This window comes from Arthrobacter sp. efr-133-TYG-104, from assembly GCF_030208915.1.
In the GTDB taxonomy this organism is placed as follows: Bacteria; Actinomycetota; Actinomycetes; order Actinomycetales; family Micrococcaceae; genus Arthrobacter.
Map to the genome: position 1 here is coordinate 343,344 of NZ_JARVTA010000001.1, position 57,671 is coordinate 401,014.

General features: G+C 64.0%; 45 protein-coding genes and 1 tRNA gene (2 of these 46 cut by a window edge). 30 read left to right on the plus strand and 16 right to left on the minus strand.

The window, feature by feature from the left end:
• Positions 1–446, minus strand: partial view of a TIGR03089 family protein gene (locus tag QRN04_RS01605; RefSeq protein ID WP_284974397.1) — the 5' portion only. 247 nt of this gene lie to the left of the window's left edge; 446 of the gene's 693 nt are visible here — the first part of the coding sequence; its start codon is at positions 444–446; its stop codon lies off the left edge, out of view.
• 451 nt (positions 447–897) lie between these two features.
• On the opposite strand from QRN04_RS01605, the gene QRN04_RS01610 reads away from it, so the two are divergent.
• From QRN04_RS01610 to QRN04_RS01620, 3 genes are read left to right on the plus strand one after another with little or no spacing between them, the layout of a single operon-like run.
• The gene (locus tag QRN04_RS01610) at positions 898–1,443 is read left to right on the plus strand and encodes a WhiB family transcriptional regulator (RefSeq protein WP_284974398.1); all 546 of its coding nucleotides are present in this window, start codon (positions 898–900) and stop codon (positions 1,441–1,443) included.
• A 29-nt stretch (positions 1,444–1,472) separates the two neighbouring features.
• The gene (locus QRN04_RS01615) at positions 1,473–4,796 is read left to right on the plus strand and encodes a glycosyltransferase family 2 protein (RefSeq protein ID WP_502868743.1); all 3,324 of its coding nucleotides are present in this window, start codon (positions 1,473–1,475) and stop codon (positions 4,794–4,796) included.
• On the plus strand, positions 4,789–6,546 hold the full coding sequence (locus tag QRN04_RS01620; protein ID WP_284974399.1) for a DUF5719 family protein: 1,758 nt from the start codon (positions 4,789–4,791) through the stop codon (positions 6,544–6,546). Before QRN04_RS01615 ends, QRN04_RS01620 begins: the two co-directional genes overlap by 8 nt.
• On the opposite strand, the gene QRN04_RS01625 is transcribed toward QRN04_RS01620, so the two are convergent.
• Positions 6,540–7,070 carry a metallopeptidase family protein gene (locus tag QRN04_RS01625; RefSeq protein WP_284974400.1) on the minus strand — a complete coding sequence of 177 codons (531 nt, stop codon included), beginning with the start codon at positions 7,068–7,070 and terminating at the stop codon, positions 6,540–6,542. The genes QRN04_RS01620 and QRN04_RS01625 overlap by 7 nt on opposite strands.
• A 141-nt stretch (positions 7,071–7,211) precedes the next feature.
• On the opposite strand from QRN04_RS01625, the gene QRN04_RS01630 reads away from it, so the two are divergent.
• From QRN04_RS01630 to QRN04_RS01645, 4 genes are all read left to right on the plus strand, one after another.
• Positions 7,212–7,589, plus strand: a complete 378-nt coding sequence (locus QRN04_RS01630) for a DUF3499 domain-containing protein (RefSeq protein ID WP_284974401.1) — start codon at positions 7,212–7,214, stop codon at positions 7,587–7,589.
• Between the two features lie 184 nt (positions 7,590–7,773).
• Positions 7,774–7,992, plus strand: a complete 219-nt coding sequence (locus tag QRN04_RS01635; protein ID WP_284974402.1) for a Trm112 family protein — start codon at positions 7,774–7,776, stop codon at positions 7,990–7,992.
• Positions 7,993–8,042: 50 nt separating this feature from the next.
• Positions 8,043–9,521 carry an adenosylhomocysteinase gene (ahcY, locus tag QRN04_RS01640; protein ID WP_284974403.1) on the plus strand — a complete coding sequence of 493 codons (1,479 nt, stop codon included), beginning with the start codon at positions 8,043–8,045 and terminating at the stop codon, positions 9,519–9,521.
• 215 nt (positions 9,522–9,736) lie between these two features.
• The gene (locus QRN04_RS01645; RefSeq protein ID WP_284974404.1) at positions 9,737–11,104 is read left to right on the plus strand and encodes a TIGR01906 family membrane protein; all 1,368 of its coding nucleotides are present in this window, start codon (positions 9,737–9,739) and stop codon (positions 11,102–11,104) included.
• 6 nt (positions 11,105–11,110) lie between these two features.
• Here QRN04_RS01645 and QRN04_RS01650 read toward each other — a convergent pair whose 3' ends face one another.
• Together QRN04_RS01650 and QRN04_RS01655 are read right to left on the minus strand one after the other, a co-directional pair.
• Positions 11,111–12,943 (minus strand): AMP-dependent synthetase/ligase, encoded by a 1,833-nt coding sequence (locus tag QRN04_RS01650; RefSeq protein ID WP_284974405.1) that lies wholly within the window; start codon positions 12,941–12,943, stop codon positions 11,111–11,113.
• A gap of 10 nt (positions 12,944–12,953) precedes the next feature.
• Entirely contained in the window at positions 12,954–14,687 is a 1,734-nt protein-coding gene (locus QRN04_RS01655) for a dolichyl-phosphate-mannose--protein mannosyltransferase (RefSeq protein WP_284974406.1), read from the minus strand.
• Between the two features lie 195 nt (positions 14,688–14,882).
• On the opposite strand from QRN04_RS01655, the gene rsmI reads away from it, so the two are divergent.
• The gene (gene rsmI / locus QRN04_RS01660) at positions 14,883–15,713 is read left to right on the plus strand and encodes a 16S rRNA (cytidine(1402)-2'-O)-methyltransferase (protein WP_350224903.1); all 831 of its coding nucleotides are present in this window, start codon (positions 14,883–14,885) and stop codon (positions 15,711–15,713) included.
• Positions 15,714–15,874: 161 nt separating this feature from the next.
• Complete coding sequence (locus QRN04_RS01665) at positions 15,875–17,356, plus strand: NAD-dependent succinate-semialdehyde dehydrogenase (RefSeq protein ID WP_284974407.1); 1,482 nt, start codon at positions 15,875–15,877, stop codon at positions 17,354–17,356.
• 138 nt (positions 17,357–17,494) lie between these two features.
• On the opposite strand, the gene QRN04_RS01670 is transcribed toward QRN04_RS01665, so the two are convergent.
• From QRN04_RS01670 to QRN04_RS01680, 3 genes are read right to left on the minus strand one after another with little or no spacing between them, the layout of a single operon-like run.
• Positions 17,495–20,062, minus strand: a complete 2,568-nt coding sequence (locus tag QRN04_RS01670; RefSeq protein ID WP_502868744.1) for a transglutaminase TgpA family protein — start codon at positions 20,060–20,062, stop codon at positions 17,495–17,497.
• On the minus strand, positions 20,059–21,495 hold the full coding sequence (locus tag QRN04_RS01675) for a DUF58 domain-containing protein (protein ID WP_284974408.1): 1,437 nt from the start codon (positions 21,493–21,495) through the stop codon (positions 20,059–20,061). The genes QRN04_RS01670 and QRN04_RS01675 overlap by 4 nt, the downstream gene beginning before the upstream one ends.
• Positions 21,496–21,507: 12 nt before the next feature.
• On the minus strand, positions 21,508–22,629 hold the full coding sequence (locus QRN04_RS01680; RefSeq protein WP_284974409.1) for an AAA family ATPase: 1,122 nt from the start codon (positions 22,627–22,629) through the stop codon (positions 21,508–21,510).
• 142 nt (positions 22,630–22,771) lie between these two features.
• Between QRN04_RS01680 and QRN04_RS01685 the strand changes: the two genes are divergently transcribed.
• The 5 genes from QRN04_RS01685 to QRN04_RS01705 all read left to right on the plus strand — a co-directional run bounded on the left by QRN04_RS01685 (position 22,772) and on the right by QRN04_RS01705 (position 28,949).
• Complete coding sequence (locus tag QRN04_RS01685) at positions 22,772–23,683, plus strand: TatD family hydrolase (RefSeq protein WP_284974410.1); 912 nt, start codon at positions 22,772–22,774, stop codon at positions 23,681–23,683.
• Positions 23,684–23,986: 303 nt separating this feature from the next.
• On the plus strand, positions 23,987–25,150 hold the full coding sequence (locus tag QRN04_RS01690) for a resuscitation-promoting factor (RefSeq protein ID WP_284974411.1): 1,164 nt from the start codon (positions 23,987–23,989) through the stop codon (positions 25,148–25,150).
• A gap of 57 nt (positions 25,151–25,207) precedes the next feature.
• A complete protein-coding gene (rsmA, locus tag QRN04_RS01695; protein ID WP_284974412.1) occupies positions 25,208–26,089 on the plus strand; it encodes a 16S rRNA (adenine(1518)-N(6)/adenine(1519)-N(6))-dimethyltransferase RsmA in 882 nt (293 codons plus the stop codon).
• Positions 26,086–27,078 (plus strand): 4-(cytidine 5'-diphospho)-2-C-methyl-D-erythritol kinase, encoded by a 993-nt coding sequence (locus QRN04_RS01700; RefSeq protein WP_284974413.1) that lies wholly within the window; start codon positions 26,086–26,088, stop codon positions 27,076–27,078. Before rsmA ends, QRN04_RS01700 begins: the two co-directional genes overlap by 4 nt.
• A 35-nt stretch (positions 27,079–27,113) precedes the next feature.
• Positions 27,114–28,949 carry an ABC-F family ATP-binding cassette domain-containing protein gene (locus QRN04_RS01705; RefSeq protein ID WP_284974414.1) on the plus strand — a complete coding sequence of 612 codons (1,836 nt, stop codon included), beginning with the start codon at positions 27,114–27,116 and terminating at the stop codon, positions 28,947–28,949.
• A gap of 33 nt (positions 28,950–28,982) precedes the next feature.
• On the opposite strand, the gene QRN04_RS01710 is transcribed toward QRN04_RS01705, so the two are convergent.
• Positions 28,983–29,582, minus strand: a complete 600-nt coding sequence (locus QRN04_RS01710) for a TetR/AcrR family transcriptional regulator (protein WP_284974520.1) — start codon at positions 29,580–29,582, stop codon at positions 28,983–28,985.
• Positions 29,583–29,870: 288 nt separating this feature from the next.
• Between QRN04_RS01710 and QRN04_RS01715 the strand changes: the two genes are divergently transcribed.
• The 7 genes from QRN04_RS01715 (at position 29,871) to QRN04_RS01745 (ending at position 39,893) form a co-directional block, all read left to right on the plus strand.
• Positions 29,871–29,942: transfer RNA gene (locus tag QRN04_RS01715), tRNA-Gln, on the plus strand.
• 121 nt (positions 29,943–30,063) lie between these two features.
• Positions 30,064–31,563 carry a bifunctional UDP-N-acetylglucosamine diphosphorylase/glucosamine-1-phosphate N-acetyltransferase GlmU gene (gene glmU, locus QRN04_RS01720; RefSeq protein WP_284974415.1) on the plus strand — a complete coding sequence of 500 codons (1,500 nt, stop codon included), beginning with the start codon at positions 30,064–30,066 and terminating at the stop codon, positions 31,561–31,563.
• Complete coding sequence (locus QRN04_RS01725) at positions 31,560–32,540, plus strand: ribose-phosphate diphosphokinase (RefSeq protein ID WP_011774071.1); 981 nt, start codon at positions 31,560–31,562, stop codon at positions 32,538–32,540. Before glmU ends, QRN04_RS01725 begins: the two co-directional genes overlap by 4 nt.
• Positions 32,541–32,872: 332 nt before the next feature.
• Positions 32,873–33,448: a 50S ribosomal protein L25/general stress protein Ctc gene (locus tag QRN04_RS01730; RefSeq protein ID WP_284974416.1), complete on the plus strand. Its 576-nt coding sequence runs from the start codon at positions 32,873–32,875 to the stop codon at positions 33,446–33,448.
• 123 nt (positions 33,449–33,571) lie between these two features.
• Positions 33,572–34,156, plus strand: a complete 585-nt coding sequence (gene pth / locus QRN04_RS01735) for an aminoacyl-tRNA hydrolase (RefSeq protein ID WP_284974417.1) — start codon at positions 33,572–33,574, stop codon at positions 34,154–34,156.
• Positions 34,157–34,326: 170 nt separating this feature from the next.
• Positions 34,327–37,059, plus strand: a complete 2,733-nt coding sequence (locus QRN04_RS01740; RefSeq protein ID WP_284974418.1) for a helix-turn-helix transcriptional regulator — start codon at positions 34,327–34,329, stop codon at positions 37,057–37,059.
• Positions 37,060–37,100: 41 nt separating this feature from the next.
• Positions 37,101–39,893 carry an AAA family ATPase gene (locus QRN04_RS01745; RefSeq protein WP_284974419.1) on the plus strand — a complete coding sequence of 931 codons (2,793 nt, stop codon included), beginning with the start codon at positions 37,101–37,103 and terminating at the stop codon, positions 39,891–39,893.
• 32 nt (positions 39,894–39,925) lie between these two features.
• Here QRN04_RS01745 and QRN04_RS01750 read toward each other — a convergent pair whose 3' ends face one another.
• Together QRN04_RS01750 and QRN04_RS01755 are read right to left on the minus strand one after the other, a co-directional pair.
• The gene (locus QRN04_RS01750; RefSeq protein WP_284974420.1) at positions 39,926–40,255 is read right to left on the minus strand and encodes a MepB family protein; all 330 of its coding nucleotides are present in this window, start codon (positions 40,253–40,255) and stop codon (positions 39,926–39,928) included.
• A gap of 130 nt (positions 40,256–40,385) precedes the next feature.
• Positions 40,386–40,733, minus strand: coding sequence for a VOC family protein (locus QRN04_RS01755; RefSeq protein ID WP_284974421.1), 348 nt, complete (start codon positions 40,731–40,733; stop codon positions 40,386–40,388).
• A gap of 261 nt (positions 40,734–40,994) precedes the next feature.
• Between QRN04_RS01755 and QRN04_RS01760 the strand changes: the two genes are divergently transcribed.
• The 7 genes from QRN04_RS01760 to sufU all read left to right on the plus strand — a co-directional run bounded on the left by QRN04_RS01760 (position 40,995) and on the right by sufU (position 48,314).
• Positions 40,995–41,366: a DUF4259 domain-containing protein gene (locus tag QRN04_RS01760; protein ID WP_284974422.1), complete on the plus strand. Its 372-nt coding sequence runs from the start codon at positions 40,995–40,997 to the stop codon at positions 41,364–41,366.
• Positions 41,367–41,697: 331 nt separating this feature from the next.
• A complete protein-coding gene (locus tag QRN04_RS01765) occupies positions 41,698–42,345 on the plus strand; it encodes a nuclease-related domain-containing protein (RefSeq protein WP_284974423.1) in 648 nt (215 codons plus the stop codon).
• Between the two features lie 191 nt (positions 42,346–42,536).
• Positions 42,537–42,758, plus strand: coding sequence for a hypothetical protein (locus tag QRN04_RS01770; RefSeq protein ID WP_284974424.1), 222 nt, complete (start codon positions 42,537–42,539; stop codon positions 42,756–42,758).
• A 147-nt stretch (positions 42,759–42,905) separates the two neighbouring features.
• On the plus strand, positions 42,906–43,469 hold the full coding sequence (locus tag QRN04_RS01775) for a dihydrofolate reductase family protein (protein ID WP_284974425.1): 564 nt from the start codon (positions 42,906–42,908) through the stop codon (positions 43,467–43,469).
• Positions 43,470–43,977: 508 nt separating this feature from the next.
• Positions 43,978–46,386: an ATP-binding protein gene (locus QRN04_RS01780; protein ID WP_284974426.1), complete on the plus strand. Its 2,409-nt coding sequence runs from the start codon at positions 43,978–43,980 to the stop codon at positions 46,384–46,386.
• A 78-nt stretch (positions 46,387–46,464) separates the two neighbouring features.
• On the plus strand, positions 46,465–47,790 hold the full coding sequence (locus tag QRN04_RS01785; protein ID WP_284974427.1) for a cysteine desulfurase: 1,326 nt from the start codon (positions 46,465–46,467) through the stop codon (positions 47,788–47,790).
• Between the two features lie 71 nt (positions 47,791–47,861).
• On the plus strand, positions 47,862–48,314 hold the full coding sequence (gene sufU, locus QRN04_RS01790) for a Fe-S cluster assembly sulfur transfer protein SufU (RefSeq protein ID WP_284974428.1): 453 nt from the start codon (positions 47,862–47,864) through the stop codon (positions 48,312–48,314).
• 3 nt (positions 48,315–48,317) lie between these two features.
• Here sufU and nhaA read toward each other — a convergent pair whose 3' ends face one another.
• The 4 genes from nhaA to QRN04_RS01810 all read right to left on the minus strand — a co-directional run bounded on the left by nhaA (position 48,318) and on the right by QRN04_RS01810 (position 52,078).
• Complete coding sequence (gene nhaA / locus QRN04_RS01795) at positions 48,318–49,646, minus strand: Na+/H+ antiporter NhaA (RefSeq protein WP_284974429.1); 1,329 nt, start codon at positions 49,644–49,646, stop codon at positions 48,318–48,320.
• Positions 49,647–49,797: 151 nt separating this feature from the next.
• A complete protein-coding gene (locus QRN04_RS01800) occupies positions 49,798–50,019 on the minus strand; it encodes an SCO4848 family membrane protein (RefSeq protein WP_284974430.1) in 222 nt (73 codons plus the stop codon).
• A gap of 2 nt (positions 50,020–50,021) precedes the next feature.
• Positions 50,022–50,519: a DUF2505 domain-containing protein gene (locus QRN04_RS01805; RefSeq protein WP_284974431.1), complete on the minus strand. Its 498-nt coding sequence runs from the start codon at positions 50,517–50,519 to the stop codon at positions 50,022–50,024.
• 47 nt (positions 50,520–50,566) lie between these two features.
• Entirely contained in the window at positions 50,567–52,078 is a 1,512-nt protein-coding gene (locus QRN04_RS01810; protein WP_284974521.1) for an SDR family oxidoreductase, read from the minus strand.
• 150 nt (positions 52,079–52,228) lie between these two features.
• Between QRN04_RS01810 and mfd the strand changes: the two genes are divergently transcribed.
• Entirely contained in the window at positions 52,229–55,864 is a 3,636-nt protein-coding gene (gene mfd / locus QRN04_RS01815) for a transcription-repair coupling factor (protein ID WP_284974432.1), read from the plus strand.
• Positions 55,865–55,868: 4 nt separating this feature from the next.
• Positions 55,869–56,672 carry a metal-dependent hydrolase gene (locus tag QRN04_RS01820; protein WP_284974433.1) on the plus strand — a complete coding sequence of 268 codons (804 nt, stop codon included), beginning with the start codon at positions 55,869–55,871 and terminating at the stop codon, positions 56,670–56,672.
• A gap of 112 nt (positions 56,673–56,784) precedes the next feature.
• On the opposite strand, the gene QRN04_RS01825 is transcribed toward QRN04_RS01820, so the two are convergent.
• Positions 56,785–57,012, minus strand: coding sequence for a hypothetical protein (locus tag QRN04_RS01825; RefSeq protein WP_284974434.1), 228 nt, complete (start codon positions 57,010–57,012; stop codon positions 56,785–56,787).
• A gap of 45 nt (positions 57,013–57,057) precedes the next feature.
• A protein-coding gene (gene deoC, locus QRN04_RS01830) for a deoxyribose-phosphate aldolase (protein ID WP_284974435.1) crosses the window boundary here: on the minus strand, positions 57,058–57,671 show its 3' portion. It continues 79 nt past the right edge of the window; 614 of the gene's 693 nt are visible here — the last part of the coding sequence; the start codon falls outside the window, past its right edge; the stop codon is at positions 57,058–57,060.

The window sequence follows — 57,671 nt, forward strand, 5'->3', positions numbered from 1 at the left end:
TTGTGCGCCATGAACACGTCACCATGCGAGCGGACCTCCGCCGCGTAATCGATGACGCCGGCCGGCAGGTTTCCGGGCCAGCGCATTGCCAGGGCGGCAAGGGGTACGGCCACTACCGCATCAAAGCCGGCCCCGGCGTCGTCGGGCATGTCGGTGACGAGGATATCCGCGGAAGTCCCGTCCATGACGACTTCCATCCCTACTTGCCATGCCGCCAAAGCCCACACGAAAGACTTCCAGTGCGCCGCGACGTCGAGACGAAGGGCCATCCCCGGTTCGGCATCCAGCTCGTCCTGCAGGAGGTTGCTGGTTTTTGCTACCCAGTTGTCCAGGACGCGGCCGGAAAGCTCAACGCGTTCGGACTCAGGGCCGTACCAGGTGAGCCTCGGGGAGGTGGACTGGCCCGACCTCAGGGTTGTCATCAGGTCAACTGCCGGGATACTCATGCGCCCATCTTGCCACGCTCCACTTCACCCTTCACGCTCCGATTCGATGCTGAGCTGCAGGACATGCCGTGCGCCCGGCGCATTCTGCAGCGAGACCCCGAATCGGGAAAGTCAGTCTCCTTAGGGGTACTGTGATTTACCCCACACCTTCTCTTTCGACGCAGAGGCGGGCTGCGGCGTCGACGAACAAATTTCCCGATAATTCAACGGAAGTTCATGGGATCTGATGCAAGCCTTCCATTTCCCGCGAGCATCAGGGGCGGCGGCGCTCAAAAACTCGGGCGTGGCGCATCCCACGTTTGTCCGGAATCTTGATTATTATCCCGGCGCGGCTTGACTGCCGCTAGTTACACGCGTGTAATTAGTAATCAACGCCGCTGCACAGAGGACCGGGTCACTGCCGGGAATCGGAATCCATCCACGCAGCAGCTGCAAAATCAGGAGGGACGCCATGGGGCAAGCGTTGCGTATCCAGGAAGATGCAGTCGTCGCAGGACATGCGTCGGTGAAGTACCGTTCGCGGGAAGTACCGGGGGATTGGTACGTGGACCCGGCAGATCCGGAAGCGGCAAGCCGTTACAACCAGAACGTGCAGCAGTCACTCGAGGACCAGGCAACTGCCCTCTTGGCTGAACATGAGGCGTTGATCGGAGACCTGCCTGCAGGTCCCGATGATGACGTGGACGATCCTCCCATGGAGGTGCGCCGTCCCACCGAAACCCCCTCACAAGCTGTGTGGATCGGGCTTCCCGGTCAAGGCGACTTCGATGACGAAGGTGAATTGGGCTGGCAAACCGACGCACTGTGTGCACAGACCGACCCGGAGGCCTTCTTCCCTGAAAAAGGTGGCTCCACGAGGGATGCCAAGAAAGTCTGCGGGGCGTGCAACGTCCGTTCCCAGTGTTTGGAGTACGCGCTCACCAATGACGAGCGGTTTGGTATTTGGGGCGGCCTCTCTGAGCGGGAGCGTCGTCGGCTTAGGAAGCGAGCGGTCTGATTCTCAAGGAAGTTCACGTTACCGCCGTCGTGGTTTCCCACGACGGCGGCAACTATCTCCCCAGGACACTGGCGGCACTGTCGAACCAAACACGTTCGCCGGATGCCGCCATTGGCGTTGACGCAGGATCCTCGGACAACTCGCTGGCGTTGCTCCGCGATGCCCTGGGCCCGGGCAACGTCACGTCGTTCCACCCTCCGGCGAAGTCCGGATTCGGCGCCGCTGTGATGGCCGGACTTCAGGACCTCGCCCCGGCCCCGGACAGCGTCGGCCAACCAACCGGCGTCGTCCACTGGGTGTGGTTGCTGCACGACGACGCAGCACCGGGGGCGGACGCCTTGGCTGAGCTGCTGCATGCCGTGGAGCGCGCGCCGTCGGTTACCGTCGCAGGCTGCAAGCAGCTGGGTTGGGACAACGAACGGCATTTGGTGGACGTGGGCTTGTCCACGAGCCGCTGGGCTGAGCGCCTCACGCTGATCGACGCCGATGAAGTCGACCAAGGCCAGCACGATAACCGCACGGACACCTTTGCCGTTAACTCCGCCGGAATGCTGGTCCGCAGGGACGTGTGGGAACAGTTCCGGGGCTTTGACCCCGCACTGCCCGGAAGTGGCGACGACGTCGACTTTGGCTGGCGGAACTGGCTGGCCGGAAACCGCGTGATTGTGGTCCCCAGCGCCCATATGTTCCATGTGGAGCACCGGCCTAACGGCTTGGGCACTTCCTCCGCCGCGCGGAAAGCCCAAATCCACATGCGGCTTAAGCACGCGGCCTGGTGGAACGTCCCCTTCCAGGCCTTGGGCGCCCTATTAGGCGCAATGATCCGACTCCTGCTGAGCATCCTGGTCAAGGAACCGGGCTATGGCTTCTCGCAGTTAACCGCTACAGTCGCAGCTTTGATGCGGCCGGCAGCTGTACTCCGCGCCCGTCGTGTCGCCGCAAAAACGCGGCGGGTGCCACGGTCCCTTGTCCGGAAGTTGCAGAAACCAACCCGTGAAGTCCGTGCCAACAGGCGATCCCTGCTCGAAGCCATCCGGCCCGCGGATGACTCGCTTGTTTCGGACCTCTTGGCGCCGGAGCCCAGCGGCGACGCCGCTGACGACTTCGCTGCCCTCGCAACCAACGAGCGCGGATGGGTGGGAACGGGCGCAGTAGCTGCCGCGTTAGTTGCCCTGGCCGCCGCGCTCGTGGGCCTCCTGGGGCTTGTTGGATCCGGTTCCGTGGCGGGCGGGGCATTGCTCCCGCTGTCCTCCGCCGCCGGATCTGTTTGGGCCAACGCCTCCGCATGGTGGATTTCACTGGGAGCCGGATTGCCTGGCCACGGGGATCCGTTTGGTTACGTCCTGTGGCTCCTGTCTTTGGCCGGCGGCGGGGCCGGGAATGGAGCCATGGTGTGGCTCTTTGTGCTTGCGCTTCCTCTTTCGGCTGTGGCCGCGTGGTTCGCCGCGGGTGCCCTCACCAGGTTGCGGCGCTTCCGGGTTATTGCGGCCTTGGCCTGGTCCGGAGCCCCCTCACTCCTAGTGGCGGTCAATGAGGGCCGTGTGGGTGCGCTGCTTGCCCACCTGTTGATGCCGCTGCTGCTGCTGGCACTGCTGCGGGCCTGCGGTGCCGCGATTGATCAGCGGCGCTCCCCGGGCCAGCGCCAGCTGGGCCAGCGGACAGTCCGGGTCAAGAAACCGGGAATCAACGGAGTACCGTCCTGGACTGCTGCTGCGGCGGCCGGGCTCGCCATGGCAGTGGTCACGGCGTCAGCGCCCTCCCTCATAGCGCCCATCGTGGTTTCCGTGGTGCTTGGTGCGGTGATATTGGGCCAGCGGGGTAAGACCCTGTGGTGGTCCCTCCTTCCCACCATTGTCTTGTTCCTGCCTTACGCGATCTCCGTCCTCGACCGGCCCCGGGCTTTGCTGGCCGATCCCGGCCTGCCTCTCGCTTTCAACGCTGCGCCCTTGTGGCAGCAGCTCCTTGGCCAACCTTTGGCGTTTGACGTCGACGGCGGCCTGACGGGCCTGTCCGTCTTCGGGCACGGTTCTTTCCCCTGGGCCTTGGTGTTGGCCTGCCTCATTGGCGTGCCGGTGTTGCTCCTGGCTGTCATCGCCCTTTTCCTCCCGGGCCGGCGCACCGCGCTTGTCCGCGTGTTCTGGTTGGCAGCCTTGGCCACGCTGGCGAGCAGCTGGCTGGTAGGCCACCTGGCGACCGGGATGAACAATTCAGTGATGGTGGGCCCCTTCACAGGCCCGGCTATCTCTGCGGCCGGCGTTCTACTGCTGTGCGCGGCGTTGCTGGGTGCCGAAAAACTCTTCGCAACCGGTGGAGCCAGCACCACCAGATCCGGGCGGAAGCCGGCCATACGCCGTGTGGCTTCGGGCTTGATAGTGGCACTCATGGTTGCCGGGCCCTTGGCATCCATGACTGCTTGGGCTGCCCAGAATGTGTTGATGCCGTCTCCTGGCTCCGGGGCCGTCCCCGCTACCGGTGCATCTCTCGGTGTTGCCCGCCAAGTGTGGCCCGTGGACCACGCCACGTTGCCGGCCACCGCCGTCGACCTTGGCCACGGACCCGAGAAGGCCCGTAGCTTGGTCATCACCAGCGGCGAACAGGGCACCTTCACGTCGTCGCTGATGAGGGGTGAAGGCACCACGATGGATAGCCTCTCCACCATTGCATCAGCCCGCACGATCATCGGCCCTCCGGGGCGGGAGGAAGCTGCTGCGGACGATCCCGCCACCACTTCCTTGCGCAGGGCCGTGGCCACCATCGTTGCAAGTACGGGCGTGGACCCCCGAGCCGATCTTGAGCAGCTCGGCGTTGGCTTTGTGGTGCTCAAGGCCGCCGACAATGCCGCGCAGTTGACCGCCAGCAGGATCGACGCGGTACCAGGGCTCGTCGCCGTAGGCCAGACCGACGCCGGTTGGCTGTGGCGTGTTGTCTCACGGGACCAGGCCGCTTCCACGGCGGCCGATACAGCCCACCGGGCCCGCATCGTGGACTCAAAAGGCGCAACTGCGGGCTACCTCCCGTCCGAGGATGTTGCCGTCAACGCTCCAGTGCCTGCCGGCGACGCCGGCCGCATGGTGGTTTTGGCTGAGAGGTCAGATCCCGGCTGGAGTGCCTCGATTGACGGTCACCAGCTGAAGGCCACCACCTCGGGATGGTCACAAGCATTTGAACTCCCCGCTGGCGGTGGACACCTCGAGGTCCGCTACACCAACCCGTGGGCGTTGTGGTTGGGCATCCTCCAAGTCGCCGTGATCGGACTGACCGTGTTGCTTGCCGTCCCAGTGCCCGCTCGACGCACGCGGACCGGCATGTCGAGGGATGAAGTTTCCCTCCGTAAGGAGTACAGCAATGTCTGACGAGCTGAACGGCGTCAACGACGCCGGTGACGTGCAGGGCGCCAAGGTTGACAGCGCCAAGGCCACCAGCGCCAAATCCACCAGCGCCAAATCCACCAGCGCCAAGGTGCCGGGCAAAAGGGAGTCAAGCGGTTCAATCCGCGCGAAAGACTCAGGCCCGCCCAAGAAAAGATCCCGTACATCCCGCAAGGGCGTGATCGTTGGGGTGCTCTCCGGCGTCGTGATCCTTGCTGCAGGCGGAGCCGCGGTTGCTGCAGCGTCGGTGCTGCCCGGGCCGTCCGGTGGTAAGTCGCTGAACATACCGCAAGCGGATGTCCCGGCAGGCCAAGCGCTCGGAGTTTGCCCGGAACCGGCGCGGCTGCTCAATGGGAGCCTCGCCGACACCGATGCCGCGTTCAGCCCCGTATCGACCACAGCAACCAGCGCGCTCAATGCCGTGGTGCTGAGCAATGCGGCCGGCGTCATTCCCGGAAGTAAAGTGACCGCGCTGTCCGGCGGTGCGGTGGCTGAGATCGCTAAGGCACCCACGGCCAGTCCGACGCCGACAACCGGCCCTCCGGTCTTGGCGGCAGCTATGGCCTCCATCAGTCCGGTGACGTCCGCAACCGTTGTGGGTGCCGATCCCATCGGCAATGAGCAGGCATCCATGGCTGCAAACGTTACGTACTCCGCCACGGACGGCGATCTGCGCGGGCTTGCCTCAGCGCAGTGCCAGCAGCCCGGCAACGATGCCTGGATCCTTGGAGCGAGCACGTCAGTTGGCCGCACCGCTGTGCTGAATATCAGCAATGCCTCCACAACCCCGGCCACGGTGAACCTTGATCTGTTCGGGAGCCAAGGGCCGATTCAGGCTGCAGATGCTCGCGGCCTGTTGGTGGCCCCGGGAACAACCCGATCCATCAATCTCGGGGGACTGGCCCCTGGACAAGCCCAGCTTGCCGTCCATCTCCTCAGTACCGGCGGCCCGGTTGCCGGAACCATTCAACAGAGCGTGCTGCGGGGGTTGGTTCCCGGCGGCGTCGAGTACTTGTCCCCAGGCGCTGCGCCCTCCAACCTCCAAGTGATGTCCGCGGTCAATATCCAGGACACCGCGGCGATCAAGGCGCTCGGCGGCAAATCCGACTTCGCGGATGCCCTCCCCGCATTGCAGCTGGCCGTTCCCGGATCCGCTGACGCGGTCATCCAGGTTCACGTCTACGGCGCCAACGGCGAGCGTCAGATTCCGAACGGGGGAGTAGTGACGGTGAAGGGCGGCACCGTAGCGACACTGAACCTGGACGGACTGCCGGCCGGGACGTATTCGGTGGGCGCCACCTCGGATGTGGCTTTTACTGCCTCGGCCCGGGTGACACGCGGCGGAACAGTGAATGATCCAAGCGACTTCGCTTGGTCGCCGGCCTCCGCACGGCTCGGCAGCCAGCATCTCGTGGCGGTTCCTCGGGACGGCAACGCATCGTTGACCTTCGGCGTTCCGGTAGGTCGTGGAAGGGTCAGCTACGCTCCGGTGACAACGGATGGGAAGATCGGCAAAGCCGTATCCGTGGACATGTCCGGAGGGACGACGTCCTCGATCGATCTGCCGGCAAAGTCCGGAGCGTCTGCCGTGGCGGGATACGTCGTTTCAGCCTCGGGCGATCCGGTCTATGGCGCGCTGCTCCTTGGTAAGGACGGCCGAAATGATGTTTCGGTGGTCGCCATCCCGGACGCAGCCGCTGGACTGCAGAAGGTGCCGGTTTCAGTCGGTTACTGATAACGACGGCGGTAGACAGGGTCAAGCGTCTCCGGCGGGACGCCGAGCATTTCTGCCGTGTACTCCACCACCACGTCATGCACTAGGTCTTGGAGTTCCTCGCGATTGGTTGAGCCCTGCTCCACAACCCGCCGGTACACGGTGATCATGGGTGCTTGGCCGCGGCCTCCGGGCGTGTAGGACCCCATGGGTGCGGGGCCGCCTTTTGCGACCAGCACCTCCAAGTCAGGTGGGATCTCGTCGACGGCGAAGAGTACGCCGTCGAGTTGCTTTCCCCACATGTCCTGGAGCCGTTCCGCTGAGTCCAGCACCATGTCATCAAAGCGCTCGGAGCGCGAACGGAAACCGGGAAGGTTCGGGAGCATCAACTCACCGCGCAGTCCCCGGCCATGGCGGTTTCGCCTGCGCCTCCGGAAACTGCGGCCCGGGCCAGCGCTTTGCTCCGCCTGATCGCCACTGGCGTCAGTCCCCTCTGCTTCAGTCCACCGGGGGGTGAATCCGGGAACGTGTGGCTGTGACTGCATGTATCGACTTTAGTCCGGAGGGACCGGCAACGCGACATCATCAGGCCGGAACGGCAAGAGTGCCGTCCCGGGGGAAATTCTTGTGCGGGTCACGGCCCCAATGCACAAGGTAGGTCTCCATAAGCGCTAATCTGGGGTGTTGTGGGTGCTATCCGTCAGTGTTCAAGATCGGCCTGCCGCCAGTCTGCGGTGGCCACTTTGACGTACGTGTACGCAGACTCCACGGCCGTTTTGGGCCCGCTGGCCACCTACGCCGAGCCGCATGCCTATGACCTTTGCTCCCAGCACGCCGGCAGCCTCACGGTTCCTCGTGGCTGGGAGGTCCTGCGTTTGGCGATGCCGACTACTAGGCCTGAGCCTGGCCCCGATGACTTGCTTGCCTTGGCGAATGCTGTCAGGGAGGCCGCCTCGGCAGCTCCGGAGACCGCCGCGCGGCACAGCCACCCGCAGATTGAGCCGCCGGCTGCCGCGGAAGGAACCCGCCGCGCCCACCTGCGCGTACTCCGCGAACCTTCGTAGCTCTTACCCACTGAGACAAATCACGCGAGGCGTCGTCACCGGGTCGCTGCAGGTGGAGGCAGGGCCGCGAGCCAGGGACGCAATTCGTCGTCCGCGGACCATGGGAGGGACTGCGCGGTAGGCTGGGATCAGCAGATAAGTCCACCTAGCGTGCCACCACGGCGCCATCCAGGGAGCATCATTTATGCCAAAGGTCAGTCCTGAACTGTTGTCCATCCTGCGCTGCCCCGTGACCGGTTCCCCACTGGTCCAGGAGGGGGAAGAATTGGTCTCCACCGAGCCGGGAGCCGACGGCGAAAAGCTCCGCTACTCGATGGAGGACGGCATTCCGTTGCTGCTTCCCCCGGAACTTTTGGCAGCCGCCAACGCTGCGGGCTCCAGCCACACCGATTCCCAGGCCTGAACGGCTTCCCCTCCACATCCGCACGTCCGGTTAATCCCTAAGGAACTTCCATGACTTTCGACTTCAAAGTGGCTGACATTTCCCTCGCGGAGGCGGGCCGGCACCAGATCCGCCTTGCTGAGCACGAAATGCCCGGCCTGATGTCGCTCCGTGCGGAATTCGGCGCGGAGCAGCCACTGAAGGGTGCCCGGATCGCTGGATCCTTGCACATGACAGTGCAGACTGCGGTCCTCATTGAGACTCTCACAGCCTTGGGTGCCGAGGTCCGCTGGGCTTCCTGCAACATCTTCTCCACGCAGGACGAGGCGGCGGCCGCCGTCGTTGTTGGTAAAGGTACGCCGGAAGACCCGCAGGGTGTCCCGGTCTTCGCTTGGAAGGGCGAAACCCTCAAAGAGTACTGGTGGACCGCGGAGCAGATCCTGACGTGGCCCGGCGCGGAGACCAATCCTGAACTCGGTCCCAACATGATTCTCGACGACGGCGGTGACGCCACGATGCTGCTGCATAAGGGCGTGGAATTCGAAGCCGCCGGTGCAGTGCCGGCAGCCACTGAGGAAGATCCTGAGGAGTACACCCTCATCCTTGACCTCCTGCGCCGCACATTGGCCGCCGACCCGCAAAAGTGGACCCGGCTGGCGGCCCGCATCGAGGGCGTCACCGAAGAGACCACCACCGGCGTGCACCGCCTGTACCAGCTCGCCGAGCAGGGCAAGCTGCTTTTCCCGGCCATCAACGTGAACGATTCCGTGACCAAGAGCAAGTTCGATAACAAGTACGGCATTCGCCATTCCTTGCCGGACGGGATCAACCGTGCCACCGACGTCCTCATGGGCGGTAAGGTCGCCGTCGTCTGCGGCTATGGCGACGTCGGCAAGGGCGCCGCAGAGGCGCTGCGCGGACAGGGATCGCGGGTGATTGTCACGGAAATCGACCCCATCTGTGCCCTGCAGGCCGCCATGGACGGCTACCAGGTTGCCAAGCTGGAATCCGTCCTGGCGCAGGGCGACATTTTCATCACCACCACGGGCAACAAGGATGTCATCATGGCCGAGCACATGCTCGGCATGAAGAACAAGGCGATCGTGGGCAACATCGGCCACTTCGACAATGAAATCGATATGTCCGGCTTAGCCAAGCTGCCCGGTGTGAAGAAAGTCGAAATCAAGCCGCAGGTCCACGAATGGGTGTTCGACGCCGGTTCAGAGGACGAACGTTCCATCATCGTCCTGTCCGAGGGACGCCTCCTCAACTTGGGTAACGCCACCGGTCACCCGTCCTTCGTGATGAGCAACTCGTTCGCGAACCAGACCATCGCGCAGATCGAGCTGTGGACCAAGAGGACCCAGCCTGCCGGCGAACGTGAATACCAAAAGCAGGTTTATGTCCTGCCGAAGATCCTGGACGAGAAGGTGGCGCGCCTGCATTTGGACGCCCTGGGCGTGGAACTGACCGAATTGAGCAAGGACCAGGCAGATTACCTCGACTTGGACGTCGCTGGCCCCTACAAGGCGGAGCACTACCGCTACTAGGAGTGTTCCGGTCCGGCTGTGCCTTGTCCCTGTGCCTTATTCGCTTAGCGAATCATGCGGCGTCGGCGGTCCGTCCGTCGGCGCCGCCTAATGACAGCGAGCTTACAGTTGCATTTCAATCTGGCCGCGGCCGGGGTTGTTCCTCGTGTCGGCCCAAAGCCTGACGGTAGGCTCGACTGCAGAGAAGAGAGCCGGCGGCAGGATATTGCCGGTGGATGCCTACGGAAGTGAAACCCGCTGTGAGCGACAAGAGCCAGACACCGCAAGAGCCCGACACCGGTTCCCATGAGGACCCGGACGAGCCGGCTTTTGACTGGATGAAGCCAGCTTCGTCCAGCGGTTCTTCCGCAGCGGCGCCCACCGACGAGGTGCAGGGCACCGCCGCCGGAGCTACCGCCAGCCTAGACGGCCCCACCGAGCAGCCCGGCCCTACCGAGCAGCCCGGCTCCACCGAGCAGCCCGGTTCGCGTGCCGACCGGAAAGCCGCCGAAGCGGGGTCCGCTGGCGCCGACCAGCCAGTGGCCGAGACTCCCGTGTTCGCGGATACCTTGGCCCACACGCCTGTGGACAAGCAACCGTCCGCGTACTCTGAGCAGTCCACGTATTCGGAGCCGCTGCCGACGTCGGCCCTCCAAGTCCGTCCGCCGGAAGAGGAGGTTGCCCGCCGCAACGCCGAGCGTGAACAAGCAGCCAAGGTCAAGCCCGTTGGCCCCCGTGTTTTTCAGATCCTGCTGGCTGTCTTCTACCCGATCATCCTTTTGGTCCTGGCCGTCCGCGCCGTGACCAGCCCGCTGTTCCTGTGGGTGGAGTACAACCGTCCTGGCTTTCCCGGAGACGGTTACGGCTTCAGCACCGATGACCGGATGACCTATGGCTCGTATGCTGTGGACTACTTGAGCAACTGGGCCGGTCCCCGCTACTTGGGAGGCTTGGTCAACCAAGACGGCACCAAGCTTTTCCGTGACGGCGAAGTTGCCCACATGGCCGACGTCAAGGTCGTGATCCTGTCCACGTTCCTTGGTGGTCTCCTGCTGGTGCTGCTGAGCATCATCGCCATCCTGTACCTTCGTAAGCGCAGCAAGGGCGGGGTCCGTCGCGGCCTCTTCGCCGGCTCGATCGTCACGTTGGTCATCATCATCGCCTTGGGTGTCCTGGGTACGCTGAACTGGGAGCAGTTCTTCACCGATTTCCACCACGTTTTCTTTGCCAACGGCACCTGGACCTTCTCGCTTGATGACACCCTGATCCGCCTCTTCCCGAGCCAGTTCTGGGTGGACGCCGGCATCGTGATCGGTGCCCTGGTCTTCATCGCGGCCGTGCTGACGTTCATCTTCACGTGGCCCACCCGCCGTCGGAGGGGACTTCCTCCGCGCAAACAGCGCAAGGCCGCAAGCCAGGACGCAACGGTAGAAGGCTCCGACCAGGGTGACTCCAGCTCGGGCGAATTTGCCGGCGTCGACGGGGGTGGCGAGGATGCGGAAACGCTCGACGCCGGAACCCACACGGGCGCGCACGCCAGCAATGCTTCGATAGACGCCGAAGATGATGATCGTCGGGAAGCGAAAACCCGGGCCAAGCGGTAGGGGCGGTTACTTTCGGTAGAGCTTGTCCACGACTCCTTGGAAATCGTGGATCACAGCCGCGCGCTTGAGCTTGAGCGATGGCGTGAGATGGCCCGATTCCACGGACAAATCGGCAGTGATGAACTCAAACTTCCGGATGGACTCCGCCGCCGAAACGAGCTTGTTGGCCTCGTCGACGGCGGGTTGGACGGCTGCCCGTACGCGCTGATCCTCAACTGCTTCAACCACGGACAGGGGCTTTATCTTCTGTTGTGAGCACCACTGAGCGAGGCCTTCCGGATCAAGGCTCAGCAAGGCCGCGATGAATGGTCGGCCCTCTCCAACCACCACGGCGTGGGCGATCAACGGGTGTTCCCGGAGCTTCTCCTCCAGGGGCGCCGGCGCCACGTTCTTACCACCAGCGGTGACCAGCAGGTCTTTTTTGCGGCCGGTGATGGTCAGGAATCCGTCCTCGTCGAGTTCCCCTAAATCCCCGGTCCGGAAGAAACCATCCACGAACGCGGCCTCGGTGGCCTCTGGATTGCCGTGGTAGCCCTTGAAAACGCCGATGCCTTTGACCAGGATCTCACCGTCGGGCGCCACGCGGATGGTGGTTCCGGGCAGTGGTATGCCGACCGATCCAATGCGGGTCATGCCGGGCGTGTTGACCGTGCACGGGGCCGTGGTTTCCGTCAGGCCATAGCCTTCGAGGACCGGAACGCCGGCGCCATGGAAGAAGTGGTTATCCCGCAGGCTGAGCGGGCTCGCACCGGAAACCGTGAACCCAACGTTTCCCCCGAAGACCTGGCGGACTTTGGGGTACAGGAGCCGGTTGAACGTTGAATGCTTGAGCCCCAAAAGCCACCCTGGACCTGCCCCTTCGCCGCGGGCGGCGAGGTCCACCGCCGTCGAATACTCCACAGCTGTGGCAGATGCCGCGGCGAACAAAGCGGAACGCCCGCTCATGGCGGCCGCGTGGCTGGCCCCGGCGTACACCTTCTCGAAGATCCGGGGGACGGCCAGCAGGAATGTGGGTTTGAAGGAACCGAGATCCGCCATCAGCCCGGCAGCACCGGCGCTGTGCCCCAAGGTGATTCCCGCAGTGAGGCAGACAACCTGGACGGCGCGAGCGAGGACATGCGCCAGGGGGAGGAACATCAGTGTTCGGGCACCGGGCTGCATGAGCAGCTCAGGGAGGAACGGTATGACGTTGCGGGCTACCCGGACGAAGTTGCCGTGGGTGATTTCGCAACCCTTTGGCTGGCCTGTAGTGCCGGAGGTGTACACGATGGAGGCGACGTCGGACAGCGTTGCCGTGCTGCGCTGGCGCTCCACCTCGGTATCCGAGATGCCCATGCCGACGGCGGCCAGGCTGGTGAGGTTCGGGGCGTCGCCGTCGTGATCCATACGGATGATGGTGACTGGATCGTCACCCAGCGCAGTCGATTTGTCTACCAAGGAACGGACCATGCCCGCCTTCGCCAAGTCCTCCACGAAGACGCGGCGGGCTCCGGAATCAGCGAGGATCCACTCAATTTGGCTCGCAGAGGACGTCTCGTAGATGGGGACGGTGACCCCGCCCGCCATCCAGATGGCGAAATCCACCAGTGTCCATTCGAAGCTTGAATGGGAGAGCACCGCTACGGGATCGCCAGGGTTCAGGCCGCCGGCGATCAACCCCTTCGCCAGATCGGTGACGTCCGCGAGGAACCTGGCAGCAGAAACATTGAGCCAGCCGTTAGGGGTCTTGTGCGCGTACAAGATGCCGAAAGGATCTGTGTGGCAACGTTCCAGAAGAAGGCCCGTGACGTTGGTGCTTTCATCTGCCTCGACCAGGAGCTCCGTACTTGCTTCCCTCACGAGCGTGTCCCTAGATCCACGACGGCATCCACATCCTCATGTGCCACTGCTGGTAACTGATCACTTCCGCAGTCAGTACTGGATAGAAGAACGCTGTTAACAGCACCGCCACCACCAGTACCAGGGTTACTGCGTAGAGCCCGGACCGGCGGCGCCAGGGCGGATCATTGCTGCGCCCCAGGACAAGGCCGAGTACGTAGGTGAGTCCCAGGACCAAGAAGGGTTCGAAGGACACTGCGTAGAAGATGAACATGGTGCGTTCGGGATACATGAACCAGGGCAGATATCCGGCTGCTACTCCGGCCAAGACCGCTCCTGCGCGCCAGTCGCGGCGGCCGGCCCACCAGAAGAGCAGGATCACCAGGGCGATGGTTCCGCCCCACCACACTACGAGGTTTCCCAACGGCAGGATGGCGGACGAACAGGCCTGCACGTCGCAGCCCGGCGTGCCCTGCTTGGGAGTTTCATAGAAGAACGATGTAGGCCGACCCATCACAAGCCAGGTCCAGGGACTGGATTCGTAGGGGTGATCGGCGGTCAGGCCCTGATGGAAGTTGAACGCCTCAATGTGGTAGTGCACCAGTGATCGCACGGAAGCGGGGAGCCAATCCCAACCCGGCGTCGGGTTCGTGGCAGCCCACTGCCGGTAGTAGGCGTCCTTGGAGAGGAACCATCCGGTCCACGTCGCAGCGTAGGTTACGGCGGCAACGGGAATGAGGGTCACGAACGCTGGTAGTCCGTCCCTGACGATGCCCGTGCTGAACCAGTTCCGGATTCCGGCGACGCGCCGAGCATTCATGTCCCACAAGACAGTCATGATTCCAAAGGCAGCCACGAAGAACAGGGCCGACCATTTGGTCCCCACCGCCAAGCCCATGCAGATTCCGGCAACCAGGCGCCACCACCGCATCCCAAGCCATGGGCCGGTCATCAGTTGCATGGCGGAAGGCCGGGAATCGGCCGAAGCAGCCGCTTGTGCGGCGAGCCGGGAGGCCAGGCGACGGCGGCCGTCGTCGCGGTCCAACAGCAGGGCGCCAAAAGCGGCCAGGAGCCAGAAAGTCAGGAAGATGTCCAGAAGCGAGGTGCGGGAGAGCACCAGGTGGTGGCCGTCGATCGCGAGCAGCAGCCCCGCTATGGCAGCCAACGTATGTGAACGGAAAAGCTTCAAGGCAATGAGCGAAACCAGGAAGACCGTCAACGTGCCCGTCAACGCCGCACTGAAACGCCAACCGAACGGGTTGTCGCCGCCGAACAGCCACATCCCGAAAGCGATCATCCATTTGCCCACGGGAGGGTGGACTACGTACTCGGGCGTGTCCAGGAGGACATTCGGATTTCCTGCGTTGAACGAGTCATTGGCTTGCGCCGGCCAGCTCCGCTCGTAGCCGCTGACCAGGTAGGAGTAAGCATCCTTGACGTAATACGTCTCATCGAAGACTAAGCTGTGTGGCGTATCGAGCCGGAAGAAGCGCAGGATGCCGGCCAAGACGGCCGAGATGGTGGGAATCAGCCAAAACCACAGGCGCAACGACGCCGGATAGTCCCGCCAGCTCTGGATGGTCCCGATCAGCCGTTCCCGCAGGGCCGCCTCGGTGAATGCCTCCGCCGGGCGTGCTATCCAGCTGTGGCGTTCGAGTCCGCGGCCAGGCGCCCGTCCCGGAGTTCGGCCGGAGCCGTCTTGGCCACTGACGGATGACGCCGCAGGGGTGCTGGACGTAGCGTCGGAAACGAGCGTCTGGTTCACCCGCCCATGCTACCTTTCGATTCCCGCTGCAGGGTTGACCCCGCGCGGCATTAGGCTTGGCAGGTGGACGAACAACAGGCAACCCCGGATAACGCCGATTTCAGTGACGACGCTCATGCCGAGGTGGGCGAGGACTTCAGCGACGAACTGGTTGGTCTGGGTTCCGCGGCTGCGGGACCGGAGGGAGCCCCGGGTGTGGGCAGGATCGTTCTGGCAGCCACCCCCATTGGCAACGTGGGCGATGCGTCGTCGCGGTTGGTCGAGTTGCTTGCCACCTCGGACATCGTGGCAGCGGAGGACACGCGCAGGCTGCATCGCTTGGTCACCGCGCTGGGCGTGGAAGTAACCGGCCGCGTGATCAGCTATCACGAACACAATGAAGTGGCCAAGACGGGCGAGTTGCTGGATCACGTACGCGCCGGAAAGACCATCCTCATGGTCAGCGACGCCGGCATGCCCGCGGTCTCCGATCCCGGTTTCCGCCTGGTCGAAGGAGCAGTTGCTGCCGGGCTTACCGTCACGGCCGTTCCCGGGCCGTCTGCCGTGCTCACTGCGTTGGCCCTGTCCGGGCTGCCGACCGACCGCTTTTGCTTTGAAGGCTTCCTGCCGCGCAAGTCGGGAGAGCGGAACTCCCGCCTGGCCGAACTGGCTGACGAGCGGCGGACCATGGTGTTCTTCGAAGCGCCGCACCGCCTTGAAGTGATGCTCCGTGCGCTGCACGAGCGCTTCGGCGCGGAACGCCGCGTCGCCGTCTGCCGTGAACTGACCAAGACGTACGAAGAGGTCCTCCGCGGAACGTTGCGCGAGCTCTTGGAGTGGGCTGAAAACAATGAGGTCCGCGGCGAAATTGCCGTGGTGGTCGCTGGTGCGCCCGAACAGGAACCCGGCAAGCCCGAGGACCATGTGGCGGCTGTGAACGAGCTTATTTCCCAAGGCATCCGCCTCAAAGATGCCGTAGCGGCTGTGGCCGAGGACGCCCGGGTCAGCAAACGGGAACTCTACTCGGCGGTCCTGGCAGCACGCTGATCAGAGCTGTGCACCTGCACAAATCGGCGATGCCCAGGCAGTGCGCGACGGCGTAGACACTGCTTCTTGCCGGGCAGTACGGTGGCAGTAATTCAAGCCACTTCTGGCAAGGAACCCAAGCGGTGCACTTCTCCAAAGGCACCCAAGACGAAGGAGTCGCCATGACTGTCACGGTTGAACGCGAAAGCGAACTGCTGGCTTCTGTCCCTACTGGCCTGCTGATCAACGGTCAGTGGCGCCCGGCGGGATCCGGTAAGACCTTTGATGTAGAGGACCCGGCCACGGGCAAGGTCCTGCTGAGCATCTCCGATGCCGGTGCCGAAGACGGCGCGGCCGCCCTCGACGCCGCTGCCGCCGCCCAGGCTGACTGGGCCCGCACCGCCCCGCGCGAACGCGGCGAGATCCTGCGCCGCGCATTTGAACTGGTCACCGAGCGGGCCGAGGACTTTGCCCTGCTGATGACCCTGGAAATGGGCAAGCCGTTGGCCGAAGCCCGTGGCGAGGTCACCTACGGCGCTGAGTTCCTCCGCTGGTTCTCCGAGGAAGCCGTTCGCGTCTCCGGCCGCTATTCGGCAGCCCCTGACGGCAAGAACCGCCTCCTGGTGCAGAAGAAGCCAGTTGGCCCCTGCCTGCTGATCACGCCGTGGAACTTCCCCTTGGCCATGGCCACCCGCAAGGTAGCCCCCGCCGTCGCCGCCGGCTGCACCATGGTGCTCAAGCCCGCCAACCTCACCCCCCTGACCAGCTTGCTGTTCGCACAGGTCATGCAAGAGGCAGGTCTTCCGGCAGGTGTCCTGAACGTCATCCAGACCTCCACGGCTGGCGCCGTGACCGGCCCGCTGATCAAGGACGACCGCCTGCGCAAGATCTCCTTCACCGGTTCCACCCCCGTGGGCCAGGCCCTGATCCGTGAAGCTGCGGACAAGGTCCTGCGCACCTCCATGGAACTCGGTGGCAACGCCCCGTTCGTCGTGTTCGAAGACGCTGACCTGGACAAGGCCGTTGAAGGTGCCATCGCTGCGAAGATGCGCAACATGGGCGAGGCCTGCACGGCTGCCAACCGCTTCATTGTGCACGAGTCCATTGCCGACTCCTTCGCTGAGAAGTTCGCCGCCAAGATCGGTGCACTCACCACGGCCCGTGGCACCGAGCCTGAGTCCAAGGTGGGTCCGTTGATCGACGGCAAAGCCCGCGATGGCGTCCACGCCTTGGTCACCGAGGCTGTGGCAGCCGGCGCCGAGGCAGTTACCGGTGGTTCCGCCGTCGACGGTCCCGGTTACTTCTACCAGCCCACGGTCCTGAAGAACGTCCCGGCCGATTCCCGCATCCTCCAGGAAGAAATCTTCGGTCCGGTAGCCCCGATCGTTACCTTCTCCACCGAGGACGACGCCGTTCGCCTGGCCAACAACACCGAGTACGGCCTGGTGGCATACGTCTTCACCAAGGATCTCAACCGCGGCCTGCGCATCAGCGAACGCCTGGAGACAGGCATGCTCGGCCTCAACGCCGGCGTCATCTCCAACGCGGCGGCACCGTTCGGCGGCGTCAAGCAGTCCGGCCTGGGCCGCGAAGGCGGTTCCGAAGGCATCGAAGAGTACCTCTACACCCAGTACGTAGGTATCGCGGACCCCTACGCCGACTAGGCTGCAGGATGCAGTCCACCGCTCTCGCAACAAGAACGGTTGACGCACGTAAAGGGCCCGGCCCCGGAACCACAAGTTCCGGCGCCGGGCTCTTTGCTGTAGCGGGTCATGGCTGTGGCCCGTCAGACTTACCGGCGCTTATCGCCTCTCGGGTAACAACCTGCCCAGCTTTCGCCAGCTCCGGGTAAGGGCCCACCCCGCGGACTTACCCCCCGTGCGCAGCGACCGGAACGGCGCCCCCAAACCGCGGGACCACCGATGCATCAACGACGGCGGGACCCACTCGGCGCGGAAGCGCACGGACCGGCGGGCGTTGATCCGAAGCGATTCGCGAACGACGGCGATGCGCGGCGCAGCCGGTGTTGTCGCTGGTGGTATGCCACCGCGACCCGCAGGCTGGCCGTACCGATCGCGTTCGAACTCGGAGGTAAGGGATGCGACTGCCACGTGGGCGGCGTCGTCAATGCCTCCTGCCTGCCCCAAGGCGGCGCTGGCACGTAGCCGGGCGGAAAAGTGGCGCGGCGTTTCACTGGGCGCGGAGGGCATGCCGTAATCGGTGGCCAAGTCCTGCAACTCCGCCCACGCAAGCCCGGGAGCCGGGTCCCGGTACCCAGGCGGCGGGGTGCCGGCACGCGCTGGTGGGCGAACAGCGAGCCGCCGGCGGCGCTGCGCTGTCCGGGCCAGCCGGGGAGAGCAGAGGAAGGCAACCAGCAGCAGGATGCCGGCAGCCCCAACACTGATCACGGGAAGTGTGCTGGCCTCGGCGGGACCGGCAACGGCAGCGGCAGCTCCCGCCGTCGGGGTGGCGGTGGGCGCGGGCGCCTCGGGGGTCGCAGCGCTGTTCTTTTCATCGGTGTTTGAGGTGATACTGCCGGGAACCGTGGGATCGGTCGCGTAATCGGGAACAACCCCGCGGGAAGGTGTGGGCTCGAACGGAACCCATCCAAGGCCTTCGAAGTAAAGCTCGGGCCAAGCATGTGCGTCGCGGGCGTCCACCTCATATTCAGGGAATGACCCTTGGCCAACCAGTGCGACGGACTGTCCGGTGGGATGCCCGGGGGCGTAGCCCACAGCAACGCGGCTGGGGATACCCTCAACACGCGCCATGACCGCCATGGCGGAGGAGAAGTGCACGCAGTAGCCGCTCTTGACCGTAAGGAAGTCGGCCAGGACGGAGAGTCCGTTGCCGTCATAGCCGTTTTGGACGGGAGCCTGGAGCGAATACGTGAACTCGCTGGAGCGCAGGTACTTTTGGATGGCCAGCGCCTTGTCGTAGTTGTTGCCGGCGGATGCCGTCACTGTGTTGGCGGTCTTCCGCACGATGTCCGGGAGGTTAGCCGGGATCCGGAGAAAGTCGTTGGAGATGCCGCGGGGAGCGGCGTTGGCCAGCGCCAGGGCTTGGGCGGTTATTTTGGGCGACGCCGAGAAAACCACGTACCGCTGCCCGCGGGTACTGCTGTCCGTGCTCATGATGCTCAAAGTGGCCGGGTCCCACGTCCAACTCCCGCTGAGCCCGTTGACCGACGCGGGGGCGAACGGCGCCGGAAGGTACGGGCTGGTGAACTGGCCGGCGTCGATGGAAGTGACGGCGGGGACGGTGGGGCCCTGCAGGGTGTAGCCGGCGTCGATCTTGTCCGTACCGGGACGGCGTTGACCGGCCCGATCGTCGGGCGACCACGTTTCGCCGTCGAAGCTGTCTATGGTGACCGACCTCAGGTACTCGGCGCTTCCGGAGCTCGTGGCATAGGTGATCCGTCCTGCACCCGTAGGGCTGCGCAGGCTGTTGCCCAAGGTGATCATCGGGTTCAATCCGTTGGCCGTCCCCCAAGGACTCAATCGCGAGCCTTGGGGGAAAGTACCGGAGTCGAAACCCGGAATCGCCAAGGGGACCACCAGAGCCAGTCCAAGAGCCAGCCCGCCGGCCACCATGGAACGCTTGAACTGCGAAGAACCGCGTGTGGAGCCGGACTGCAGGCGAGGGTCATGGGCAAACCACTGGCTGGTACCGAGGATGAGCAGGTAGCCGATCCCCGCCCCGAGGAACCCGGCCACGCCCACACTCTGCGGTTTGACGGTGGCTGGAACCACCATGACAGCAAGTAGCCCCAGACCGCTGACAGCGGGCATGGACAGCGGAACGGCCAGCGCATCCATCAGGATGACCAACAGGCCCAGGCAGGCACACATAACGAAAACAATTCCCGCGTTGGGCGCAACGGGTGCCGTCTCGGAGACTACGGTTTCTGCTGCCCGCTGCATCAGCCTGCCGACGGCGGCCAAGGTAGCCGGGGTGGGGATGAACCCGAGCAGGCTTTCTTGCCTGCAAAAGATGAAACTCAAGATGGCTGCCAGCATGCCCAGCGAGCCGGCGGTGGCCAGCAACGGACGCGCCCTGAGTGAACGGAGGCCAGCCAAGCTCAGTGCGGCCACGGTCACCGTGGTGATCAGTGGCAGCAGCCAAGCCCAGCCCCGGAAAACCCCATTGAGGGACAATGACGAACCCAGGACGGCCACCGCGATGGAACCCGCCATGAGCCACGGGTAGGCACCCGGGCCGGCTGTGCGGGACTCGCGTGTCAGGGTTCCGGACGTGGGCGAGCCCGCTGTGGGGGAGCCTGCTGTCGCTGAGCCCGCTGTTCGGGAGTCCGGCGATGCGCCATCCCCGCCCGGGTTCGGACGTATCCGATGTTCCTGTCCGGCTGTCATCGCGGCACCGCTGCTCCGCGTCGAACGTCCATGGCTGCTCCGGCCGCCGCCACGATGCCGCCTTCTTCGAAGGCCGACCATGCCTGGGCCAATGGTGTCCGGGCTGTCACGGCGGCGGCACGCCACCCGGCCCTGGAGAGAATTTCCACCGCCTCGTCTCGGGTGTGGACCCTGTCAGTCATCACCAGGGCAAAGGCGTTGGCGCCGTAACCTGCCGCCGGTGCGAGGGCCCGGGCTTCAGCTACGGTCAGGTTTCCAACGAGGGCCAAGAGCGGGCCCCGCAGCCGGTGCATGGCAAGTTTGTCCATCAACCCGTCATCGAAGGGGGCGTCGGAGAAATCAGCACCTACCGTTCCGGCGGCCCCGTCATGGTGTTCCTGCTTCTGGTGCTCGGGACGAGCGTGCCGGGGGCCGGTCAGTTCGATCGCGGCAAGCCCCTCCGCGATGGCATGCAAGCCGCCGACCCCGGAGAATTCCTCTGCTTCGGGGTCCGGTGCCGATCGTGAATGCAGGAACGCAGGGTTTCCGAACGCGTCGAGGAGGCGCAGGGAATAGTTCCGCTCCGCCAAGTGGGCCGCGATGGACATGGCCGCTGTGACCATCCACTCAAATCCCGGCCCGGTGATGAGGTCCGAGTCTTCGTCATGGCCGCTGAAGCCCGTGCCGAGCCCGGCAGCGAAGGCGGTGAACCGATGATCGAGGATAACCGTGGCCTCCGGAGTGGTCACCGATTCCTCTTGCCGCACCATGAGTTGCCCGTGCCGCGCGGTCGCCGCCCAGTGCACGCGCCGCATCGGGTCCCCGTGCCGGTACTCCCGGGTCATGATGTCGTCATCACTCGGGTTGGCCCGGACCCGGGTGGCTGTGACGCCGTCGTTGCCCCTGGCCCCGGCCAGGCCCGTCACCGGAAGTTCGACGGCGGCCGGCGTCACCGTGAGGATGTCGCCGTCGCCGATGGAGTGTCGGCGCAAGGACAAGCCGAAAGGGTCGCTGAATTCAGCGGTCACCGGACCGATCCGGAACTGACCGCGCTTGCCGGACCGTAACTGGTACTCGTAGCGGCTGGTCCCGCCTGAAGCGGATCTTGCGGGAAAACGAAAGGCAGGAGGGCTGCCAAATCGCGGAGGTAACTGCTCCTCCATGGTCACATGGCCCGAGTCGAACCCGGAGCGGGCAACCGCTAAGCGAACGGTGGTGGCAGCGGAGGTTTCAACAGTGGACGGGTTGAACTCCCGGTACACCTGAAAGGAGGGCTTGAGCATCCGAACCCCTGCCAAGGAGACTAAAGGTAAGAGGAACAGCAGCACAGCCAAGGTCAGCAGGTCGCGCCTGCCCATCACGGCTGCGCAGCCAAGGGACACCGCACCGCTGGCCAACAGGCCCCACCCGCGGTTGGTGAACAAATGCCTGGGGAGCCACCCCGCTACCGACATCTTCCGTGCCTCCTAACCGGCGCGGCGTTCCCTGGCCCACGCCCCGGCGGGTTCTTTCGCGACGGGAACGGACGTCAGGATGCTGTGGAGAACGCTCTGCGGGGTGTCACCGGAACTTGCGGCTTTGCGCTCGAGGATGATCCGGTGGGCCAGTACGGACTCGGCCACGTCCAGCACGTCGTCGGGCAGCACGAAGTCACGGCCGTCAAGGGCAGCGGTGGCTTTGGCAGCCCGGAGGAGCTGTAGCAAGGATCGCGGGCTGGCCCCCAGGCGCAGGTTCGCGCTGTCCCGGGTGGCACGGCCGATTGCCACCGTATATTCCTTGATGGCAGTGGACACGTAGACCTGCTGGACCATGGCGATCATCGCAGCGACGTCGTTGGCGGTAACCACCGGAGTGACTTTGACCAAGGGGGAGGACGATTGATGTGTTTCCAGCATCTGGATCTCTGCGTCCTTGTCCGGGTAGCCCATGGAGATCCGCGCCATGAAGCGATCACGCTGGGCCTCGGGCAACGGGTAGGTACCTTCCATTTCGATGGGGTTCTGGGTTGCCACCACCATGAAAGGCAGCCCCAACTGATATGACTTCCCGTCCACCGTCACTTGGTGCTCCTCCATGCACTCGAGCAGGGCGGACTGGGTCTTGGCCGAGGCCCTGTTGATCTCGTCACCGATGACGATGTTGGCGAACACGGCACCGGGACGGAACTCGAACTGCCGGGAGGACTGGTTATAAATGGACACCCCCGTGACATCGGAGGGCAACAGGTCCGGGGTGAACTGAATCCGGGAAACGGTGCAATCAACCGTCCTCGCCAAGGTTTTGGCCAACAGGGTTTTCCCTACCCCGGGCACATCTTCGAGCAGAAGGTGGCCCTGGGCGAGGAGCACCGTCAGGGCGAGCTTGGCGGCGTCGGCCTTTCCGTCGATGACCCGGTTGATGGATCCCAGGATGTGCTCGCTGGCCTCGCGGAAGCGCTCGGCGTCCATCGGGTGCTGACCGTGGCCGTTGAGTGCCGCGTCCCGTGGCTGGGCAGGTTGGACTGCGGCCTCACGCTGTGCCTGCTCGAGCCGCTGTGCCTGCTCGAGCCGCTGTGACTGCTCGATGGCGACTGGTCGCTTGGACTCCATGGATTGCCCTTCAGCCGTGGCCGCCTTTGGCAATCCTCCTGGAGCGTTGCCAATGCGGGCTTTCCGTCCAGCCTACCTAGACAATGGCTTCGGCAGACAGAGTGCCCACGGAATTTCTGCGCAGCCGGATTAAGGTGGGAGCATGTGCAATTCCCTCGCTCCTGCTCCCTACCGTGCTCGTGATGACGAGCACGAGGCCCTCCCTGCGGAAACAGGTACGTCCCGCAAGGATTACCCACCGGCGCCAGAACCCCTGCCGGTGCCAGTGATGGACAACCACACCCACCTGGACTTCCGGCACGGCGTGATTGAGGTATCGGTCCGCGATGCCCTGGATGCTGCGGAGAGCGTGGGGGTGCAGGGTGCCGTCCAGGTTGGCTGCGACCTCGAATCGTCCCGATTCACTGTCAAAGCGGTCGACGCCGATCCCCGCCTCCTCGGGGCCGTCGCCATCCACCCGAACGACGCACCGGAGTACGCCGAGAGGGACGAATTGGAAACAGCTCTCGCCGAGATCGAGCAACTGGCCGGCCACCCGAGGATTCGCGCCATTGGCGAGACCGGCTTGGACTTCTTCCGAACCCAGGGCGAAGGGTTGGCCCATCAGCGGTATTCATTCCGCAGGCACATCGACATTGCCAAGAGACTGGACCTGACGTTGCAGATCCATGACCGGGACGCCCACGATGACGTGGTGCAGGTCCTCCGTGAGGAAGGTGCGCCTGGCCGCGTGGTCTTCCACTGTTTTTCCGGCGATGAAGAGCTGGCCAGGACGTGCAACGAGCACGGCTGGTACATGTCCTTCGCCGGCACCATGACATTCAAGAATGCAGGGAACCTCCGCGCGGCGTTGGCCGTGGCAGAACCGGGGAGGATCCTGGTGGAGACCGACTCGCCATTCCTGACGCCCCACCCGCATCGTGGCCGTCCGAACGCCAGTTACATGGTTCCCTACACTGTCCGGGCCATGGCCGACGTGACAGGAAGTGACCTCGCGGAACTCTGTTCGCGGCTGGCGAAAAATACCGTGGATGCCTACGGATCTTGGGCCTAATCCGCGCTTTTTAGCCGGTCTGCCGGACGTCCTCGCAGGTTCCTTAGGGGATACCCGGTATGCAGAAGGCTTGGATGGTTTATAACGGATCGGTTACTGTGTTAAACAAGTAGCCGGGGTCGGGGAAGGCCTTCGGACAGCTGGCCTGCTGATGCAGGCCCTCAGTTCAACGATGTGAAACGGCGCAAACGGCCGGCAGTAAAAGGCGGGACCAGGCTTACATGCCTGGCCCCAACGTTTTGCGGCCACGTTCGTTTTTGTGCTCTTCCCCGTGCCTGGATGGTCTAAGAGTAATGGGCAATCGTGATCAAGTTCTTCACAACGGATGGCAAGTTCAGCTTCCTCAAAGTCGGTGTCCAAGTGTTGGTTGTCGCAGCACTGGTGGTTGGAGTTGTCGCCTTCGTCGGCAACAACAAGACCGTAACCCTCAACGTTGACGGCAAGGTGAGCTCCATCCAGACCTTCGGTGGCACAGTTGACCAGGTGGTCAAGGCTGCAAAGGTCGAGCTGAAGAACGCGGACCGCGTCTCACCGGCACTGGATGCCAAGGTGGATAACGGCTCTGTGGTGAACGTGAACCTCGCAAAGGCGGTGTCCATTGACCTGGACGGCGCCCGCAAGACGGTCACCACCACGTCCCCGGACGTTGCCGGACTGGTGTCCGAGCTTGGCGTAGCCAGCACGTCCAAGGTTTCCCAGCCCAAGGATGCCTCGCTGGCAGTCAACGGTTCGTTCGTCTCCATCTCCACGCCCAAGACCATCAGCATCGTTGCTGACGGCAAGGACACCAACACCACCACGACGGCGCCCGACGTCGCCACAGTATTGAAGGACGCCGGTGTTAAGTTGGGCGCTGATGACCGGGTCTCCCAGCCGGGCAACGCCCCGGTCATCCAGGACATGGTGATCAAGGTCTCCCGCGTGGACACCAGCAAGACCGCCCAGGCCACCGAAGATGTCCCCTTCGACAGTGTGAAATCGGACAGTGCCGACCTGTTCAAGGGCGACCAAAAGGTCACCCAAGCCGGTGTGGCCGGCTCTTTGGTCAAGACGTTCAAGCTGGTCCTCGTTGATGGCCAGGAAGCATCCCGTGAACTCGTTTCCAGCAATGTGACCACCCAGCCTGTTACCGAGAAGATCAGCGTGGGCACCAAGGACCGCCCGGCTCCAACCCCGGCTCCTGCTGCGGCTGCCTCAGCTCCTGTTTCGAGTGGACCCACCGGCGCCCCGAACGAAGCAATGTGGGACAGGATCGCCCAGTGTGAGTCCGGTGGAAACTGGGCCATCAACAGCGGCAACGGATACTACGGTGGCCTCCAGTTCTCTGGTTCGACGTGGCTGGCCAACGGTGGTGGCGCCTACGCTCCCACCGCAAACCTTGCCAGCAAGGCACAGCAAATCGAGATCGCCAACCGTCTCTACGCCCGGAACGGCCTCAGCGACTGGGGCTGCGCGCACGCAGCCTGACCCGTTCGCCGGAGATCCGGCACAGGGGATGTCCGGCACAGACGATACGATACCTAGGTGACTGAACCGAATTCCCAGCCCGCCGCCGTCGCGCCTTTGCTTGGCGCCTCCGACATCCGGCGACTTGCCGAGGAAATCGGGGTCCGTCCCACCAAGACCTTGGGCCAGAACTTCGTGATCGACGGAAACACGATCCGCCGGATTGTGTCCACCGCCGGCATCGGGCCTGATGAAACGGTGCTGGAGGTAGGGCCCGGGCTGGGCTCGCTCACCCTTGGACTACTTGATGCCGCGAGTGCGGTGGTTGCCGTGGAGATCGATCCCGTGCTCGCGGCCAAGCTCCCGGAGACAGTCAGCGCGTGGCGCCCGGGGGCGGAAAGCAATTTCCACCTCGTGTTGTCCGATGCCATGAAGGTCACCGAACTGCCCGTGCAGCCGACGGCCCTGGTGGCGAACTTGCCCTATAACGTTGCAGTGCCTGTGGTGCTCCACCTGTTGCAGCACTTTCCGAGCCTCCAGCACGGTCTGGTGATGGTCCAGGATGAGGTGGCCGATCGCTTGGCCGCCGGCCCCGGGTCCAAGGTCTACGGAGTTCCTTCGGTCAAGGCCGCTTGGTATGGCCGTATGCGCAAAGCCGGTGTCATTGGCATGAACGTTTTCTGGCCCGCGCCCAAGATCCAGTCCGGCTTGGTGTCCTTCACCCGGCATGACCCGCCAGCCACCCACGCCACCCGCGAACAAGTGTTCGCCGTCATCGACGCAGCCTTTGCGCAACGGCGCAAAACCCTGCGTGCAGCGCTGGCTGGCTGGGCCGGAAGCGCACCAGAAGCTGAGCGTTTCCTGGTCACGGCCGGCGTCGACCCCACTGCCCGCGGCGAGGTGCTCGATATCTCGGCCTATGTCAGAATCGCCGAAGCCCGCCACCCCGTGGAAGCATGAACCCGGGTACCCGAAAACCAGCCGGCCTGCCATACGCGGGTGACCGCTTCCATGCCCGTACCGTGCGCGTCAAGGCGCCGGGAAAGGTAAACGTCTCGCTCAGTGTGGGCCCCCTGCGCCCTGATGGTTACCACTCGGTGGCCAGCGTGTATCTCGCGGTTTCCCTGTACGAGGAAGTGGCGGCCACCAGTACGGAGGCCGGAGGGATCACAGTGAGCATCAGCCCGGACAGCACGTTGGACCTCGACGGCGTGGAGATTCCGCTGGACGAGCGGAACCTCGCCTACAAGGCGGCAGCGATCATGGCGGAGGTGTCCGAGAAGCCCACCGGGGTGCACTTGGAAATCACCAAGCGGGTGCCTGTGGCCGGCGGGATGGGCGGCGGATCTGCGGACGCCGCAGCCACGTTGCTTGCCTGCGATGCCTTGTGGAACAGCGGACTTTCCCGTGAAGAACTGGCCCATCTGGCGGCAGAGTTGGGCGCGGACGTGCCTTTCGCGCTCCTCGGCGGCACCGCCGTCGGGCTTGGCGTGGGCGATAAGTTGTCACCGGCGCTGGCCAAGGCGCAGATGGATTGGGTCTTGGTTTTTGCCGATTACGGGCTCTCCACGCCGGACGTTTTCCGCACGCTTGACGGGCTCAGGGACTCCGAAGGCCTGGACATACCTGAGCCCGTGGAGGTGGAGCCGACCATCCTGCAGGCCCTCCGCCACGGGGATCCCGAGCAGTTGAGCCGGGTCCTCATTAATGATTTGCAGCGGGCATCCATTGCCTTGGCGCCGCAACTTCGCGATGCCATAGGGCTCGGCGAAGCCCGCGGTGCCTTGGCGGGAATGGTGTCCGGGTCCGGGCCCACCATCGCGTTGCTCGCGCGGGACTCCGTTTCCGCAAGTGTCCTCGCCGAGGAACTGACGCACCGCGGGCACACCGCCGTCGCAGTCCACGGCCCTGTACCCGGGGCACGGATCATCTCCGATACCCTCCTTTAGTACCTCCGCGTTCCAGCTGTAGAAAGTAGTACCCATTGGCCCACCTGCTCGGCGGCGAAAACCTCACCGTTTCGTTCGCGACCCGCACTGTCCTCGACGGCGTCACCCTCGGTTTGGAGGATGGCGACCGCATCGGCATGGTGGGGCGCAACGGTGACGGAAAGTCCACGCTCATGCGCCTGCTCGCGGCCCGGGCAACGCCGGATTCGGGCCGGGTGACCAAACGCGGCGACGTCACCGTTGGCTACCTCGACCAAAGCGACGTGCTCGACGGCGACCTGACAGTCGGCGCCGCGATCGTCGGTGACCAGGCCGATCACGAATGGGCAGCGAACCCGAAGATCCGCGAAATCATGGGTGGGCTGGTGGGCGACGTCGATTGGCACGCCAACGTCCACGCGCTCTCGGGTGGCCAGAAGCGGCGCGTTGCGCTGGCCAAGCTCCTCATCGGTGACCACGACGTCATCATGCTGGACGAACCCACCAACCACCTCGACGTCGAAGGCGTCGCTTGGCTGGCCAGGCACCTCAAGACGCGCTGGCGTACCAACCAGGGCGCGTTCCTGGTGGTCACGCACGATCGCTGGTTCCTGGACGAAGTGTGCAACTACACCTGGGAAGTCCACGACGCCATGGTGGACATGTTCGACGGCGGATACGCCGCCTACGTTTTGGCGCGCGCCGAGCGCGACCGCATGGCCGCCGTCGTCGAGGGCAAGCGCCAGCAGTTGGTCAAGAAGGAACTGGCGTGGTTGAGGCGAGGCGCCCCGGCCCGGACGGCCAAGCCGAAGTTCCGGATCGAAGCCGCCAACGATCTCATAGCCGACGTGCCGGATCCGCGCGACTCCGTTGCCCTCAGCAAGATGGCCACCGCACGCCAGGGTAAGGACGTCCTTGACCTCGAGAACGTGACGCTGGACTTCCTCGACGGCGAGGAGGGGCAGAAACTGTTCGACAACATCACCCTCCGGCTTGCCCCAGGCGAACGGCTTGGTTTGGTGGGCGTGAACGGCGCAGGCAAATCCACCTTGCTGAAGCTGCTCAACGGTGAAATCCAACCCACCACCGGCAAGGTCAAGCGCGGAAAAACCGTGGTTACCGCCTTCCTCACCCAGGAGGTGAAAGAGCTCGACGACGTCTCGGACCTGCGCGTCATCGAGGTCATCGAGCGGGAGAAACGCTCCTTCAGCGTAGGCGGCAAGGAATTCACCGCCGGACAACTGGTGGAGCAACTCGGTTTCACCAAGGAAAAGCAATGGACTCCCGTATCGGATCTCTCCGGTGGTGAACGACGCCGGCTGCAGCTCCTGCGGTTGTTGGTGGGGGAGCCCAATGTGCTCATGCTCGACGAACCCACTAACGACCTCGACACCGACACGCTCGCCGCCGTCGAAGACGTCCTGGACGGCTGGCCGGGGACGCTGGTGGTTGTCAGCCACGACCGATACCTGCTCGAACGCGTCACGGACCATCAGATGGCGCTGCTTGGCGATGCAAAACTCCGTGGTTTGCCTGGCGGTGTGGATCAGTACCTCGAACTCCGCGAGGCTGCCTTGGCTTCCGGTGGCATGGGCGGGGGGCCGGGTGCCCCCACGGCCACGAGCGGTTCTTCTGCATCGGCGTCGTCCGCCCCGTCCGGGGCCAGCGAATCCGAAAAGCGTGAAGCGCGCAAGGACCTCAACCGGATCGACCGGCAGCTTGGCAAAATAGCGCAGCAAGAAGAAAAGCTTCACACCCAAATGGCGGCGAAATCCGAAGCCGGGGAATTCGATGCGCTCGGCGAACTGAACGCCAAACTGCAGGAGTTGCTGGACGAGAAGGAAGGCCTCGAGCTCGAATGGCTGGAGGCCGCGGAGGTGCTCGGGGAGTAGCCCGGCGTTTCCGTAGCTAGGCACAGGAGCTAGTTAGGCCCCGGAGCGCAGCTCGGGTTCCTTTTGCAACCCGGTCAGTCCGTTCCACGCCAGGTTCACCAAGTGCGCGGCCACTGCGCTCTTATCCGGCGTGCGGCTATCGAGCCACCATCGGCCCGTCATGGCCACCATGCCAACGAGCATCTGTGCGTACATGGCACCGTCAGCGGAACTGAATCCCCTGCGGGCGAACTCATCGGACAACAGGTGTTCCACCCGGACGGTGACATGCGACAGGAGCGTCGAGAACGCGCCTTCGGGCTGTGATGGCGGCGCATCCCGGATGAGGATCCGGAATCCGTCAGTACGCTGTTCGATGTAGCCAAGCAGTGCCAGTGCCGCGCGCTCCACAAGAACCCGGGGGTTGGCATCGGTGCTGAGCGCTTCGGTGATGGAGTCGAGCAAGATTCGGAATTCATGCTCCACCACCTCCCGGTAGAGGCCTTCCTTGGACCCGAAGTGTTCGTAGATCACAGGTTTGGAGACTCCGGCCTTGGCGGCGATCTCCTCGATGGTCGTTGCGTCGAGCCCCCGCACGGCGAAGAGGGAGCGGCCAATGCCGATCAGTTGCGCCTTTCGCTGGTGCCCTGTCATCCGAATGCGGGCCGCCGGCACCCTTGTGGAGGCTTCGATAGCGGCTTCCACGCCAACAGAACCGGTTGGGGCCTGGGGGAGGTTGGTGGGCTTGCTCACGTGTCCATCATGCCGCAAGGGCCTGTTGAACGCGGGCAACGGCTGCGGGAAGGGCATGTCCGGCAGGGAGTAAAAACCGGTCAAGTCGCGAAGCACGCAATGGTCATGGCAAACTAGATTCTTGTGTGTGCATCCCGGTCATCCGGGAAGCTGTCCGGGCTGGCGCCCTGGCTGCGGAAACACGCACAGTCCGCTCTGGTGTAATGGCAGCACCCCGGCCTTTGGAGCCGTGGAGTATAGGTTCGAATCCTATGGGCGGAACGGTCGGAAAACGCGCTCCTCTCTGTACCTGGAACGGCTCGAACGGTGCCTGGGTCCATTGTTGGATGTGGCATTCCGAAGCCGGGTCACCCGGGACATACCGAGCAAGGAGAGCCAGTACGTGAGCCCCGAAACCACCGGTCCCGCAGCGGTGATCGTCTTGGCCGCAGGTGCAGGAACCCGCATGAAGTCGCGGACTCCCAAAATTCTCCACGAAATCGGTGGCCGCTCCATGGTCGGGCACGCGCTCTTGGCGGCACGATCCATCGAACCGCAGAAGCTTGCCCTGGTGGTCCGCCATGAGCGGGACCGCGTGGCCGAGCATGTCGCAGCTTTGGACCCGGATGCCCTGATTGTTGATCAGGACGACGTTCCCGGCACCGGACGCGCGGTGGAAGTTGCCCTCAGCGCCCTTGACGCCCAAGCCGATGTCACCGGCACCGTGGTAGTGACCTATGGCGATGTTCCCCTTCTCACCGGCGAACTTCTCGGCGAGCTCGTGGCCGCGCACGAGGACGAAGGCAACGCTGTTACCGTCCTCACCGCTGTCCTGGATGACGCCACGGGTTATGGCCGCATCCTCCGTGCCGAGGACGGGACAGTAACAGGCATCCGCGAGCACAAGGATGCAAGCGACGCTGAGCGCGGCATCCGTGAGATCAACTCCGGAATTTACGCTTTCGACGCCGCAGTGCTGCGGACTGCGTTGGCCAAAGTGACCACCGATAATGCCCAAGGCGAGATGTACTTGACTGACGTCTTGGGCTTGGCGCGCGACGCCGGCGGCCGGGTTGCCGCCGTCGTCACCGAAGACCGCTGGCAGGTTGAGGGCGCCAACGACCGCATTCAGCTTTCGGCCCTTGGTGCAGAGCACAATCGCCGCATCGTCGAGTCCTGGATGCGGGCGGGCGTCACCGTGGTGGACCCTTCCACCACGTGGATCGACTCCACCGTCACACTCGACGAGGACGTCCGGCTGTTGCCCAACACGCAACTTCACGGCGCCACCACAGTGGCGCGCGACGCCGTCGTCGGCCCCGATACCACGCTGACCGACGTCAAGGTGGGCGAGGGCGCCAAGGTGACCCGCACGCACGGCTCCGGTTCGACGATCGGCGCCAAGGCAAGCGTTGGACCGTTTACGTACCTCCGCCCCGGAACGGTGCTGGGGGAGACGGGCAAGATCGGTGCGTTCTATGAGACCAAGAACGTGACGATCGGCCGCGGCTCCAAGCTTTCCCACCTTGGCTACGCCGGCGACGCCGAGATCGGCGAGGACACCAACATCGGCTGCGGGAACATCACGGCAAATTACGACGGCGAGAAGAAGCACCGTACGGTCATCGGCTCGGGGGTCCGTACCGGATCCAACACGGTATTCGTTGCCCCCGTGACAGTTGGCGATGGTGCCTACAGCGGTGCCGGAGCCATCATCCGGAAGGACGTCCCCGCCGGCGCCCTGGCCTTGAGTCTTGCCGCGCAGCGCAACGCAGAGGGTTGGGTCATCGCCAACCGCCCGGGCACGGCGTCGGCCGACTTGGCACAGAATGCGCAGGCAACCGCCTCCGCCTCCACTTCCCCAGAATCTCCGGCAACAACAGAAGAGGGCACACAGGCATGAGCGAAATTACCGCACACGGCGAGAAGAAACTGATTCTCGCCGCCGGACGGGCGCATCCGGAACTGGCGCAGGAAATCGCGAAGGAGCTGGAGACGGAACTCCTTCCTATCGACGCTTATGACTTCGCCAATGGGGAAATTTACGTCCGTTCGGCCGAGAGCGTCCGAGGCACCGACGCCTTCGTCATCCAGGCCCACCCGGCTCCCCTGAACAACTGGCTCATGGAGCAGTTGATCATGATCGACTCCCTGAAGCGCGCCTCTGCCAAGAGGATCACTGTTGTATCGCCGTTCTACCCGTACTCCCGCCAGGACAAGAAAGGCCGTGGCCGCGAGCCCATTTCGGCCCGCCTCGTGGCTGACCTCTACAAGACGGCCGGCGCGGACCGCATCATGTCCGTTGACCTGCACACCTCGCAGATCCAGGGCTTCTTTGACGGCCCCGTCGACCACCTGATGGCGATTCCGCTGCTTGCCGATTACATCCGCACCAAGGTCGAAGCGGACAACATCACCGTTGTTTCCCCTGACACTGGCCGTGTCCGTGTCGCCGAGCAGTGGGCCGAGCGCTTGGGCGGTGCCCCGCTGGCGTTCGTCCACAAGAGCCGTGACCTCACGGTCCCCAACCAGGCTGTCTCCAAGACTGTTGTTGGCCAGGTTGAAGGCCGGACATGCGTGCTGATCGACGACATGATCGACACCGGTGGAACCATCTCCGGCGCCGTCCAGGTGTTGAAGAACGCCGGTGCCAAGGACGTCATCATCGCCTGCACGCACGCAGTGTTCTCCGATCCCGCAGCCCAGCGCCTGGCCGATTCCGGTGCCCGCGAAGTCGTCGTCACCAACACCTTGCCCATCCCGGCCGAGAAGCGTTTCCCGTCCCTGACGGTGTTGTCCATCGCGCCGCTGATTGCCCGCGCCATCCGCGAAGTGTTCGACGACGGTTCGGTCACCAGTTTGTTCGACGGCAAAGCGTAGCTTTGGCCTACTGAAACAACCACTGATGCAGGACGGGTCAGTCGCCGCCTCCGGGTGTGCGGCTGGCCCGTTTCGTTTGTCCGTTTTCAGTAATCAGGCGGTCCACTGATAAACTCTCGGGGATACCTTGGCGAGGGAGAGCACATCCGGTTCGCGTTAGTGGACCTGGGTTGCGGGTCTCCGTTATCGACTGGGTCTGCACCTCCTTCAACACAGGCGGAACGGCTGCACTGCAGCTGGTCTCGGCCGGGCGTAGAAGGTCTCCAGACCTCCGCCCTTGCTGATAGACCAGTCCGGAACATTCCGGACGCCACAGTAATCAAGGAGTACTCATGTCTGAGCAGAAGCTCACCGCAGAACTGCGCACCGAATTCGGCAAGGGATTTGCCCGCCGTGCACGCATGGCCGGCCAGATCCCTGCCGTCATCTACGGCCACGGTGCAGAGCCCATCCACATCAACCTGCCGGGCCGCGCCACCACGCTGGCAGTCCGCGTCTCCAACGCCCTCTTGGCGATCGACGTCGACGGCCAGCAGCACCTCACGCTCGTCAAGGACATCCAGCGCGATCCCGTAAAGCAGATCATCGAGCACGTTGACCTGCAGACCGTCCAGGCCGGCGAAAAGGTTACGGTTGACATCGCCATCCACGTGAGCGGCGAAGTTGCTCCCGGTGCTGTTGCCAGCCTCGAGGCAACTACGGTTTCCCTCGAGTCCGAGGCAACCCACGTTCCCACCGCCGTCGAGGTCAGCATTGAAGGCCTCAAGGCCGGCCAGAACATCCACGCAGCAGACCTCAACCTTCCCAAGGGTTCCACGCTGCTCACCGAAGGCGACACCCTCGTGGTCCGCATCGCTGAAGCTGCAGGTTCGGAAGAAGAAGAGTCCGGCGAAGCAGCTGCAGAGTAGTCGTTTGACTGCTTGAGTCGCATGCCGTTGAGTGGCCGGGTACCTTTGGGTCCCGGCCACTTGCTTTGCCCGGCCCGGCGATGCCCGCCTGACGATGACCAGACCATTTCCTAGGATGAAACCATGACAGAGACGTGGCTGATTGTCGGCCTTGGCAATCCCGGCGCAGAGTACAGCAACAACAGGCACAACGTGGGCCAGATGGTGTTGGACGAGTTAGCCTCCCGCATGAGCGGGAAATTCAAGGTTCACAAGTCCCGCGCCCAGGTAGTGGAGGGGCGGCTGGGCATTGGCGGCCCGCGCGTGGTGTTGGCCAAGCCCATGACGTACATGAACACTTCAGGCGGACCAGTGTCCGGCTTGGCCCAGTTCTTCGACATTGCTCCCGATCATGTCATTGCTGTTCATGACGAAATCGACATCCCATTTAACACGGTCAAGTTAAAACTCGGTGGGGGCGAGGGCGGCCATAACGGGCTCCGCGACATCTCCAAAGCACTCGCAACCAAGGATTACCTCCGGGTCCGGGTTGGGGTGGGGCGCCCGCCGGGCCGGATGGAGACTGCCGATTATGTCCTGCGCGATTTTGCCACCACGGAAAAGAAAGAGTTGCCCTTCCTCGTGCATGAGGCTGCCGATGCGGTGGAGCTTCTCATGGCCGAAGGCCTCCTGGCTGCACAACAGAAGCACCACCCCGCCAAGGACTGAACGATAGGCTTGCAGCGACACGGAATCTTGAGCCAATCTTGAGGAAAGCCTGATCAAAGCCTGACAGTCCGGGGCGGCCCAAGCCCTACTAAGTGTCGGCGCCCAACGGTAGTGTGCAAGGTACGCGGTACAGGCAGGGGACCACCGCGGATGTGTAGCTAAGGATGCAGATGTCGGCGGAGTTGCTAAACAGGGGTGGGCGAGGCGCAGCGCGTGCTGCTGCTCCGGATCTTGTGGGCAGCGCATCAGACAGGCATACGTGGTCGCTTCTGGCCAGAAGCCGCGATTTATCCAAAGCTGCCAAGCAACTGGAATCCCCGGAGTCCTACGGCGTGGTCCTGACCGGCCAACGTGGCATCGGCAAGTCCGGTTTGGCCAGGGCATTGGTATCTTCCCTTGGCCCCAAGGTCCATAGCCTTCAACTACGGAACACGGTGGCCGGTTCGGAAACACCGTACGGGTGCCTGGGTTTCCTGTTGGCCCGTCTTCCCTCCGAGGCCGTGGCCACCCCGACGGGCATACTCCACGCCGTCACCAGGTTGATACGGGGCGAGGCCGCAGGCCGGGACACCGTGGTGATCGTCGATAGCGCCGGCGGCATGGATCCCATGAGCACGGGAGTGCTGTTGAACCTCATGGCCACCGGCACTGCGAAAGTGATCGCCACGGTTCAACATGCCAGTGATCTTCCTCCGGACTTCCACCGCTTGGTCCTTGAAGGACAGTTGGGCGAAGTCCACCTTGAGATGCTGAGCGAAGAGCAGACCAAACAGGTCCTGGGCTCCGTTTTGGGCCATTATGTATCCTCAACGCTGGTTGGTTCACTGCACTCGGCCGTGGGTGGAAACCCGATGTTGCTCCATGCCCTTCTCGAAGAGCAGCGGCATTCCGGAAACCTGGTACTCAATGACTCGGTGTGGACATTGCGGGAGCAGATCAAGCTCGTCGGTGCCCCGGTGGTGGAGGATTTCGTCCGGTCAAAGTTGGCGCGGGCACCCCAAGCCCACCGGACCGTCGTCGAGCTCTTGTCCTGTGCCAAGCGGGCGACGCTCGTGGAACTGGCCGCAATCGCCGGTGCCGAGGTCCTGGTGGAGATGGAGGACGCCGGCCTGCTCTCTGTTGATCGGTGCTCCGAGCACTGGGTGACGTTGCGCGAACCTTATATCGGCGACGTCGTCAGCGGATGGTTGAGCACCCGCCGTCGTCGTGAGTTGCGATTGATGCTTCTCGGACCCAAGGAACCCGAGCTCGCTGGTTTGGCTTTGCAGGATGTATTGACGTACGCCCGGTGGATCCATGCCTGCGAGGACGATACCGCTCCCTCTGCCGCCCACGCACTGGCTGCCGGACGCGCGGCACTGGCCGCTTTCGACCCCACTTTCGCCATCACGTCCACCGAATTGCTCGATCCCAAGGACGAAGAATGGGTGCCGGCCCAACGCGTGAAGGCCGCCGCTTATCTCATGTTGGACCTGCCGCTGCACGCGGTCCGGACCTTGGACGAGGTGCCCACTGACCGGATTGCTGCGCTGGACCCGGTGGAGTTTGCCCACGTTGTTGCTGCACAATGCCAAGCCATGCTCTGGCTCGACGATCGCTGCGGCATGGTTCCGGGAGTGCTCGATCATGCGGTCGCTGTCCTCGAGGGCCGGTCGGGGGATTGTTCACCGGCAGTCATGGCCAAGGCCCGAAACCGGCTTCAGTTGAGCCGTTATGAGTACAAGACCTTTATTGGTGATTATGCGTCCGTGGTGGAGGACCTGGAAGCCGAGTTCGCCACGGGCCCGCGGCAGGACTACGAGCACTGGCTAAGGACCTCCTTTTTCCTGATTGAAGCGCGATGCATACTGGGACGGGAACTGGACGCCCAACAGCTGGCACGAACAATGTCACGCCATGTGGATGGCGTGACCCGGTCGCCGCAGCTTGAGGAGGCATTTGCCTTTCCGGTTTTCCTGACGCTGTTGATGTCCGGCCAGTGGCGCAAATGCGTAGAGCTCCTGAGCCGTGCTCCTTCCCACCCGGCTCGTTTGCAGTACCGCGGCGCGCTGCCCGAATTGGGCAGGGGACTGGCATTCACCTATGCCGGGAAGCCGGCCAGTGCCATCGAACCCCTCCGCTCCGCGGTTGCCCAGCTGGAACTTCGTCCCAGCATGAACCTCATCAAAGTCGCCTACGCTGCCACCGCTTTCGCCTACGCCCAAATAGGGAACTCCGAGGAAGCGGGCCGCTACCTTGACCTCTACAGGACATCCCGCGACGTGGGCAGTTACGTCGCCGAGTCCGTAGCGGAGTTCTGCGCGGAGATGGCCGGACGGTGGATGGGCGACCCCGACGTCAAGCATCGGCTGCTCATGCGGGTCCATGACGACGTCGACAATCAGCGCTTGACGCCGGCAGGCATCTGTCTCTTCGGCGCCACGGTGGAGGGAAGCGACGACGAATATCGGCTGCTCGAAGACATTGCGGCGCGCAGGCAGGGTCCGCTGGCCCGAATTTCGGGAGACCTGGCCCGGGGAGCCCGCCACAAGAACGCCAGTGCATTGCTTGCTGCCGCACATGCAGCGGCCAGCATGGACCTGCTGGTGGTAGAAGCGAGATGCGTGGCCATGGCCCTGGACTATGCCCGCGACGCCGGCGAAAGCACCACAGCCCGGACGGCACAGTTGAGGCTGGAACGGCTGGAACATTTGGTCTCCGCGCTGCCGATCCATCCACGCAGCGACGCACCTGTTTTGACCGAGCGTGAACGCCAGATCGCCAAACTCGCAGGGAAAGGTGTCAGCAACCGTGAAATCGCCATGGATATTGGGGTGTCAGTGCGGACGGTGGAGGGTCACCTATACCAAGTGTTCACCAAGCTCGGGGTTTCGTCCCGCGGCGAGCTGCAAGGCCTGTTGTGAGGCCAGCGGAGTAGCTTCCATCCACGCGGTGCCGGGTGCTTATGCAGGCTGAGTACCTGGTAGGCAGGGACGGGGAGCTGGGGCTGGCCCTGGACATATTGCGGCAGGACGGTGCCACCGCCGTTCTCCTGCTGGGGGAGTCCGGCGTCGGAAAGTCAGCCATGGCTGCCGAGATAGCGGCGCGCTTGGCAGGGGACATGGTGGTAATGCAGATACACGGCAGTCCTGCGCTGTCCGGGGTGCCGTACGGCGTACTGGCGCCATACCTCCAGGACCTGCCGGTTGGGCAGGCGACTTCGCCGGTCTCGATCCTCCGCGAGTTTTGGTCCCAGTTCGAAAAGCGTCGGGGGGAAGCTGGATCGCGCCTGCTCTTGGTGATAGACGATGCCCATGAATTGGATGAGGACAGTACGCAGGTCGTGGCAGAGCTTGTGACTGCCGGATGGGCGCGCCTGGTCGCAACCAGCCGGCCCAGGCCCGGCCTGCCCGCCGCCTTGGTGCAGCTGTGGTACGACGGATTGGCTGAGCGCTTGGAGCTGCACCCGTTGGACAAAGACGCCGTCGCGGAGTTGGCTGCCAAGAAACTCGGCGGAACGGTCATGGCCAGCGTCGTAGACGTGCTCCATGCCGTGTCCGAGGGTAACCCCCTGTTGCTCCACTGCTTGTTGGCGGATTCGCGCGCTAAGGGTCGGTTGGTGCGCCGCAACAGTGTCTGGTTCCTGGCCCGGCCACTCACGGGAGATGGTGAGCTGCTCGCGGAGGCAGCGCGGAACCTGGTATTGCGCGCCAGCCACTCCGAACGTGAGGCAATGTTCGCCATTGCCCTCGCCGAGCCCGTGCCCGCGGGGATGCTGGAACCACACGTCGGGAGGGACACCATCCGTTCCTTGATGGAGAACCGGCTCGTGCTTGCTATGGACGGCGACGGCGGGCCCCTCCGCATCTGGCATCCGCTCTACGGCGAGGCCCTCCGACGCATCATCTCGCCGCCGCGGAGCCTGCATATCCGGGAACGCCTGGTTCCGGACCTCGCCGGGGACCTCCCCAAAGAAGGGTTGCTCCGGATGGTGAGTTGGGCGTTGGACTGTGGCGCCGACGTCGACGACGATGCTCTGCTCCAAGCAGCGTGCCACGCCGCTAAGCGGCTGGAGAATCCGTTGGCACTGGCGGCCGCGCGCCGAGTCCGCTCGGAGGCCCTTCAGCCCCGGGCGCGCGCGGTGATGGCCATGGTCCATTACAACGACGGCGATTACCGCAGCGCCGTTGACGTGTTGGACGCGGACTTCGGCTTCCTCCAGGGCGGCGCTGCGGACGACGGCGATGCTGCTGCGGTGGGAGGTGGTTTACACGCTGGGCTCTTGGATGTCTGCCTCCTCTGGGCAGCATCCAGGGCAGCTTTGGGCCATGCCTCGGAGGACATCCTGGCCGACGCACGGGCTGCCGCGGGGAACCTCGTAGCCGGACGGGCAGAGACGGATCCCGCTGTGGCCCGCCTCCGGAAGTGCATCGAGGCGCTCGAGTTGGCCGAGCTTGCCCGTGAAGGCAGGTTTGAGGACCTCGCTGCCGGCCTGGAGACGTTCCAAGGCAACGCCGAAACGGAATCTCTCGACCACGGGGCGGAGGGACTATTCCTGCTGGCGATGCGCTGTGAAGCCTTGATAGCGCAGGGCCGGGCCGTGGCTGCGCAGGAAGCCGGACGGGAAGCTTGGGCCATGGTGGAGGAACGCCCGGATGACGTCCTGTTCCTCGGTGACTTTGTGCTTGTCCGGTATGTCCTTGCCGCACTGGAATCGGGGGACTGGGACTCCGCGGAAGCAGCCATGGGAGGCTTTGCGTCAGGCTCGGCGGCGGGACCAGTTGTTTTCGGTGGCGGCACTCACGCGCTCACAGGTCTTTCCCTCCTGCGGCAGGGCCGCGTGGAACAAGCCAGCAAGGTATTGGCGCCGGCTGTGGAGGCTCTTCGCGTCGCTGACCCGCTCCGGCTCGGCGGCTTTGGAGACGCTCTCGCGTTCTATGCAGCTGCTGCTTCCGGGGATACTCCACTCGCTGACCGACTCGCAGGTGAAGGCGCCACTCGGGAATCCACGAGTGGCGGGAGCGCCTATGTCGAGGCACTTGCGGGGCTTTTTCGAATCGCGGGCCACGCGCATTTGGAACACCGCGCCCAGCAGGCAAGCACCATGTACTCCGACGACGGTGCGCCGTCCCGAAGCCGTGCATCCTCCGCAAGCCGCGCGGAAGGGGCTTCCGGATTGCGGCAGCTGCAGGAACTGGAGGGTTCCGGACAGTTGGACCGGCTGCCGGGAGTGAAATTCCAGAACCTGGTCCTTCGCGTCGAATTGGGGGACGAGGCTGCCATGGAGTCGGTCCGGGAAACCGCGCGAACTGTCCAGGGCGCATGGGTAGCAGGCTGGCGCTCCTTGGCGGATGCGCATCTCTCAGGCGCGGGCCAAGGATTCGTCAGCGCAGGGAACGAGCTCGCGGCCGCGGGAATGCCCGGGCCCGCTGCCCTCGCCTTCGAAAAGGCGGCCGTAACGTTCGACGCCGAGGGCAAACGCCCGGAGGCGCGCCAAGCAGCGGTGCTGCGCGATGTCAGCGAGGCTAACCTGGGGACATCTCCGCTCCCAAGCGCCCATTCCGACGTCGACCGGACGGTACCGTTGACGCGGCGTGAACGGGACATCATTGCCCTGGCCGTTGCTGGCCTAACGGACCGGCAGATCGCCCAGAAGCTCATGGTTTCGGTGCGTACCGTCGAAGGCCACTTGTACCGCAGCTATGCCAAACTGGGCATCCGCCGCCGGGAAGACCTCGGAGCTGCAGTCCACGATTGACAGCGTTGGTGTTCAGAAGTCTGCTGCACTCGTCATTTTCCGACGTCGCGATCGTTTTCAGTTACTCGCGTGCCTGGAAAAAGTTCGTCGAACGCAACGCCCTGCGCGCGCTGAGTGCGTGACGCTTGAGCATTAAGGTCGGTGCACCAAGCGGGATAGACGCGGAATCCGCGTTTGCCGGGAATCAGGTCGGAGCTGACGTATCCGAGCGAGATCAGGTGCGCCGTGGTGAATTGGAAGACCCCGAACCTTTCCTGCTCCTCTACGAAGACGAGCAGCCCAGCCATCGATTCCTCAGCCGTGAAGGGCTTGGCGGTCGGAACCTTCACTCTTTCGACCGCCGCCGTCGTTCTCTGAGCCATCGGCTAGGCACGGCTACTTGCTCGCGTCCGAAGAGAGTCCCGTGTGTCTAGCCGCCAGGACCTTCATCAGACGAGGGGTTGCCGTGCTCCCGTATCGAACTCGATGCGGCAGCACCGCGGGTCCGCCGGTTCAGTCCGATTGTTTCGGTCGCCACACGCCGAAGCGGTTCCCCTGCGGGTCGAGGATGTGCGCGAACTCGATGGCGCCGTTGTCGACGAACGGGACGGCGATGCTCGCACCGAGCGATTCGGCTTGGGCGATCGCGGCCTTCACATCCTCGACCTGCACGTAGAAGATCGCCCAGGAGTTTCCGCCCAGCGATGTGGTGTCCCACAGACCACCCTTGTCGCCGTTCACCATCCGGTAGCCGACCGGTGAGGACTCACCGAAGGTCCAGTCGAATAGTGAGCCATAGAAGCTCCGTGCGGCATCCGGGTCGGCCGAGCCGACCTCGAAGTAGTTCACTATGGCAGCCATCGCCGTCTCCTTTCCATATTGGTCACAAAGAAGCGAGCCAGCCGTGTAGCTCCGTCAACGGACCCGTCCGGCATCGGTTCTGGGGACACTACGCCATGTTCCTCTACGAGTCCACGAAGATTCTGGACGGCGATCTTTCACCCTTGCTTGACCTCCCGGACCTGATCGACGTGAGACTGATGAACCGCCGCCATTACAACCCACCGGTCCCCACCTCGAGGGGGTGGTGGAGCAGAGAGCGTCCCAGCTGAAGGCCTGAGCATGCTCAGTTACACGGCTCCTTACGGCGCCGACACCGTAGAGAGCGTTCAGCCGATTCTTGAAACAGCACTGGACGCGGTACTGAACCCCGATGGTGTCATCGAAGCGTCGGACGGCACAACCGGACTTGCTGCCGCCGCGTTAGTGGTCGCTTGGGATCACCCTGACCTGCTGGGCGGTGACGCCGCCTACGCCCCCGAACCTTGGCCGCGGACATCCGGAACGCTGCCCTTCCAACTGCAAATCAAGGCCGCGGCAGTAATGAATCGCTTATCGAGCGAGGAATCGAACGAGCTGGCTGAGCTCTGGGCAGAACAAGGGGAACTGGCTGGATTCCAGTCCGAGATCGCCCGCTGGCGTGCAAAGCTCTGAACCTACTGGGCAGTGCCTCTGGTGGCCGTTACGCGCGGCCCCCCGAAAAAGTTCCTGCACTGGGTGAAGATTGAGCCATGGCAAAGCGCATCCGCGGCCTAACCGCCGTGATCCACAAGCAGACTGGATTCGTGCCAATGTTCCAAAGTGCATCCTCATGAAGCAGATGAGGCTCCGGTACGCCGGAGCGTGCCGGCTGTGCGGCGCTTCTCTTCCGGCCCGGACAGAAGCGATCTTTGAGAGCGAGACGAAGACCGTCCTCTGCTTGGATTGTGCTACCGCGGCCACGAAACCCGTCTCCCCAGACCTGGAACCACCTAATGATGATTCGTTGTCCACCGAGTCGGGAGTACCCGGGTCGTCCGCCCGACGCGAATATGAGCGCCGCAAGGCGAACGACGAAAAAAAGCTCCGCGAGAAGTGGGGCCGCTTCGGTGGCCTCGCAGTCGCACTCTCTGACGAGCGGCAGCACACGAAGTCCTGGGATCGAGGCGCGATCGGTGAGGAACGACTCGGCGCTCGGCTAAACGCCCTGGCCGCCGATGACCTGGCTGTCCTCCACGACCGACGCATCCCCGGGTCGAAGGCCAACATCGACCACATCGCCATCACTCCCGGCGGAATCTGGGTGATCGACGCCAAGCTGTACAAGGGTCGGCCTGAACTGAAGATCGAAGGTGGCATCCTTCGCCCACGCATCGAGAAGCTCCTCGTTGGCCGGCGTGATTGCACGAAACTGGTCGATGGGGTACTCAAACAGGTCGATGTCGTGCGTGACATCGTCGGGGATGTTCCAGTCGTTGGGGCTCTGTGCTTCATCGAAGCAGACTGGCCCCTGATCGGGGGCGCGTTCTCCACTCGTGGCGTGCACGTGCTCTGGCCGAAACGGTTAGCAAAAGTGCTTACGGAGCAGACAGCCGGCGACGTTAGTGTGGCGAGGACGCGTGAGTTGATGGCCTCACGGCTCAAGTCTGCGTGACGTCCGGTGTCGATGGTCCAAGCTGCCCGGAAGCACGCAAAGGGATCTCTATATGACACCGGCGCGAGATTTAGCGTGCCCCCGACCTCCCCTTCGACGCAGGCCCAGAGGGTCGTTTTGACTGTTGCGGACAGGGGTCCTTGGGCAGTTCGCGACTTTCCATCCGCTACACCGGGGTGGAGGATTGCAGGATGAGGACCATTGAGTGGTGGCCAAAATTAGACGCCGAGGCACAAGCGTGGCTAATCGAACACAACGGCGAGGTTATCGCCGCAGATGTGGTGAACAAGATCGCGGCCGCTGGCGGCACCGTGACATCGGACGCTTGGTGGATCGGGGACCGGGGACCCGAGGGAATTTACCTCTCCGACGAAGCAGTCGATTGGATCGAGGCAACCGCCAACGGCGAGTGAACTGAGGCGTGCCCGCGTAAGGACCTTTTCCGTGCGGAGCATCTGCTTGGCGTGGTGGTCAACTGGCCCTCGGTGTAGCCCGACCGATCACTTTTCCGCGCCGTGCGGGTCTGTACAACGAAAACCCATTCACGGGAGACTGGCGCCATGCGCAAACTAGCGTTCGGCATGAACGTGAGCCTGGACGGCTACATCGCCGCGGCCGGAGACGACCTCGGCTGGAGTGTGCCGAGTGACGAGCTGTTCCAATGGTGGTCCGACCGGGTGGGGGCGACGGGCCTGGCGCTGTACGGGCGCAAACTGTGGGAGACGATGAGCTCCCACTGGCCGACAGCCGACCAGCAGCCTGGCGCCACAGCGGCGCAGATCGAGTTCGCCCGCCGCTGGCGGGACATGCCAAAGGTGGTGTTCTCCTCGTCGACCAGCACGGTCGACTGGAATACCCGCCTGGTCACCGGCGACGCGGTCACCGAGATCACCCGGCTCAAAGCCGACGACGGCTGCCCCATGGACCTCGGCGGTGCCACACTCGCCGCCGCGGCCATGCGGGCCGGGCTGATCGACGAGTACGTAATCGTCACCCATCCGGTCCTGGTGGGCGGCGGCACGCCGTTCTTCACAGCCCTGGACAACTGGGTGAACCTGAGGCTGGTGGAGACCCTGACGTTTCCCGACGGCGTGGTCCTGACCAAGTACGAGACCCGGAGCTGAGTGCCCGGGGTCGATTCAGCGCGGGCTTCGGCCCGCTGACGGGCACCTCCTTCCGAGTACCCCTCCCAGCCCAAAGGACCACCCGTTCCGGCATTGACCTGCATTTGGCCATTCATTGGAGTAATGGGCCGTTTTTTCGTGTCCCAACCAAGTAGTGCAGGTCCGCGGTACTGAGTACAACAGGGTATTTGCCGAACCAAAGCCCTCCAGTAATCGAGTACCAACTACTGGTGTACGGGGTTCGTCCGAACGGCAGGATTGTTCTTGGGAGAACGGTTCAGCCCCAAGCATCACCGGGATTCCACAAGTCGCATCATCCGCATCGGTGGTCTCTTTGAGCCGATGCACCGGCCGTCGAAAGACGGTTCGGCCTTGGACGAAGCCGGCGGCGACAGAGTCTTCTGAGACCGAGACTCTCCCCCCAGCCGCCGCCGGCTTCTAGGCCAAGGACCCGCGAATCGCGGAACCCAAACTTCCCGGACCAGGGACTGCTGCTATTGGAGTGTGCATGTTGCCGGATCCTTGGCTGGATGAAGAAACTGCCCCATCAGGCCTGAAGCCATCAGCCTTCCCGGACCGGACGCAGCTGCTCCACCTCATCGTTTCCGCCGTACCTTCACCCTCCACCCATGGCGTCGTGGTAGTAGGTGACCGGGGATCTGGAAAGAGCGGGTTGTTGCGGGCGGTCAAGGCGGCCCTTCCTGCCAACCTGGATGTCCGTAGCTTTGCCGGAACGCCCGAACTTGCAGCGACCCCCTACGGCATCTTGAATGCGCTCAGCGGAGCCTATGAGGATCAGGGCACCCCGCCGGGACTGAATGTCCTCAGGGCTTTCACCCGCACGCTCGGTCCGGCGCAGCACCTGTTCGCCCCCGGTAATGCACGACGCCGGAGCCGCGGCGGTCCGCCGTCGGGCAGGCCTCCGTTGGTTCTGTTGGTGGATGATATCCACCACGTCGACCAAGCCTCTCTGGCCGTCCTTCTTCAGCTGATCCCCGGGTTCAGTGCCACCCTGGTGGCCACGGCAGACAGCGGACGGCCACTGCCGCAGGATCTCTATCAGCTGTGGGAGGACGGGTTCCTGGAGCAGTACGCGCTGCCTCCACTGACTTTCCAGGAAGCCCGTCAGGTGTGCAGCAGCACTCTTGGGGGCAACGTCCAGCAGCGAGCCAGCGCGCTCCTCTGCGCGCTGAGCGGTTTCAACGTGGGTTTCCTGCAGTTGGCGATCGAGGACGCCCTTGAAGCCGGACTCCTGGTACTGCGGCACGGCTTCTGGGCCATCGACGCCGGTGCGCACTGTGACTGGCCACGGGTGGTTCGCCGCGTGGACCGTGAGAATGCTGAGCGACCCGACACGGAACGGCAAGCACTCGAACTCGTGGCGCTCGCGGAACCGTTGCCTCTGGAGACCGTGGAGCGAAGCTATGGCCAGGTCGTCGTGGAGCGGCTGTTGGCCTCCCACCACCTCAGGCTGCTGGCGGGGCGACCGCCACTGGTCCGCACGGCGTCCTGGCTATTTGGCGAGGGAACACGGCGGTCGGTGCCGCCGTCGCGCAGTATCGCTTTGCGGTTGGCAGCGGACGTGCCCTCCCTAACGCTTGGGTCGGCACCGACCATGCTCCGATGGTTGACGTGGACGCTGGCGTGCGGGCTGCCGTTGCCCGAAGAGCTTCTGCTGGCTGCGGCACCCGCGGCTGACAGGCCTTCCACTGCGGCGTTGGCACTACGCGCTGCGGCCGCGGTGGGGGGAGCTGCGCACCGGGACGAGGCGAGGCTCGTGAGGGCCCGGGCCTTGGTGGCCGAAGGTCGCCTCCTTGAAGCCACCCCGGAGTTGCGGCAGTTGGCGGCGTCGGGAATCCCGGCCGAGGTTCGCGCGAACGCCGCAGACCGGCTCTCGGCGTTGGGACTGTTAGGGGCGCCGGAAGGCGAACCGCAAGGAGTGTCGGAGAAGGCGGAGCGCCTGATAACGGACGTCAGGGAATCGGAACGGCTGGTGCTCGCCGGCAATCTGAGGGCGGGGTTGGCATCATCCTCGGCGGCAATGGACAGCATGGGCGCAGATCCTCAGTTGGAGGTTTTCCGCCCCGGATTGATCCTGAGGCACATGGTGGCCCTCAAGTACAACCTGGCGTGGGGGGAAACTGACTCCCTGCTGGAGTGCCCGGCCGGGTATGCGCGGCCGCTGCACGTTGCCCTCTGCCATGACGTTGCCCGCGGGTATGCCCAGCTCAGCCAAGGACTGCTGCAGGCGGCACGGCGGACGTTGGAGCCGGTGGTTGCAGAACTGTCCGACGCCGGCCTCCCGGTTGTCTGCTCGTTGGCCACCGGAATGCTCTCGTACGTGGAGGCGGTCACCGGAGAGACCGAACGAGCCACTGCAAGGATCAAGGAAAGTGGCACCGCCATGGCTGGGGGCACCGGCCAACTCCTGCCTCAGCTCGCTGGTTTGTTCACTGCAGCTGGCCAAGACGCGGCCGATCCCTCCTCCGGTAACCTTCTGCACCTGGCCGAGCGGTTCCGTGACGAAGGACAGCCCACCCTGGAGGCCGAAGCGTTATCGCTCTTTGTGCTCAACAAGGCGAACGCAGGTACAGCAATCGATGCTCCAGTGATTGGCCGCTTGGCGGAGGTGACGGGGTGCCTGGACGGTGCTTGGGCCTCGTCACTGGAAACGTTCGCCTCCGCCCTGAAGACTGACAACCCAAGACTGCTGGAACAGGCGGGAAAGTCCCTCACTTCGGACCGCCAGTTTGCGCACGCTGCGATGTGCTATTCCCGTGCGGTGAGCGGATATGACGTAAGTCGACGCTGGGCTGCTGGCAGGCGCGCGGCCGGCCTCCTCCATCGGCTCCCGGGTGCACTCGGGAGTGAGGTTGTTCCATCCCTGGGAGGGGTGCCGGAGACAACCGGCGGGTGAGGTGGCCAACGGCACACCGTTGTGACCGCCCTGCGTGGGATAATTGGGAGTCCCTGAAGGATTTCCAAGGAGCGCCCCTTGACTGCCGTATCAACTCCCGCGTCACTGCAACGGTCCATGCATGCCATGGACAACGCAGAGGTGCTGCGAATCCGGAATGACTTCCCGGTCCTCCACCAGCAAGTCAATGGCCAGGCCTTGGTGTACCTCGACTCCGGTGCCACGTCGCAGAATCCGCTCAGCGTCATCGAGGCGGAGCAGGAATTCTACGAGCAACGCAACGCCGCGGTTCATCGCGGCGCCCACCACTTGGCCGTGGAAGCGACAGAAGTCTTCGAGGACGCGCGCCAGACTGTCGCGGACTTCATCGGTGCGGGGTACGAGGAAACGGTGTGGACCTCCAATGCCACCGAGGGCCTCAACCTGATCAGCTATGCCCTGTCCAACGCGACGCTCTGGGCTGCGCAGGGGAGGGGCAGCTCAGCCCTGAAAGACCTAGCCGTAGGTCCCGGTGATGAAATCGTGGTCACCGAAATGGAACACCATGCCAACCTCATTCCTTGGCAGGAGCTCGCGTTCCGGACCGGCGCCACCCTGAAGTACATCCCCGTAACGGACCATGGCGCCCTTCGCTTGGACGCAGCTGCGGAGATCGTGGGAGAGCGGACCAAGGTCCTGGCCTTCACCCACGCTTCCAACGTCCTCGGTACCATCAACCCGGTCCCGGAGCTTGTAGCCATGGCCCGCCGGGTTGGGGCATTGGTGGTTCTGGACGCCTGCCAGTCCGCTCCGCATATGCCCATCAACGTCAAGGACCTGGACGTCGATTTCGCTGTCTTCTCCGGCCATAAGATGCTGGCGCCCACGGGCGTGGGCGTGCTCTACGGCAAGCAGGAGCTCCTCGATGTCCTCCCGCCGTTCCTCACCGGCGGTTCCATGATCACCACGGTGACCATGGAACGGGCCGAGTACCTGCCTGCGCCGCAGCGGTTCGAGGCCGGGACCCAGCGGATTTCGCAGGCTGTGGCGTTGGCGGCGGCCGTAAATTACTTGACCGAAACCGGCGTCGACCGCATTCATGCGTGGGAAGCGACGCTGGGACAGCGGCTGGTGAAGGGCTTGGAAAGCATCGACGGCATCCGCGTGGTGGGTCCGCCGTCGGGGACTGAGCGGATCGGTTTGGCCGCGTTCGACGTCGACGGCGTCCATGCGCACGACGTCGGCCAGTTCCTGGACGCCCGGGGGATCGCCGTTCGTGTGGGCCATCACTGCGCGCAACCGCTGCACCGGCGCCTCGGACTGACCGCTACCACCCGGGCGAGCACCTACCTCTACAACACCACGGACGACGTCGACGCTTTCCTTGACGCTGTTTCCGGGGTCCGGGCCTATTTCCAGGCCTGAGCGCTTTTTGATCCCGATTTTTTTGATCCCGATTCCACAGCACTGAGTTCCCAGAACAGGCAACAAACACCATGAGTCTCGACCAGCTGTACCAGCAAATCATCCTGGACCATTCCAAGCAGCGCCACGGGAGCGGGCTCGCTGACACCGCCGCGCCGGCGGGTTCGTCCACCGGGCAATCGCATCAGCTCAATCCCGTATGCGGGGACGAGGTCACGCTGCGGCTGGCGGTTGCCGATGGCACAGTGCAACAGATCAGCTGGGACGGTGCCGGTTGCTCCATTTCCATGGCCTCGGCGTCGGTCCTCACGGACCTCGGTGAGGGAATGTCGGTCGCGGAGCTGCACTCGGTCATCGACACCTTCCGCGAGGTGCTCCGGTCCCGTGGCAAGGTGCACGCGGACCCGGAAATCCTGGGGGACGCAGCGGCATTCGAAGGCGTGGCGCGCTATGCAGCAAGGGTCAAGTGCGCCATGATCTCCTGGGTAGCCGCCGAGGACGCCTTGAACCAGGCCAGCGCCTAGCCTTCAGTCCCGCGCAAACAGGTCCGGCACGCCGTCGCCGTCCTCGTCCCGTTCTTCATCCGCTTGGACTGCCCGGTAGCGCCGGTTTCGGGCTCTAAGCACGACGGCGGCCAACAGCGCGGAGACCAAGGAACCTGCCAGGATGGCGACTTTGGCGTGGTCCGTGTGCGGTGACCCCGGGCCGAAGCTGAGCTCGCCGATGAGCAGCGAGACGGTGAAACCGATGCCGGCCAGCAGTGCAAGGCCAAAGAGGTCTATCCATGCGATGCTGGAATCCAGGCTGGCGCGGGTGGTTTTGGTGACCAAAAACGTGGTGCCAAAGACACCCACGGCCTTGCCCACCACCAGCGCCGCGGCAATGCCAAGGGCCACGGGATCCAGCAGTGCGGCCCCGACGCCGTCGAAAGCACCGCCGTCGAAACTGCCGCCGTTGAAAGCTAATAAAGTGACGCCCGCGGAGAAGAAAGCGAAAACGGGGACGGCGAAGCCGGCAGAGAACGGCCGGAGACGGTGTTCGAGGTGCTCGGCCAAGCCCTCTGCGGGTTCGTTCTTCCTCCCGCTGGCCAAGACGGGAACGGCGAAGCCCAACAGCACTCCGGCCACCGTGGCATGAATCCCGGAGGCGTGGACCAAACCCCAGGTTGCGAGCGCCAAGGGGAGCAGGACGTACCAGCTGCGGATGCGCTTTTGGACAAGAACGGTGAACAGGCCCAAGGGAACCAGAGCGGCCAGCAGCATGATCGGCTGGAGTCCTGAGGAGTAGAAGAAAGCAATGATGCCGATGGCGATGAGGTCATCCACCACGGCGAGCGTCAACAGGAAGGTTCTCAACGCGGCTGGGAGATGGGTGTTGATGACGGCCAGGACCGCCAAGGCGAAGGCGATGTCCGTGGCCGTGGGAATTGCCCAGCCTGTGAGCGTTTCCCGGTTTCCGAGGTTGAGGAGCACGTAGATGAGGGCAGGAACCGCCACGCCACCCACGGCAGCGGCCACGGGAACCACTGCCCGGGCTGGTTTGCGGAGCTCCCCGGCAACGAATTCCCTCTTGAGCTCCAGGCCTGCGAGGAAGAAAAACACCGCCAGCAGGCCGTCGGAGGCCCAGTGGCCAAGGCTCAGCTCAAGGTGCCATGGCGCGTAGCCGAAATTGAGGTCCCGTAAGGCGAAGTAGCCATCAGCAGCCGGGGAATTCGCCCAGACGAGGGCGGCCACAGTGGCCGCGAGGAGGAGCGCACCGCCAACGGTCTCCGTGCGGAGAATCGCGAGGATACGGCGGTACTCGGGGTAGCTGGAGCGGGTCAAAAGCCGGTTGGAAGGTGCCGGTAACTTGGACACGAAATTCCTTATCTGGTCAGGGCGTTACAAATAAACCGCCGACCAGACTTCCCGGCACACCAATGTCCACTCTACCCAACTAGGGGACAGCACATGTCCCAATAACGGCTCAGTGGAACGTGTGCTGTTCCCTAGTTGGGTGCGGGCAGCGCTAGGCGACCAGGCCCACGACGCCGATCACCGCAGTCGCGAGGCCAAGGACCATGGAGATGCTGACCAGGACAACATGGACCGTGAGGAACTTGGTGGCCTTACCGGCAGTGTCCCGGGCACGGGGATCCTTCATCACGCGCTTGAGGAACTGCGGCCACACCGCCAAGGACCACACTCCGGCAATGACCAGGATGATCGCCAGGATTGCGGGGATGTTCATGCTTAGTGGCTTTCGAGCCAGGCTTCGGCCTGCTGCGACTGGATGTTCAATGCCTTGCCAACCATGGGCTCCGCGGCATCGGCGATCTTGCCGCCGAGGAACGGAACGGAGGAAGACACGGTGCCTTCGAGTTCAATGCGCGTTCCGGTGCCGTCGGCAACCAGGCGCTGGACCGCTTTGACGTCCAACGGAGCGCCGGAAACCTTGAGGGCAATGTTGCTCGAACGCGAGCCGTCCGCTGCCGGGGCTTCCCACTGTTCGTTCTGGGTCACGGTAAGGGTTTCACCGACGAACTTACGTGCCATTTCCGGCAAACGGGTAGTGGGCAGCGTCCGGACAGTGGTGGTGCTGAACGGCCCTGCGGTATCGCCCTCGATGCTAAACGACACGAGGGAGCCGCCCACCAGCTCGCTGGTGTGGCGCAGGAAGTCCTCGTCAACAAATACGGCGGTGACTCGGTCAACGCTGTGCGGAAGTGTGGTGGATGCGCTCAGTGCCATGGGTCCTCCGTGGATGGTGGTGGTGAAGCTTTTTAGCTCCCAACATCCTACGGGGTCTCGCTGGGCACCCCGGAACCGGCCGCTTCCGCCGTCCCTTGGAGGGCCATCGCGGCAGCGGAAATGTTGCGGGCCATGGAGGGGAAGATGAATCCGTGGAACGGGTACACGCCCAGCCAATAGAGCCTGCCCGCCAAACCACGCGGGAAGAAGATGGCGCGCTGTTTGTAAAGGCTGCCCTCGCCATCGGGCTCTACCCCCAACTCAAGCCACGCACCTCCAGGGGCCCGCATCTCGGCCCGCAAGCGCAGGAGATGGCCGCGCTCAATGGCCTCTACACGCCACCAATCCACTACCTCGCCCGTGTTCAGCGTCTTGGGATGCCGGCGGCCACGCAACAGCCCGGCACCGCCCTGCAACTTGTCCATCCATCCCCGGATCCGCCAGGCCAGGGGCAGTGAATACCACCCGTTCTTCCCGCCGATGCCCTCGATGATGGTCCACACCTGCTCAGGCTTGGCTTCGCTGTGGAAGGTGCGTTCATCGAGATACACCTTGTAACCGGCCCAGTCGGGGTCGCTCGGCAGCGGATCGGCGTCGATCCCGGCATTGGCCCAGGTGGTCTCCACCTGCCCGTCCCTTTCCTTGCCGAGCGCCAGGGCGACGGCGCGGCGGTACGGCGTCAGGCCGCCGTCGGGCTGGGGGATGTAGTGGTCGACGTCGTGCTCCCGCGACACGGCATCGTGCTGGAGTGACTGCACCAGAGGCAAGGACATGGACCACGGAATGGGCGTCACCAGGGCAACCCATAGTCCCGCCAGCTTGGGCGCCGGGACCGGGAGCGCGATAACCAGCCGCCGCGGAAGCCCACGCTCCGCGGCGTACTCGTTCATCATTTCCTTGTACTTCAATACCTCGCGGGAGCCGATGTCGAAAGAGCGGTTCAGCTTCTCCGGGAGGGCAGCGGCAGCGACGAGGTAGTGCAGCACGTCGCGGACGGCTATTGCCTCGATCCTGTTGTCCACCCAACTGGGTGCGGGCATCACAGGCAGGGTGTCGGCGAGGTGCCGGATCATCTCGAAGGACGCTGACCCCGAACCAATCACCACGCCGGCCTGGAAGACGATCGAATCGACCGGCGACTCGAGGAATACACGGCCCACGGTCTCGCGTGAGCGCATGTGCGTGGAAAGCTCCGTGTCCGCTGGGTGCAGGCCGCCCAAGTAGACAATCCTGTCCACGCCGGCATTGGCTGCGGCACCTGCGACCAGGCGCGCCATGGCGTCCTCCTTGGCCTCGAAACCGCCGCCGGAAGCCATGGAATGGACCAGGTAATACAGGACCTCGACGCCGCTCAAAGCTTCGGTGAGGCCCCCGGCGTCGGACAGGCTGTTCTCCACAATCTCAACGCGATCATGCCAGGGGACATCGGCAATCTTCTGCGGCGTGCGGACCAGGACCTTGACCCGGTGGCCCGCTTCGAGGAGCCGGGGAACCAGGCGTCCGCCGATGTAGCCGGTGGCGCCGGTGACCAAGACGGTCCTGGGCTGCTCAGTGGCCATTGGTTCGGGGGTGTTCGAATGGGTGGCTTCGGAAGGCTGCAACGGAACTCCTGGGGGTGGGGGAGAGGTAGGCTGGAATGACCCGGCATTCATCTGAATTTCCGGGCATTTGTGTTGCCTGCCCTTGGAACCACCCTAGGAGTTTCAGCCATGAGCCTCAACGGTCTGCGCCGCGCACTGGCGGAGGACAAGACTTTCGCCCGCGTCCGTACGGAGGCTGAGCGGCCCTTCGGCGACCGCAACAGCGACTACCAGATCAGTGCCCCCACAGGGATGCGGGCCGTGTTGCTTGCTGAGATGGCAGACGCTTTGGTGTCCGGCGACACGACGAGGGGACAGAGCGTACCGGTGGTCCTCGCCGTCACCGCGACCGGCCGCGAAGCCGAGGACCTCACCGCAGCCCTGGCTTCTTACCTCCCCCCGGACTCGGTAGCGACCTTCCCTAGTTGGGAAACCCTTCCGCACGAAAGGCTCTCGCCGCGCTCCGATACTGTCGGGCGCCGGCTTTCGGTCCTCCGCCGCCTCACCCACCCGGAAAGCTCGACGGCGGCCCCCCTGCGCGTGGTGGTAGCTCCCGTTCGCGCTGTGGTCCAGCCCATCGTCGCCGGACTGGGCGACCTGGTCCCGGTCACCCTGCAAGTGGGCCAAGACCGTTCCTTCACTGACGTGGTCCGGGCCCTCTCCGACGCCGCCTACGCCCGGGTGGACATGGTGACGCATCGCGGCGAATTCGCAGTGCGCGGTGGCATCCTGGACGTTTTCCCGCCTACCGAGGACCACCCCATCCGCGTGGAGTTCTTCGGCGACGAGGTGGACCAGATGCGGTGGTTTGCCGTAGCCGACCAGCGCTCGCTGACTGCGCCCGGCGTTCACCATCCCACGGAACTGCACGCTCCGCCCTGCCGCGAAATCCTGATCACGCCGTCGGTAATGTCCCGCGCAGCGAAGCTCAAAGAGGACATGCCGGCAGCGGCTGACATGCTGGAGAAGATCGCCGGTGGAATCGCCGTGGAAGGAATGGAGTCCCTGGCGCCCGTGCTGGTTGATTCCATGGTTCCGTTCGTGGATTCGTTACCGGCCGGCTCACTGTCAGTGGTCATCGAACCCGAGAAGGTGCGCACCCGTGCGCACGACCTCGCCGCCACCAATGAGGAGTTCCTCGAAGCCGCGTGGTCAACAGCGTCCGACGGCGGTTCGGCTCCCCTTGATCTTTCTTCCCAGGCCTCGTCGGACCTGCACGCCGCCAGCTTCCGATCCCTGACGGACACCCGCTCGGCAGCCCTGGAACACAGTGTGTCGTGGTGGTCCATCACCTCCCTCGCGACCGACGAGGACCTGGTCCTGGATATCGACGTCCTCAACATGCGCGCCCGCGAACCCCGCGGCTACCAGGGCGATGTGGCCGAGATGCTCGAATTCATCGGCTCACGGGTCAAGGACCAGTGGCGCCTGGTGGTGGTCACGGACGGTCCTGGGCCCGCGCAACGCCTGGCCGAGTTGTTCCATGATGCGGAGATTCCCTGTTCCCGGGTTGACTCGCTGGATAAGGAACCCCAGGCTGGGATCATCGAGGTGACCACCGCCGCCGTCGGACGTGGTTTTGTATTGGACGGCCTCAAACTGGGCCTGTTGACCGAAGCCGATTTGCTGGGGCGCGCCAGTGCGGGCTCCACCAAGGACATGCGGCGCATGCCGTCCAAGAGGCGCAACGCCGTGGACCCCTTGCAACTGCATGCGGGGGACTTTGTGGTGCACGAACAGCACGGTATCGGCCGGTTCGTTGAGCTGATCCAGCGGAAGGTGGCCGGTACGTCCTCCTCCGATGCCGGACTGCGGGAATACCTGGTGCTGGAATACGCGCCGTCCAAGCGGGGCGCCCCGGGGGACCGGCTTTTCGTTCCGACTGACCAGCTTGACCAAGTAACACGCTACGTCGGCGGTGATGCGCCTGCGCTGAGCAAAATGGGTGGCGCGGACTGGGCCAGCACCAAGTCCAAGGCACGCAAGGCCGTCAAGGAAATCGCCGGTGAACTGATCCGGCTGTACTCGGCGCGAATGGCCTCCCGTGGGCACGCCTTTGCGCCCGACACACCGTGGCAGCGGGAGCTTGAAGAGGCATTCCCGTACGTGGAGACTCCGGACCAGCTGACAACCATCAACGAAGTCAAGGCGGACATGGAGCGGGAGATCCCCATGGATCGCCTGGTGTCCGGGGACGTCGGCTACGGCAAGACCGAAATCGCCGTCCGGGCCGCTTTCAAGGCCGTCCAGGACGGTAAGCAAGTGGCCGTCCTGGTGCCCACGACCCTCCTCGCCCAGCAGCACTATGAGACGTTCACGGAGCGCTTCTCCGGCTTCCCCCTCCGCGTGAAGCCCCTCTCACGGTTCCAGTCCGCCAAGGAAGCCAAAGAGACGGCCGACGGCGTGAAGAGCGGCGCCGTGGACGTGGTAATCGGCACCCACCGGCTCTTGTCCAAGGACTTCCAGTTCAAGGACCTTGGCCTGGTGATTGTTGACGAGGAGCAGCGCTTTGGCGTTGAACACAAGGAAGCGCTGAAGAAAATGCGCACCAACGTGGACGTCCTGGCCATGAGCGCCACACCGATTCCGCGAACCTTGGAAATGTCCCTCACGGGCATTCGGGAAACCTCCACGCTGGCCACTCCACCTGAAGAGCGCCATCCGGTCCTGACCTATGTGGGCCCCTACACCAACAAGCAGACCTCCGCCGCGATCCGGCGGGAGTTGATGCGCGAGGGCCAAGTGTTCTTCGTGCACAACCGGGTGTCTTCCATTGAACGCATTGCTGCCCAGATCCGCGAACTGGTTCCCGAAGCGCGGGTAGAGGTGGCTCACGGCCAAATGTCCGAGAGCCGCCTGGAAAAGATCATTGTGGACTTCTGGGAGAAGCGTTTCGATGTGCTGGTGTGCACCACCATCATTGAGACAGGCCTGGATATTTCCAACGCCAACACGTTGATTGTGGACGGTGCCGACAAGTACGGACTCTCGCAGCTTCACCAGCTCCGGGGTCGTGTTGGCCGTGGCCGTGAGCGCGCCTACGCCTACTTCCTCTACCCTTCGGAGAAGCCGTTGGGCGAAGTAGCGCTGGAGCGCCTCAAGGCCGTGGCCGCGCACAATGAACTCGGCGCCGGCATGCAGCTGGCCATGAAGGACCTGGAAATCCGTGGTGCGGGTAACCTGCTCGGCGGCGAACAGTCCGGGCACATCCAAGGCGTCGGCTTCGATCTCTACATCCGTTTGGTGGGCGAGGCCGTCGCGGAATACCGTGGCGAGGCCGAGGAGAAGGCCGCCGAGATGAAGATCGAGCTGCCAGTGAACGCCCACCTGCCGCACGACTATGTGCCCGGCGAGAGGCTGCGTCTGGAGGCGTACCGCAAGTTGGCCGCCGCCATCACCTACGAAGCCATCGATGAGGTTTTGGCCGAACTGGTGGATCGTTACGGCGAGCCGCCCTTGCCGGTCCAGAACCTCATTGCCGTTGCGCGCTTCAGGGTGGGCGCACGCGAAGCCGGCCTGTCCGACGTCGCCCTTCAGGGCAATTTCGTCCGTTTCTCGCCCGCGCAGCTGCCCGAGTCCAAGACCATGCGCCTGAACCGGATGTACCCGGGTTCGCAGGTCAAGCCAGCCCTGGACGCCGTGCTCATTCCCAAACCCAAAACCGCGAGGATCGGCGGCCGGGACCTGCAGGACGCCGAGATCCTGCAGTGGGCCAACAACGTCATCGAAGCGATTTTCACCGACGTCCCCGTAAAGGCAGGCTAGCCCGATGATGGGGGGACACCACGCCGCGTCAGGAGCCGCGGCGTGGATAGCTATTGCCTCAACCAGCCCCTACGCCCTCGGTTGGTACCCGCTGGACCCCACCGGCATCCTGATCGGCGCCATGGCGACGGCGGGCACCGCCTTGGTGTGCGACTGGGACCACCGCCACAGCACCATCGCGAACTCGCTGCCGCCCCTGTCCAATGTGATTGCGGTCGGCATCGAGAAAGCCAGCGGCGGCCACCGGCAGGGTACGCATTCATTGCTGGGAGCCTCGGCGTTCGTGGTGCTTGCCACCATCGCCGCGCAATTCCAGATGATGACGCCCTTGGGACGGCTGTCCATCGGTGCGGGACTGCTGTGCATGTTCATGATCAACCTGGCAGCGAAAGCGCTGCACCTGTTTCCGAAATCAGGCTGGATCACCAACTGGCTCTTCGCCGTGGTCATGGCAGGGCTCGTGACCTGGTTCGCGCCGGGTCAGTGGAGCTGGTTGCCGCTGTCCATGCTGACCGGGGTGGCAGTGCACATCGTGGGGGACATGATCACCGTGGGGGGAGTGCCGCTTCTCTGGCCCATCGTCATCAAGCCGCCTAAATTCCTCCGGAAGTCCTTCATCAGCGGCATTTGGCGGGCCAACGGAGCGTTCTCCATACCCTTCCTGGGACGAGCCGGATCACGCCGCGAGTGGCTGGTGCTCATCCCCGTCAGCGGATACGCCATGGTGGGAATGGGCGCCGCGGCGTGGGCGCTTCTGCAGCTGCACTGGCCGGGTTTCCTTGCGGCGCTGGCTGGCATGGTGCACTAGTTGCGGCGGGCCTCGGCCCGTTAAACACGGCCGCTTAAATTCGGCCCCTATAAACCCTTAAAAACGTATGGCCCGGGCGGGAGCCCGGGCCATACAGCGTTCTACGGAAGATCTAGCTTTCGCCGGCCGAATCAGAGCGGCCCAGGACGGTCTGGGGAATCCAGAAAGCGAGCGCAAACAGGATCAAGCAAACCGCCATCGGCCAAACGTTGTCCAAGGTGAGGAAAGTAAGGGAGAAGATGGCGCCAAGGAAAAGGACCATCATGATGACGAACAGGATAATGCTCGTACCGAGGTGGTTCTCTCTTTCAATGGGGGCGCTTGTTGCTTCCTTGGACATTCATTCCTCCTTGCCCCGCGGGGCTCAAAATCAGTTACGGACGCCTCAGTAGCTGGATGAACCTTGTTCACCGTTGACGATGGCAATTCCGGAACTCGCTCCGATACGTGTTGCACCTGCAGCAATCATAGCCTGTGCGTCAGCCAGTGAGCGCACCCCGCCGGAGGCCTTGACGCCCATGTCGGGGCCCACCGTCTTGCGCATGAGGGCGACATCCTCCGCTGTGGCCCCGCCGCCATTGAACCCGGTGGACGTCTTGACGAAATCGGCACCGGCTTCTGCGGCCGCCTCGCAAGCGATCACCTTTTGCTCATCGGTCAGCATGGAGGTTTCGATGATGACCTTCAGGATCGCTTCACCCGCATGGACTGTCTCAGCCACCGTTTTGATGTCGTCCACGAGCGCGCCTTTGTCCTTGGCACGTGCCGCGGCCATGTTGATCACCATGTCGATTTCGTTGGCGCCGTCGAGCACTGCGCCCCGGGCTTCGAAAGCCTTGACGTCACTCGGCGTGGCACCGAACGGGAAGCCGATCACTGAACAGGTCAGCACCCCGGAACCTTTCAGGGCTTTGCGGACAGTCTTGACCCAGATGGGGTTGACGCACACCGATTTGAACTTATATTCCACAGCCTCAGCACAGACCTTGAGGATGTCAT

Excerpts from the sequence above, each read along its gene's own strand:
- QRN04_RS01680 (WP_284974409.1), bottom strand. The coding sequence starts at position 22,629 with ATGGAGTCCAAGCGACCAGTCGCCATCGAGCAGTCACAGCGGCTCGAG.
- QRN04_RS01805 (WP_284974431.1), bottom strand. The coding sequence starts at position 50,519 with ATGGCACTGAGCGCATCCACCACACTTCCGCACAGCGTTGACCGAGTC.
- QRN04_RS01730 (WP_284974416.1), top strand. The coding sequence starts at position 32,873 with ATGTCTGAGCAGAAGCTCACCGCAGAACTGCGCACCGAATTCGGCAAG.
- QRN04_RS01675 (WP_284974408.1), bottom strand. The coding sequence starts at position 21,495 with ATGTCGGTAGCGGGGTGGCTCCCCAGGCATTTGTTCACCAACCGCGGG.
- QRN04_RS01760 (WP_284974422.1), top strand. The coding sequence starts at position 40,995 with ATGCTCAGTTACACGGCTCCTTACGGCGCCGACACCGTAGAGAGCGTT.
- QRN04_RS01755 (WP_284974421.1), bottom strand. The coding sequence starts at position 40,733 with ATGGCTGCCATAGTGAACTACTTCGAGGTCGGCTCGGCCGACCCGGAT.
- QRN04_RS01725 (WP_011774071.1), top strand. The coding sequence starts at position 31,560 with ATGAGCGAAATTACCGCACACGGCGAGAAGAAACTGATTCTCGCCGCC.
- QRN04_RS01745 (WP_284974419.1), top strand. The coding sequence starts at position 37,101 with ATGCAGGCTGAGTACCTGGTAGGCAGGGACGGGGAGCTGGGGCTGGCC.
- QRN04_RS01685 (WP_284974410.1), top strand. The coding sequence starts at position 22,772 with ATGTGCAATTCCCTCGCTCCTGCTCCCTACCGTGCTCGTGATGACGAG.
- mfd (WP_284974432.1), top strand. The coding sequence starts at position 52,229 with ATGAGCCTCAACGGTCTGCGCCGCGCACTGGCGGAGGACAAGACTTTC.
- QRN04_RS01740 (WP_284974418.1), top strand. The coding sequence starts at position 34,327 with ATGTCGGCGGAGTTGCTAAACAGGGGTGGGCGAGGCGCAGCGCGTGCT.
- QRN04_RS01780 (WP_284974426.1), top strand. The coding sequence starts at position 43,978 with ATGTTGCCGGATCCTTGGCTGGATGAAGAAACTGCCCCATCAGGCCTG.
- QRN04_RS01800 (WP_284974430.1), bottom strand. The coding sequence starts at position 50,019 with ATGAACATCCCCGCAATCCTGGCGATCATCCTGGTCATTGCCGGAGTG.
- QRN04_RS01775 (WP_284974425.1), top strand. The coding sequence starts at position 42,906 with ATGCGCAAACTAGCGTTCGGCATGAACGTGAGCCTGGACGGCTACATC.
- QRN04_RS01620 (WP_284974399.1), top strand. The coding sequence starts at position 4,789 with ATGTCTGACGAGCTGAACGGCGTCAACGACGCCGGTGACGTGCAGGGC.
- QRN04_RS01645 (WP_284974404.1), top strand. The coding sequence starts at position 9,737 with ATGCCTACGGAAGTGAAACCCGCTGTGAGCGACAAGAGCCAGACACCG.
- QRN04_RS01625 (WP_284974400.1), bottom strand. The coding sequence starts at position 7,070 with ATGCAGTCACAGCCACACGTTCCCGGATTCACCCCCCGGTGGACTGAA.
- QRN04_RS01810 (WP_284974521.1), bottom strand. The coding sequence starts at position 52,078 with ATGGCCACTGAGCAGCCCAGGACCGTCTTGGTCACCGGCGCCACCGGC.
- QRN04_RS01610 (WP_284974398.1), top strand. The coding sequence starts at position 898 with ATGGGGCAAGCGTTGCGTATCCAGGAAGATGCAGTCGTCGCAGGACAT.
- pth (WP_284974417.1), top strand. The coding sequence starts at position 33,572 with ATGACAGAGACGTGGCTGATTGTCGGCCTTGGCAATCCCGGCGCAGAG.
- QRN04_RS01710 (WP_284974520.1), bottom strand. The coding sequence starts at position 29,582 with ATGACAGGGCACCAGCGAAAGGCGCAACTGATCGGCATTGGCCGCTCC.
- QRN04_RS01770 (WP_284974424.1), top strand. The coding sequence starts at position 42,537 with ATGAGGACCATTGAGTGGTGGCCAAAATTAGACGCCGAGGCACAAGCG.
- ahcY (WP_284974403.1), top strand. The coding sequence starts at position 8,043 with ATGACTTTCGACTTCAAAGTGGCTGACATTTCCCTCGCGGAGGCGGGC.
- QRN04_RS01635 (WP_284974402.1), top strand. The coding sequence starts at position 7,774 with ATGCCAAAGGTCAGTCCTGAACTGTTGTCCATCCTGCGCTGCCCCGTG.
- QRN04_RS01820 (WP_284974433.1), top strand. The coding sequence starts at position 55,869 with ATGATGGGGGGACACCACGCCGCGTCAGGAGCCGCGGCGTGGATAGCT.
- QRN04_RS01670 (WP_502868744.1), bottom strand. The coding sequence starts at position 20,062 with ATGACAGCCGGACAGGAACATCGGATACGTCCGAACCCGGGCGGGGAT.
- QRN04_RS01700 (WP_284974413.1), top strand. The coding sequence starts at position 26,086 with ATGAACCCGGGTACCCGAAAACCAGCCGGCCTGCCATACGCGGGTGAC.
- sufU (WP_284974428.1), top strand. The coding sequence starts at position 47,862 with ATGAGTCTCGACCAGCTGTACCAGCAAATCATCCTGGACCATTCCAAG.
- QRN04_RS01665 (WP_284974407.1), top strand. The coding sequence starts at position 15,875 with ATGACTGTCACGGTTGAACGCGAAAGCGAACTGCTGGCTTCTGTCCCT.
- QRN04_RS01750 (WP_284974420.1), bottom strand. The coding sequence starts at position 40,255 with ATGGCTCAGAGAACGACGGCGGCGGTCGAAAGAGTGAAGGTTCCGACC.
- QRN04_RS01825 (WP_284974434.1), bottom strand. The coding sequence starts at position 57,012 with ATGTCCAAGGAAGCAACAAGCGCCCCCATTGAAAGAGAGAACCACCTC.